Below are 45,900 nucleotides of genomic sequence, written 5' to 3'. Positions count from 1 at the left end.
GCCCGGCGCCGCCTGGCCTCATCCGTTCCGGCCCTCCGCGGGGAAGTGAGGGGTGGGTCGCCGTCCCGTACGTTCCTCCCCGAGTCGGGGCGGGGGCTCCGCCGTGGGCGGGGCCGAGGTCGCCGGACCGTCGGCCTCCAGGGCGGCCCGCATGGTCAGCAGCCTCCGGTTCTGGAGGTTGCTGTTGGCGACGGACCAGCCCAGGAAGGCCACGGTGAGCAGGGCCATGCCGACGGCCTGCCGTACGCCCGAGGTCAGCGCGACCGACGCCGTGACGGCGCAGAAGAGCACGGCGAACACGACCAGGGCGGCGACGCGGTGACGCGTGCGGTGCAGCCGCTGCCCGACCAGCTCGCGCATCCGCTCCCGCTCCGCCGGATCCGTCGGCACCTCACCCGCGCGCAGGGCCCGGTCCAGCGTCACGAGTTCGCCCGCCGAACCGCCCGCCGCCCGCTTCTCCCGACGCCGTACGGCCACCACGACCGCGATGCCCGCGACAGAGGTGAACGCGGTGCGCACCAGGACGGACAGCGCCGACGGGCCGGGGAAGATCAGCATGGTCAGGGCGCAGCCGGCCAGCACGGAGAGCGTGAGCTGCGCCCACAGGTGCCGGCTCAGGAACACGTCGGCGCGCTCCAGGCCCCGCCCCAGCCTCACAGGCTCGTCCGGCGCCGGACGGCCCACAGGCGCACCGCCAGGACGACGGCCAGCAGCACCCAGGCCACGGCACAGTAGGCCCAGGCCGTCACGCCGCGAACGACGCCGACAGAACTCCAGACCGCCCAGAGGACCAGCAGCACGCACAGTGCCGTCCACGCGATGTCGAGGACACGGGCACGCAACTGGGCGCGTTGTCCGGTGCCGGGCTCGAGATCGCCGAGCTCCGATCCTCGCGAGGTGTCTCGTAACGACACGGAGGACTCCTTCCGTCACTGCAACAGGGGTCTCCCGCTTACCCCGAGGAAGGGCGAGGAGACGTGCAAGTCGCCGACAGGAAGCGGACGTTAACCGTCCGCGAGGACATCACCTACGGGTCCGCCCGCCCGCGCGGGAAGGCCCGGCTCGACCGCCGCCCAACAGCCGTTCCGCGCCCGGCCCACCCGCCGACCCACGGCCGTCGCGGCCCGACCCGCCCGCCGGACCACGCCCATCGCGGCCCGCCCCCACCGCCGCCCAACGCCCGTTCCGCGCCCAGCCCACCCGCAGCAGACCCACGGCCGTCACGGCCCGCCTCGACCGCCGGACCACGCCCGTCGCGACCCGCCCCCACCGCCGCCCAACGCCCGTTCCGGCGCCCGGCCCACCCGCAGCAGACCCACGGCCGTCGCGGCCCGCCTCGACCGCCGCCGACTCGACCTCCGGCTCGCTCAGCGGCCGGACGTGCGGTGGGCGACCGCCCCGGCCGGACCGCCCCACTGACCCGGCCCGCCCCGGCCGGCCGGCCCCGCTGACGCCGGCCGGCCCCCACCGGACAGTCCCACTGACCCCGCCGCCTCGACCGGCCCGGTCCGCCCGGACCTCAGCCGGCCGGGGCGGTGGCGTCCGCGGTGCCGCTCGGCACGGTGCCCGGCGCGATGCCCGGCAGGACAGCCTGGGCCGCGTCCACCGCGGCGATCTCCGTCACCTCGTCGCGCCGCTGTTCGAACTGGGTGCGGTACAGCTCGGCGTAACGGCCGTCCGCCGCGAGGAGTTCCTGGTGGGTGCCGCGTTCGGCGATCCGGCCGTCCTCCACCACGAGGATCAGGTCGGCCGTGCGGACGGTGGACAGCCGGTGGGCGATGACGACCGCCGTACGGCCCTCCAGCGCCTCGGCGAGCGCCTCCTGGACGGCGGCTTCGGAGGTGTTGTCGAGGTGGGCGGTGGCCTCGTCGAGGATGACGACGCGCTGGCGGGCCAGCAGCAGCCGGGCGATGGTCATGCGCTGCCGCTCGCCTCCGGACAGCCGGTAGCCGCGCTCGCCGACCACCGTGTCGAGGCCGTCGGGCAGGGACCGTACGAGTTCGTCGAGGCGGGAGCGGCGCAGGGCGTCCCACAACTCGTCCTCTCCCGCCTCGGGACGGGCCAGCAGGAGGTTGGCGCGGACCGAGTCGTGGAAGAGGTGCCCGTCCTGGGTGACCATGCCGAGGGTGCCGCGCAGCGAGGCCGCGGTCAGGTCGCGGACGTCGACACCGCCGACGCGGACGGCGCCCGCGTCCACGTCGTACAGGCGCGGCAGGAGTTGCGCGATGGTCGACTTGCCCGCGCCGGAGGAGCCGACCAGGGCGACGGTCCGGCCGGGTTCGGCGCGGAAGGAGACGCCGTGCAGGACCTCGCTGCCGCCGCGGGTGTCCAGGGACGCCACCTCCTCCAGGGAGGCCAGGGAGACCTTGTCGGCGGACGGGTAGGCGAAGCGGACGTCGTCGAACTCGACGGCGACCGGCCCCTCGGGGACCGCGCGCGCGTCCGGCCGGTCCTCGATCAGGGGTTTCAGGTCGAGCACCTCGAAGACCCGCTCGAAGCTGACGAGGGCGCTCATCACCTCGACGCGGGCCCCGGCCAGCGCGGTGAGGGGCGCGTACATGCGGGTCAGCAGCAGCGCGAGGGAGACGACGGCGCCCGGTTCCAGGGTGCCGCGCAGCGCGAACCAGCCGCCGAGGCCGTAGACGAGGGCCAGGGCGAGGGCGGAGACCAGGGTCAGGGAGGTGATGAACACGGACTGGGCGGTCGCCGTACGGACGCCGATGTCCCGGACCCGGCGGGCGCGGGCGGCGAACTCCTCGGACTCCTCCTCGGGCCGGCCGAAGAGCTTGACGAGGGTGGCGCCGGGCGCCGAGAAGCGCTCGGTCATGCGGGTGCCCATCGAGGCGTTGAGCGCGGCGGCCTCCCGCTGCATGCGGGCCATCCGGCTGCCCATGCGCCGGGCCGGCACCACGAACACCGGGAGCAGGACGAGCGCGAGCAGGGTGATCTGCCAGGAGAGCGTCAGCATCACGGCGACCGTGAGCACCAGCGTGACCAGGTTGCTGACCACTCCGGACAGGGTGTTGCTGAAGGCGCGCTGGGCGCCGATGACGTCGTTGTTGAGTCGGGAGACGAGCGCTCCCGTACGAGTACGTGTGAAGAACGCGACCGGCATGCGCTGCACATGATCGAACACAGCTGTGCGCAGATCGACGATGAGTCCCTCGCCGAGCGTCGACGACAGCCGCCGGCCGAGGATGCCCAGCGCCGCCTCCACGACCGCGATGAGCGCGATGAGCAGCGCGAGGCGTACGACGGTGCTCTCGTCGCCGCCGGACACGATCGCGTCCACGACACGCCCGGCCAGCACCGGGGTGGCGACGGCCAGCAGCGCGGTCACGACCCCGAGGAGGACGAACTGGACGATGCGGACGCGGTGCGGACGGGCGAACGCGCCGATGCGGCGCAGCGTGGCGCGGGCGAAGGGTCGCCGTTCCTGCTCGGCGTTCATGACACTGTGCAGCTGTGTCCAGGCTGTGGTCTCCATGCTCATGGAAGAGAACCTAGGACCTCAAGCAATGTCGAGGTCAATGTTTTCGCGGCATCCGCCCCTCCGGCCCGGCCCCGCGTCCCCCTGTCCGGCCCGCCCTGCGTCCCCCGCGCGAAGGACCCGATGACCGTACGTAATGCTCTGTCTCCGCTTCCGCAACCCGCAGTTGGCGCGGCGCGGAAACCCTCTCCCCCTGTGACCGCGATTCAGCTCCCCGAGCTTCCCCCGCTGCCAGGGAAACACCTTGGCCGACGCGTTCCGGTCCGCCAGATCCTGTGTCTGGTCCCGCTGCTGCTCGTGACCGTCGTCGCCGTGCGGCACCGGTCGGTCCTCGCCGAGGGCTTCGGCCATCTGCGCACGGCCCAGTGGCCCTGGCTGCTCGCCGCGGTCGGGGCGACCTGTCTGACCTGGGTCGCCGCCGCCTTCACCCGGCAGGGCGCCGTCGTCGAGCGGCTGCCCAGACGGCGGCTGCTGGCCACGCAGTTCGCGGCGGGCGCGGCCAACCACCTGCTGCCGACCGGGCTCGGCGCGAGCGCGGTCAACCTGCGGTTCATGACCGTGTGCGGAGTTCCGCTCGCCCGCTCCTCCGCCGCCCTGGCCCTCTACCTGCTGGCGGAGACCGTCACCCGGCTCGGCCTGCTGGCCGGGCTGCTCATCGCGTTTCCCGGCGCGCTGCGGCTCGGCACCCTGCTCCCGCACGGCGCGGCCGGCCCGCTGCTGCTCGGCGCCGGCGCGGTGCTGGTCGTGGCGGGGGGCGCGCTCACCTTCGTACGACGGCTGCGCACCGCCGTGTGCTCCTTCCTGCGCACCGCGCTGGGCGAGGCCCGCTCGGTGCACGCCCGCCCCGCCCGGGCGCTCGCCCTGTGGGGCGGTTCGCTGGCGTTCCCCGCGCTGCAGGCTTCGGGCCTGGCCGCGGTGGGGCTGGCGCTGGGGCTGCCGGTGCCGCCCGTGCACATGGCGCTCGCCTATCTGGCTGCGACGGTCGCCGTCGCGCTGGTGCCCACGCCCGGCGGTATCGGTTCGGTCGAGGCGGCGCTGATCATCGCGCTGGTCGCGGCGGGCGGCCCGGTGGCCGTCGCCACGGCGGTGGTGCTGGCCTACCGGATCATCACGGTGTGGCTGCCACTGCTGCCCGGCGCGCTGACGCTCGGCGCGCTGCTGCGTCTGAAGGTCATCTGAGCGCCGCCGGGCGCGCGCTGCGGGTCCGGTACGCGGTGACCGGGGAGTAGCGTGCGGTCCGTTTCCGTCGCGAGGAGGGTTCCTTCATGCCGGTCCGCACCGAGCGCCAGGGTCACGTCACCACGGTCGTCCTCTCCCGCCCCGCCGCCCGCAACGCGGTGGACGGCCCGACGGCCGCCGAACTGACGGCCGCCTTCCGGGAGTTCGAGGCCGATGACGAGGCCCTGGTGGCGGTGCTGTGGGGTGAGGGCGGCACCTTCTGCGCGGGCGCGGACCTCAAGGCGATCGGCGGCGAGCACGGCAACCGGATCACCGAGGACGGCGACGGCCCGATGGGCCCGACCCGGCTTCGGCTGTCGAAGCCGGTGATCGCCGCCGTCGCCGGACACGCCGTGGCGGGCGGCCTGGAGCTGGCGCTCTGGTGCGACCTGCGGGTGGCCGAGGAGGACGCGGTCTTCGGGGTGTTCTGCCGCCGCTGGGGAGTGCCGCTCATCGACGGCGGTACGGTACGGCTGCCCCGGCTGATCGGCACGAGCCGCGCCCTGGACATGATCCTCACCGGACGCGCGGTGCCGGCCCGCGAGGCCCATGAGATGGGCCTCGCCAACCGGGTCGTCGCCACCGGCACCGCCCGCGCCGCCGCCGAGGAACTGGCCGCCACGATCGCCCACTTCCCCCAGGCCTGTCTGCGGGGCGACCGCGCCTCCGTCCTCGAGCAGGAGGGACTGGACGAGGAGGCGGCGATGCGCGGCGAACTGCGGTACGGGAAGGCCGTGTTGGCGCAGGGCCTGGAGGGCGCGGCCCGGTTCGCCTCGGGCGCGGGCCGGCACGGGGCGTTCGGGGAGGGGTGAGCGGCCTGGAGGCCGGGACGCGTTGGAGCAGATCCCCGGCGAACACATCGCCCAGGAGCGGTGGTTCGCGGGTGATCCGCAGCTGAGTGTTCCTGCCGCGCGGGAGACCCGCGCCCAGTCCGGATGAGCACCGGACGGGCCGAGTTTGACCAACCTGTCCCAGCCTGCGCCGGGTACCCGGCCCGGCCGACCGTCACCGCTCCCGGACCGCGTACGGTCGGGTTCTGCCCCCGTGCGCCCCGCGCTGCCGCATGTGGCTGCCCGGAGGACGGCGTCGTAGTGCGCGATGGCAGCCGCGACGCTCAGCCGCCGCAACGGCGGCTCGCGCCTGCCCGTCGGTCAGACTGCCGCGGGGGCCCCGAGCATCGCGGAAGCCTCCTGGAGCGGGCTGAGGGTGTGCGTGGGCGCTGCGGCTTGGGAGAGGTCGCGGCACGTGAAGCCGAGCTGGGTCATGGCCCGCAGGACTTCGCCGGCGCTGAAGTCGCGGCGGTCCTGGCGTGTGACAACCTGCCCGACCTGCTTGACGGGGTACGTGCGACGGCCGACGATCACGGACGCCCCGAGGACTTCCTCGGGCTTGATGCCCTTCATCGATTCCAGGACGCCGCTCTTGGTGAGGTCGAAGGGGAAGCGGGCGATGACACAGCGCATGATGCCTCACAGGGAGATGAACGGGGGGGCCGGTTCTGCCGCGGCGAGGCGGTTCAGCGGTGACGGGCGAGGACGCCCAGGGCGTTTCCGTGGGCGTCGACCACAGGCAGGGCGTCGAGCCGGCGGTGGCGCATCGCGTGCTCGGCCTCGGCCATCGGGGTGACGGGAGAGGCGAAGGGCCCCGGGTCGACGAGGATGTCCCGCAGCTGGACCCGGTCCGTGTACACGGTGCTGTCGCGGACCGCGGTGAGCTGGGCCCGGGTGAGAAGTCCGGTGCACACGCCGTCGTTGTCGCAGACGAGCAGGTGCCCGGTGCGGGCGCTCGCCATGACGGACAGCGCCACCTCGACGGTCATGTCGTCAAAGACCTGTGGTCCGGCGGTGTCCATGGCGTCGGCCGCCGTCCCGGGACCCGGAATGACGCCCGTCGAGCGGGGCTGCATCTGAACCGTCGTCAAGAGGTGCCTCCTGCAGAGGTGGGCCAGTTTCCTGAACCTGAACACGAAGTCCTTACGCCGCCGCGTCGAACGAGGACTGCCGGGCCACGCGCCGGGCAGCGGAAGCGGGGCTGCGTCGGCCGCGTGACGACGACGTGCTGCGCTGACGCCGCTCGGCGACCGGCGCGGTGATCGTCACGGGGATGCCGGAGGGTGTCCGGGCGCCGGTGATCCGGCCGAGTGCCTCTTCGCCGGAGCGGACCTGGGTGGTCTGGGGCACGATGCCGGCGGCGGTCATGAGGCGGCTCATGTCGCGGCGCTGGTTGGGGGTGACCAGGGTGACGACCCTGCCGGACTCGCCCGCACGGGCCGTACGGCCGCCGCGGTGCAGGTAGTCCTTGTGGTCGGTGGGCGGGTCGACGTTGACGACGAGGTCGAGGTTGTCGACGTGGATGCCGCGGGCCGCGACGTTGGTCGCCACGAGCACGGTGACGTGCCCGGTCTTGAACTGCGCCAGGGTGCGGGTGCGCTGCGGCTGGGACTTGCCGCCGTGCAGGGCGGCGGCCCGCACACCGCTGTTCAACAGGTCCTGCGTCAACCGGTCGACGGCGTGCTTGGTGTCCAGGAACATGATCACGCGGCCCTCGCGCGCCGCGATCTCGGTGGTGGTGCGGTGCTTGTCCGCGCCGTGGACGTGCAGCAGGTGGTGCTCCATGGTGCTGACCGCGCCCGCGGACGGGTCGACGGAGTGGACGACCGGGTCGGTGAGGTAGCGGCGGACCAGCAGGTCGACGTTGCGGTCGAGGGTGGCGGAGAACAGCATCCGCTGGCCCTCGGGGCGGACCTGGTCCAAGAGCGCGGTGACCTGGGGCATGAAGCCCATGTCCGCCATCTGGTCCGCCTCGTCCAGGACGGTGATCGCGACCTGGTTCAGCCGGCACTCCCCGCGGTCGATGAGGTCCTTGAGCCGGCCCGGCGTCGCGACGACGACCTCGGCGCCACCGCGCAGCGCATTGGCCTGCCTGCCGATCGACATGCCGCCGACGACCGTGGCGAGACGCAGCCGCACCGAGCGGGCGTAGGGGGTGAGTGCGTCGGTGACCTGCTGGGCCAGCTCACGCGTCGGTACGAGGACCAGGGCCAGCGGCTCGCGGGGCTCGGCGCGCTGTCCGGCGGTGCGGGCCAGCAGGGCCAGGCCGAAGGCGAGTGTCTTGCCGGAGCCGGTGCGCCCGCGTCCCAGGGCGTCGCGGCCCGCGAGGGTGTTGGGCAGGGTCGCGCCCTGGATCGGGAACGGGACGCTCACGCCTTGCGCGGTCAGCGCGGCCAGCAGCTGCCCCGGCATGTCGAGGTCGGCGAACGCCTCGACCGCGGGCAGGGCGGGAGTGATCGTCTCCGGCAGGGCGAACTCGCCCTGGACCGCTGCGGGCCGCCGACCGTAGCCGCCCGAACGGCTCGGACCCCCGGAACGGCTCGGGGCGGACGATCCGAAACGGCTGCCCCGCGTCGAACCGGCGCTGGAGCCGAAAGCCGGACCGTCGGTACGGCCGCGGCGGGAGGAGCGGTCATTCGTACGTGCGTAGTTCATTGAGAACCTTCCTTGATACGGCACGTGCCAAGGAATTCCCGCGGCGGAAGAGCAGCGCGGGGAATCTCAAGAACGGACCGAATGGAATGCGGAAAAGAATCTGGAGAGTGCAGTGGATCGGGCGCCGGTTGCATCGACGGGATTTCTCACGCCGTATGGACGGGAAATCCCGGACGCCGGACGCCTACTGGTTGCGGCGTGGACGAGGCGCGCGTCCCTGAATGAGGGACTGCGGGCGCTTCTCGTCCCACGGGTCACACCACTGCGGGAAATGTCCGTAGCTGGGGCCCGCACCCCGAGGGATGCGGGCCCCAGCTACGAAGTGCGCGTCGACGTCAGGCGAGAACGATGTTCTCGGCCGTCGGGCCTTTCTGGCCCGACGCGATGTCGAAGGTGACCTTCTGGCCTTCGAGCAGCTCGCGGAAGCCCTGGGCGGCGATGTTCGAGAAGTGGGCGAACACGTCGGCACCCCCGCCGTCCTGCTCGATGAAGCCGAAACCCTTGGCCGCGTTGAACCACTTCACTGTGCCTGATGCCATGTCATATCTCCTCTTGGGCAGTACGCCGGGAGCCGCGATGCACGGATACCGGGTCGCCGCGATGATGCCCCGTCCGGAAAACGACCGGCCATACGAAAACGCCGCCGCGGCTGAAAATACCGGCGAAGGCGCTTGAAGTTTTTGGGAACCACAACTGCAACTGAGATCAACAGTAGCATGAGGTGGCGGCCCGGGTACGGCAAATGACTTCATGCTCCCGATAGCGGCAAAACGCTTTCCGCGCGACGCGTCAAACCCTCACTTCGCGGCCGTAGATATTGACCTATCCGGAGCGCAGCGTTTCAGGAAGGGCAGTCGCCGTTAAGCGCTCAAGAGAGCGCGATGATTTCCGGTGACGTTTCCTGCCCGGCGTGGATCCCGGTGGCACGTAGGCCGGTCTCGCCAGGGGTCAAAACGCTGGTAGGGCGAGCGGGCGGACAGCCTGCGGTTGATGCGGCGGTCAGTAGGTGGCCAGGGAGATGGCGATGTAGTGCGCGGTGAAGGCGGCCACGGTCAGGGCGTGGAACACCTCGTGGAAGCCGAACCAGCGGGGCGAGGGGTCGGGACGCTGGAGGGCGTAGACGACCGCGCCCGCACTGTAGAGAAGACCGCCGGCGACGATCAGGGTGAGGACGGCCACCCCGCCGGTGTGCAGGAAGTCGGGCAGGTAGCGCACCGGTGCCCAGCCCAGGGCCAGGTAGCACGGGGTGTACAGCCAGCGCGGGGCTCCGACCCACAGGATCCGGAACGCGATGCCGGCCGATGCGCCCGCCCATACGATCCACAGCAGCACGTTTCTCTGGTGCGGCGGGAGGAGCACCACGGCCAGGGGGGTGCAGGTGCCGGCGATGATCAGGAAGATGTTGGCATGGTCGAGACGTCGCAGAAGAGCCTCGCCGAGCGGCCCCCAGGTGCCGCGGTGGTAAATGGCGCTCGTCGCGAACAGCAGCCATGCGGTGACCGAGTACACGGTGCAGGCCAAGGCCGCCTGCGGGGTGCGGGCCAGGCAGACGAGGACCACGCCTGCGATCAGCGCGGCCGGGACCATTCCGGCATGGAGCCAGCCGCGCAACCTCGGCTTGACCGGTTCCACGAGGTCTGCCGTCCGCTCCACCAGAGCGGCAAGCGAGGGACCATCCCCTTCCTCACCGTCACCTTGTGGTCCGCGGCGCGGCCCGACCTCACGGTGCTCTCCACACTCCGAGGCGACCTGGACACGCTCGACCTCAGCGGCGTCACGGGACATGGGTTCCCGTCCTCCCCCGGACTCCTGGGCGTCACTGGTAATCATGCGCTCATGCTAGGAGACTTCACAGGACAGCCTTTCGAGAGGCTCGTCCTTGAAACCGGGCGGACTTCAGCCGGGCGTGGAATGTCTCGGCGTGTGGACTCCGGCCCCTTGGTACCGCCGCCAATTGGGTCGCACCAAGCCGAGTACGGGGGCTGGTCGTGGGGAACGATCAAGGCTTCCGAACGGGCACCACCGCTCGCCTACCCGCAAGGAGCACCGATGCTTCCTGAGGTCCGCCCCCACGTATCCGCGTCCCTCGCAGACCAGTTGGAACACCAGTTGGGCCTGGCATCAGACCTCGAAGCCGGTCCTCTCGATGTGGAGAGCGTCGCCGGCATCGCGGTCGTCGCAGCTGCCCACTCCGGCGGCTACGCGGCCACCGGACATCTCCTGGGGTTGCTGGCCGCGCTCCCCGCTCCCACCGAGGCGGGCGAACGCTTCTGGTCGGACCTGTGGAGGTCCTCGGGTACCGCCTACCTGCTACCCGCCAACATCAGGGCCGAGGTGCTGCAATCCCTGGCAGGCGAAGGAACCGCCCTGGCCCGACAGATCCTCTCGGCTGTCGATGAGATGACCCCGCCCCAACGCGTCGCGGCCGGGGAGGTGATCGGTCAAGCCCTCGCCGAGTCCGACCATCTTCCCGACCTCAAGACACAGGTCATCGGAGAACTGTGGCTCCGCGATCTCGAACTCACCGCCTGGCGCGTCCTGCACGCCGACCGCAGGTCGGACGACCCCGCCGGACGGAAGGCCTTCCTCGAAGCCTGGACGAGCGTCTGAACGACTGCTCCTCCAAGCAGCACGGGGCATGCCGCGCCCCCTGTCACCAGAGGTGGATGACCATGCCGGGTGCCGTTCCCGAGAGCCACCCGATGGGTCTGTTCACGCTGAGGTCGGCTTACTCATGCCGGGCTGAGTACCTGCACTCATGCCCGGCAGGTCGTTGCGGGGCCAGTATTCAGAGCAACGGACAGGCACACACGGCCTGTTCGGCCAACTGAGCCTGATGGGGAGACCTTCCAATGTCCCGACGTATCGCTGTGTCCGTGGCCGCCGGTGTCGTCGTTCTCGGAGGTGCCGGCGCCTACGCCCTCGCCTACGCTGGAGATCAGCCCCCCGCGCTGGCGCACAGCACCGCCCGCTACAGCGCCCCGGCCGGCGACAGCGACGGTTCGCTGACCTTCACCACCGAGGTCAGCGCCTCCTCCGGCGTCAAGAGCGTCAAGGTCCTGGCCTGGCCGGCGCACTCCTCACTGGCCGACAAGAAGCTCACCGCCAAGGACATGACCGCCGCCGAGACGGCCACCTGCAGGCCGTCCGGCAAGGACACCGCCCGCTGCACCTACACCACCACCGTCACCCCCACCGAAGCCGCGAAGTCCCCCCACGGCGCCTGGCACGTCGCCGTCCTGGCCGAAGCCAAGAACGGCACCACCACCCTCGACGACAAGGCAGCCGACTTCACCGTCCGCTGAACGGCGCCCCTCTGCCGACCTGTTGCCGGAGGCAGAGGGCGGGAGACGTCCGCCGGTCCCCGCCTACGGCGGGCGGACCAGGGCCATGTTGGCCGGCGGGCGGCGCCAAGGCCCTGCCTCCCGGACCAGGCACGGCCGGAAGTGGCCGGGTCACGGGGCACGCCGGTGGACGGCGGCGGGGGCCGGTGCCCCGGGCCGGAGGTGTCGCGTACCCGTACGGAGCCGAGGGCTTTCGATCACCAGCCGCTCAGCGGACAGTTCGGCGTCACTGTGCCATCAGCCGGTCCAATGCCGACCGGCTCCTGTCGTCCGCGGCTCGGAAGATCACCAACTGCTGATCCGGATCTTGAAGCGGCATGAGCGTTTCGAAGTGCACTCCGATCACACCGCCCACAGGATGCCGCATCACCTTGTGCCCGCGGCCGTTCACCTTGATGTCCGGCTCGGCCCACAATCGCGCGACTTCCTCATCGCGGGTGATGCATTCAGTGATGAGGTCGGCCAGGACTCCATCCTCCGGATGCGCGGCCCAGGCGGCGCGCAAATGGGCGATGCCCTCCCGCACCACGCGTTCCCGGTCGACGTAGAACTCGCGTATCTCGGGGTGCATCAGGCAGAGCCACATCAGGTTCCGCCGCGACGGAGGCAGGGTGTCGAAATCCAGGAGCAGCGTCCTCATTTCACGGTTCCAGGCAAGAATGTCGTAGCGGTGATTCATCAGCAGGGCCGGCAGCGGCGACAGATCCGCGACCAGCCGGGCCAGCGGCGGCGCCGCGGCCGCGGCGGGCTCGTCCGCCATGCGAGGACTCTGCCGGGCCAGATTGAAGAGATAGGCGCGTTCGACAGGGGCGAGACGCAGCGCCCGGGCCAGCGCATCCACCACATCCGCCGAAGGCCGCAGCCCACGCCCCTGTTCCAGCCGCACGACGTAGTCGACGCTGATCCCGGCCAGCCCGGCGACCTCTTCACGGCGCAGTCCCGGGGTCCGGCGGAACTGCCGCCGCGACGGCAGGCCCACCTCCTGCGGGGCCAGGCGTTCGCGTCGGGCCCGCAGGAACGCGGCCAACTCCTGTGTCGTGTCCAGGAAGCGGGTCGTCATGCACGCTCCAACAGCCAGGGTAGGAGCGATGTTCCCAGGAACACCCTTCCCTTACGCCCAGGTCGCGACGGTCGCAGTCTTGTGATCGAAATCTGATCGCAAGCGCAGGAGGACACGATGTCGACGACCCTTGACACCTACCAGCTGCTCGGCCGCTCAGGGCTGCGGGTCTCACCGCTGGCGCTGGGTACGGCGACCTTCGGCACGGAGTGGGGCTGGGGCGCCGAGCGGGGCGAGGCACGCAAGCTGCTCGACCTCTACGTCGAGCGCGGGGGCAATTTCATCGACACCGCGAACACCTACACCAACGGCAGCTCCGAACGCCTGCTGGGGGAATTCACCCGCGACAACCGCGAGAGCCTGGTACTGGCGACGAAATACTCGACGCTGCGCCAGCCTGACAACCCGAACTCCGGGGGCCCTCACCGCAAGAGCCTGTTCGCGTCGGTGGAAGCCAGTCTGCGGCAACTGAACACGGACTACATCGACCTGCTCTACCTCCACGTCTGGGATTTCACGACGCCGGTCGAGGAGATTCTGCGCGGCATGGACGATCTGGTCCGCCAGGGCAAGGTCCTGTACGTGGCGATCTCCAGCGCCCCAGCCTGGCAGGTGTCGCGCATGCAGACCATCGCCGACCTGCGGGGCTGGTCGCCGCTGGTCGCGCTGCAGATCGAATACAGCCTGATCGAGCGTACGGGGGAACGCGACCTGATTCCCATGGCGCGCGAGATGGGTCTGGGGGTGGTCCCCTTTTCACCGCTGGCCGGCGGGGTGCTCACCGGAAAGTACCACCGCGACGATCTGACCGCCCCGAACGCCGCATCCGGCGACAGCGCGCGGAAGAGCTTCAACGCCTCCCTGGGCATGGTCACCGAACGCAACCTCGGCATCGCCGCTGTCGTGAAGGAGGTCGCCACGGAACTGGGCCGCACACCCGCCCAGGTCGGGCTGGCCTGGACCCTGCAGAACCAGGGCGGGACGACACCGATCATCGGCGCCCGCACCCCGGCGCAACTGGAGGACAACCTGGGCGCCCTGGAGGTCGACTTCACCGCCGCGCAGCTGGCCCGCCTCGACCAGGTCAGCGCGATCGATCCCGGGTTCCCCCACGCTCTGCTCGCCAGTGACCACATCCGCAGGGCGGCTGCCGGCGATCTGAAGATCGAGACCCGCCGCTGATCTGGCTACGTCGCGGGTCACGACAGGTGACTTGGCGAGGACGCGGGTCAGGTCCGGTCAAGCAAACCGCCTTCGGTTCGCGCGGGGTGCCGCGGGTGAGGCGGCTCCTTCACCGACCGGCCGAACTGGCGCCCGGCAAAACGGCGAAGCAGCAGGCGCAGGCGACCACCAGCCGGTACACGTGGGAAGCGCCGCGATCGCCGGGTGTACGACTTCGGGGGTTGACCGAAACCCTGCCGGGACCATCGGCCCTGGTAGGAACCCCCGTACGGGATACGGCAGGATGAGCGGTCGCGCCGGGTCCGCGGCCGAGCGGGCCGGCGCCGCACGCACATCCCGTGAACGAGCAGGTGGCAACGTGACGAGTCCTCACATCCGGTCGTCGGCGGCAGTGTTCGCCGCAGTCCTTCCCCCCGGAGGTGCCCGGTGAAGCGCGCGCTCACCGTCGACGACCTGGTCGTGGCCGGCATCGCGCTCGCGGCCGGTCTGCTCGCGGCGTTCGCGCTGCGGCTGCTGCTGCGCTGGCTGGGCAAGCACGCCGACCGTACGCGCTGGGGCGGCGACGACGTCATCGTGGACGCGCTGCGGACCGTGGTGCCGTGGGCCGCGTTCGTGGCCGGCGCCGCCTCGGCCGGGGCGGCCCTGCCCCTGACCAGGACGGTGCAGAACCACGTCAACCAGTCGCTGACCGTGGTGCTGATCTTCGTGGTGACGCTGACGTCGGCCCGGGTGATCGCCGGCCTGGTGCGCGCTGTCACCCAGTCGCGTTCGGGGGTCGCGGGTTCGGCCACGATCTTCGTCAACATCACCCGGGTCCTGGTGCTGGCCATCGGCTTCCTGGTGGTGCTGCAGACGCTGGGCGTGTCCATAGCGCCGATGCTCACCGCCCTCGGCGTGGGCGGTCTGGCGGTGGCCCTCGCCCTCCAGGACACCCTCGCGAACCTCTTCGCGGGCATCCACATCCTCGCCTCCCGGACCGTCCAGCCCGGCGACTACATCCGGCTGAGCAGCGGCGAGGAGGGCTACGTCGAGGACATCAACTGGCGGCAGACCACCGTCCGCGCGCTGTCGAACAACCTGATCGTGATCCCCAACGGGGAGCTCGCCAAGACCAACATGACCAACTTCATGCGCCCCGAGCAGCGGTTGACGATCCTGGTCCAGGCCGGCGTCGCCTACGACAGCGACCTGGAGCACGTGGAGCGGGTGACGACCGAGGTGGTCACCGAGGTGATGACGGAGATCACCGGGGCCGTTCCGGAGCACGAGCCGGCCGTCCGCTTCCACACCTTCGGCGACTCCCGGATCGGCTTCACGGTGATCCTGGGCGTCGGCGAGTTCAGCGACCAGTTCCGCATCAAGCACGAGTTCATCAAGCGCCTGCACCGGCGCTACCGCGAGGAGGGCATCCGGATCCCGGCGCCCACCCGGACGGTCGCCCTCCAGCAGGGCTCGGTCGTCATCCCGCAGCAGCGCGGCACCGAGAACGAGCCGGGCGAAGCGGCCTCCGCCCGGCTCGACGGCTGAGGGCTGTCCCGTAGGCCCTGGCTCAGAGCGTCGCCGACGCGTCGTGGTAGTGCCCGCCCGACCGGTTGTGCGGGATGGCCAGGGACGAGGCCACCGGGGTGACCGTCCAGTCCGGGTGCCCGGGCATCCGCGGTGTCGTCGTGCCGTACAGCCACTCGCGCAGGAAGCCCGACTGGTCCCGGCCCGAGACCTCGGAGGCGACGGCGATGTAGTCGTCCGTCGACGCCGCGCCGCCCCGGTGGCGCTCCAGGAAGGCACGCTCGACCGCGTGGAAGACGTCCTCGCCGACGGCTTCCCGCAGCGCGTACAGGACCAGGACGCCGCCCAGGTAGCGCTGGTTGTCGAAGAGGTTCACGGCGTCCGGGGCGGCGACCGGCCCCGAGTCGTGCCGCCACTGGTCGCCGCGGGCGTAGGTGTCCTTCATCCGGGCTTCCATGGTGGTCAGGCCGAGGGAGTCGGCCCAGCCGCGCTCATAGCGGTACAGCAGCCCGTAGAAGTCGGCGTGGCCCTCGTTGATCCACAGGTCGGCCCAGGTGGCGGGGCTGACGCTGTTGCCGAAGTAGGAGTGGACCAGCTCGTGCATCATGTGCGAGCCGATCTTCTTCTCCTCCTGGAGCAGGAAGTTCGGCTTGTACAGGGTGAGGGTCTGGGTCTCCAGGCCGGTGAAGTCGAAGGCGTTCGGGTCGTCGGTGTTGCAGGGCAGCAGCCCGTACGTCTCGAAGGGGTAGGCGCCCAGCCGCGCCTCCAGCCACTCCACCTGCCCGGGGGTCAGGGCGAGGGCCGGCTCCAGGGCCGCGGCGCGCGCGGCCGGCACGACGTCCCGCAGCGGCAGGCCGTGCGGGCCCTGCCGGTCCTTCACCACGTAGTCGCCGACCGTGATCTGCACCAGTTCGGTGGCGAGGGGCGAGCGGGAGCGGTAGGTGTACGCGGTCCGGCCGCCGTCGAGGTTCTCGGTGCACACGAGCAGGCCGCTCGCGACGCCGCGCAGACCGGCCGGGACGGTGACGCGGAAGGTGAAGTCCGCCTTGTCCCGGGGGTGGTCGTTGCACGGGAAGACGGTGTGCGCCGAGTTCGGCTGGCCGGCCACCGCGAAGCCGTCGGGCGTGGCCACCCAGCCGGTGTGCGGGAGCGCGCGGCGCGGGTCGGCGCCGTACGCCACCCTGACGGTGACGAGGGCGCCGTCCGGCAGCGGGCGGCCGGGGGTGATCCGCAGCTTCTCGTCCGCCTGCTCGAACGCGGCGGGGCGGCCGCCGACGGTCACGGAGTGTATGTCGAGGCCGAGGGCGTCGAGGGAGAAGCGGGTGAGGGCCTGCGTGGTGCGCACGTCCAGGGTCGCGACGGCCTCGACGAGGCCGGTCGTCGCGTCGTAGGCGAAGTCGAGGTGGTAGGCGCGGACGCGGTATCCGTCGTTGCCCAGCGCCGGGAACACGGGGTCGCCGAGGGTCTCGGAGCCGGGTGTGCCCTTCCCGCCGCCCGTCCGCTCCGGCGCCGCTTGGGCCGAGTGTCCCCCGGTCAGGGCCAGGGCGGTGCCGATCAGGGCGGTCGCCGGGGCCGTCACTCTGGTGCGATATCTCATGGTCAGCTTTCGCTCGGGCGGCCGGGACGGTCGGGCCCGGCCGTCGGTCGGGACGTGCGATCTACCTACTTGACCGCAGGATCGGGCGGATCGGTTGCCCGGCGGAGCGGGCGATCCGCCCGCGGGACCGCGGGATCGCCGGATCGGTCGCCCGTGGTGGCCGACCGGATTCGGCGCGCCGACCGCGCCGACCGCGCCGGAGGGGTCGCGGGCGCACGGTGTGTCCGGAAGTGGACGCGGACCGCTGTCGAACCGGACCCGGTCACGAGATATCTTGATGTCGAGCAATGTTGCAGACGTGGAGCGGAGCACCCGGTGACTGACTCGACCATCATTTACACGCACACTGACGAGGCCCCGGCCCTGGCGACGTATTCCTTCCTGCCGGTGGTCGAGGCGTACGCCTCTCAGGCGGGTGTCGCCGTGGAGACCCGCGACATCTCGCTGGCCGGGCGCATCATCGCCGTGTTCCCGGAGTACCTGACCGAGGACCAGCGGATCCCCGACGCACTGGCGGAGCTGGGCGAACTCGCCAAGACGCCCGAGGCGAACATCATCAAGCTGCCCAACGTGTCGGCGTCGATCCCGCAGCTCAAGGCCGCGGTCGCCGAACTCCAGGGCCAGGGGTACGCGCTGCCGGACTACCCGGACGACCCCAAGAGCGACGAGGAGCGCGAGATCCGCGCCCGCTACGACAAGATCAAGGGTTCCGCCGTGAACCCGGTCCTGCGTGAGGGCAACTCCGACCGCCGCGCCCCCGCCTCGGTCAAGAACTACGCCAGGACCAACCCGCACCGCATGGGCGCGTGGAGCCCGGAGTCCCGGACCAACGTGGCGACCATGGGCGAGAACGACTTCCGCTCCACCGAGAAGTCCGCGGTGATCGGCGAGAACGGCACCCTGCGCATCGAGCTCGTGGGCGACGACGGCACCACCACGGTGCTGCGCGAGTCGGTACCGGTCCTCGCCGACGAGGTCGTCGACGCGTCCGTGCTGCGCGTGGCCGCGCTGCGCGAGTTCCTCACCGAGCAGGTCGCCCGCGCCAAGGCCGAGGGCGTCCTGTTCTCCGTGCACCTCAAGGCCACGATGATGAAGGTCTCCGACCCGATCGTCTTCGGTCACGTGCTGCGCGCCTTCTTCCCCAGGACGTTCGCGAAGTACGGCGAGACGCTCGCCGCGGCCGGCCTGACCCCGAACGACGGGCTGGGCGGCATCTACAAGGGCCTGGAGGGCCTGCCCGAGGGCGCCGAGATCAAGGCGTCCTTCGACGCCGAGCTCGCCGAGGGCCCGGAGCTGGCGATGGTCGACTCCGACAAGGGCATCACCAACCTGCACGTGCCGTCGGACGTCATCGTCGACGCCTCGATGCCGGCCATGATCCGCACCTCCGGCCACATGTGGGGCCCCGACGGCCAGGAGGCCGACACCCTCGCGGTCCTGCCCGACTCCAGCTACTCGGGCGTCTACCAGGCCGTGATCGACGACTGCCGCGCCCACGGCGCTTACGACCCGTCCACGATGGGCTCCGTCCCGAACGTCGGCCTCATGGCGCAGAAGGCGGAGGAGTACGGCAGCCACGACAAGACCTTCGAGATCCCGGTCACCGGCACGGTCCGCCTGGTCGACCAGGCCGGCGACGTCGTCCTGGAGCAGGCGGTCTCGGCCGGCGACATCTTCCGCGCCTGCCAGACGAAGGACGCCCCGATCCGCGACTGGGTGAAGCTCGCGGTCACCCGCGCCCGCGCCACCGGCGACCCGGCGGTGTTCTGGCTGGACGAGACCCGCGCCCACGACGCCAACCTGATCGCCAAGGTCAACTCCTACCTGGCGGAGCACGACACCGAGGGCCTGGACATCCGGATCCTGAACCCGGTCGAGGCGACCAAGCTGTCGGTGGAGCGCATCCGGCGCGGCGAGAACACCATCTCCGTCACCGGCAACGTGCTGCGCGACTACCTGACCGACCTGTTCCCGATCCTGGAGCTGGGCACCAGCGCCAAGATGCTGTCGGTCGTGCCGCTGATGGCGGGCGGCGGCCTGTTCGAGACGGGCGCCGGCGGCTCCGCCCCGAAGCACGTCCAGCAGCTGGTCCGGGAGAACTACCTGCGCTGGGACTCGCTCGGCGAGTTCTTCGCGCTGGTGCCCTCCCTCGAGCAGTACGCCGAGTTCACGGGCAACGGCCGTGCCAAGGTCCTCGCCGACACCCTCGACCGTGCCACGGCGACCTTCCTCACCGAGGACAAGTCCCCGACCCGTCGCGTCGGCGGCATCGACAACCGCGGCAGCCACTTCTTCCTGTCGCTGTACTGGGCGCAGGAGCTGGCCCGGCAGACCGAGGACGCGGACCTCGCTAAGGCCTTCGCCCCGCTCGCCGAGACGCTCGCCGCCAACGAGGAGAAGATCGTCGGTGAGCTGAACGCCGTCCAGGGCCAGCCGGTCGACATCGGCGGCTACTACCAGCCCGACCCGGCCAAGGCCGCCGCGGTGATGCGCCCGTCGGCCACCTGGAACGAGACGCTGGCGTCGCTCGGCTGATCCACCACCGACGGGCCACCGTCCGTCGTCGCACCGCCCCGGCCGGGTCGTCTCCCGGCCGGGGCGGCCGTGTTCCCCCGACCGGCGGGCCCGCCCACCCGAGAGGCGAGGTGACGCCCGATCCGCCGCAGCCCGCCGACGAACCCACCCGGAGCAGCCCGTGTCCCCCGCCGCCTCGCCCTTCACGCTCCTGCCGGGCGCCGACAGCTCCCCGGTGATCCTCCATGTGCCGCACTCCGCGCGGGAGATACCGCCGGCCGTGCGCGCGGGCATCACGCTGAACGACGCGGCACTGGAGCGGGAGCTCGACCACATCACCGACGCGCACACCGCGCGGCTCGCCGAGGCGGCGGCGGAGCTGTCCGCCGTCACCCCGTGGCGGTTCGTCAACGGGCTCTCCCGGCTGGTCGTCGACCCCGAGCGCTTCCCCGACGAGCGGGAGGAGATGCTGTCGGTGGGCATGGGCGCGGTGTACACACGGACCACGCACCGGGAGGTGCTGCGGCCCGCGGACACCGACCCCGAGCCGTTGGTCGCGCGCTACTTCCGCCCGTACGCCCGGGCGATGACCGAGGCCGTGGCGGACCGGCTGGCCGCCACGGGCCGGGCCGTGATCGTCGACGTGCACTCCTATCCCACCCAGCCGCTGCCCTACGAGCTGCACGGCACGGGCCCGCGCCCGCCCGTCTGCCTGGGCACCGACGTGTCCCACACGCCGCCTCAGCTGCTCGACGCGGCCCGGCGGGCGTTCGCGGGACTCGGCGGTACCGGGACCGACAGCCCGTTCAGCGGCGCCTACGTGCCCCTGCGGTTCCACGGCACCGAGCCGCGGGTCGCCGCCCTGATGGTGGAGATCCGCCGGGACACCTACATGACGGAGCCGGGCGGCCTTGCCGGACCCGGGTTGTCCCGGCTCGCGGCGGCGCTGGCGGAGCTGGTGGACGCGGTGACGGGGTGACGGGGTGACCCGCCTGCGGGCTCAGGCCCGCAGCCACTCGGTGACCACGACCTGGCCACCGGTCCGCAGCCGCAGTGCGAACGGGCCCGCGGGGGCCACCTCGGACGCGAAGCGGCCCAGGTCGTCCGCGTCCAGCGGTGCGGCCGACTGCGGACCGGTGAGCACCTCGATCCGGGCCGGCTGCGGGGGCATCACCTGCCCCATCAGTCCCTGCGCGCTCACCTCCACGTCCACGGTCACGTCCCCCGAGTGGAAGGTCAGCATCCGGGGCGCGTCCATGGCCCCCCGGACCGGGACGCCGTCGACGACCGAGTCGAAGGTCAGCTCCGCGATCCGCGCGTCGAGGTCGTGCAGCGCGTAGGCGTCCACGGCGATCCGGCGCAGCTCGGCCGGCACCGGGTCGAGGATGGCGGCGGCCCGGCGCAGCTCCTCCTCCAGCAGGTCGGCGTCGAACTCCGCGTCGTCGAAGCCCTGTTCGCCGAGGTCGTCGTCGTCCGGGCGGTCCATGCCGTTCACGTCGTCCGTTCCGTTCGGGCCGGTCATGACCTCACATCGCTTCCCGTGCGTCGAGCCGGGCCCGCAGGCGGCGCAGACAGCGCTGGCGCAGCGGGCCGATGCTGCCGACGGCGATGCCCAGCGCCGCGGACACCTCCTGGTAGCTGGGCGGCGGGGAGGCCATCAGGATGCGCAGCAACTGGCGGCAGCGGTCGCCGAGTTCCCCGAACTCCTGCCACAGGTGCCGGATCCGCTCGGTCTCGGCGGCGGCCTCCTCGGAGTCGATGAGGAACTCCTCGGGCGTACGGTCCTCGCTGACCCGGTCGAGCAGGTGCGGATCGTCCGTGGGGGTCAGCCGGCGCAGGCTCTTGAGCACCTTCAGGCACTCGTGTCGGGCGGTGCTCGCCAGCCACGAACCGGCCTTCTGCGGTTCGCGGATGCGCCCCAGGTGCTGGGCGAAGCGGAACCACACGGTCTGGTAGACCTCGTGGCCGTCGGCGTCGGAGAGCCGGTGCGCGCGCACCACCGACCACACCAGCGGGCTGAGCCCCTCCACCAGCGCTTTCCAGGCCGCCGCGTCGCCGTCGACGGCGGACTGGACGAGCGCGCCGACGTCTGCACGGTCCACGGCCCCACCCCTCGTGTACGGCCAGTCATCGTACGCCGCGGCGGGGGCGGCTTTGACCCTCATGACCCGGGAGCCAGCGTCACGACGGGGACCGGGCGCCAGGTGGGCGGACGCAGTGCCGGGACGTGCGCCCCGCGCACCTCGGCGAACTCGTTGGTGGAAGCGAGCAGTTCGCGCCGGGCGGCGCGCGCGTCGGGCTCCTTGTGCGCGGTCATGTGGGCGGCGATCATGCCGGCGACCACGGGAGTGGCGAAGGAGGTCCCGCTCCAGTAGGCGAAGCCGTCGAACAGCACCTGGTCCGGCGTGGCCGCGGTGCCGTCCTCGCTCAACAGGCCGGTGTGCGGCGGGTACTGGCAGGTGCAGTGGTAGGCGAAGCCGAACCGGCAGGCGTCGTAGGTGGAGTGGTGGTAGACGTACGGCACGGGCGCCTCGAACCCCGTCAGGGAGCTGATCAGGCGTTCGCCGGGCGCGTAGGCCTTGACCCAGCCGCCGTGGTTGCTGAAGCAGGCGCCGAACTCGCCGTCGCTGCGCAGCGCCCCGACCGACAGCACGACGTCCTGGTAGTCGGGCAGGTCGGCGTAGGCGGCGGGCCAGAAGGGGGTGGCGCTGGCGTTGTTGCCGGCGGCGGCGACCAACAGGGTTCGCTGGTCGCGCAGTTCCTCCATGAAGGCGTCCATGCCGAGCAGGCCGTCGGTGCGGCCGTTGGACGTGCCGGCGGACAGGCTGAGGACCTCGGGCCAGCCGTGCCGGTCGACGGCCTCGAAGAGCTTGGCGCCGAACTCCGACTCCAGGACGGCGCCCGCGTCGTTGAGCGTGTTGCGCACCGTGATGTCCGTGTTGGGCGCGACGGCCGCGACGATCCCGGCGATGAACGTGCCGTGGCCGACGTACTGCTGGAGGACGCCCTGGTCGTCGGTCTCCCGGATCTGTGCGTCGCCCTGGGTGTGCGCGAGCAGCGGGTAGGAGCGGTAGTCGTGCATCAGGCCGTTGTCGATGACGAGGACGCCGACCGCGGTGTCGGGGTCGTGCACGCCCTCCACCACCGCCGGGTTGGGGCCGCCGGTGAGCGGGGCGGGCAGCGGTTCGTCGCCGGGGCAGGCGTTGACGGGGGCGATGGACACGACGTGGTTGCGGCTGACCAGGCGGCGCCCCGCGCGTCCCTCCGCCTCCCTCAGGGCGCGCAGGGCGCCGGCCACGGCACGGTCGCCCCGCCGGTCGCCGTGGCCCGGATCGCCGACCTGGATACGGGTGACACCCGTGCGGTTGGCCTCCGGGCCCGCCCGGCGCACCTGGTCGGCGACCAGCCCGGTGGCCGCGCCGAAATGGGTGCGCACGGTGTCCTCGACGAGTCGGGCCTCCTCGCCGTCGCGGGCGAGGACGACACCCTTCTCGTAGAAGAACTCGGCGGCGTCGTCCGGTCCCATCGCGAGGGGGACGTCGGGCATCGAACGCTGGATCTGGTCGAACTGCTCGTGGAATCGCTGAGGTGCCATGGCGTGTCCCTCCCACTGCTGCGGTGGTCGTCAATCAGAGCGACCGCCCCTTCGGTTGATACAGCGCCAAACAGATGTGGGGGGCAACGGCGAGCACTAGCATGCCTGGAGTGACAGCGGGAAGCGACTCTGTTCTCGAACTCCTGCCGATGGTGTTCGCCGCCCCCGGCGAGGCTCTGGCGAGGGCGCGGACCCTCCTCGACGACGACGCCCCACCGCTGCACGCCTGTGTCGCCCACCAGGTGATCGGCATCTGGCAGCGGGACTTCGGGGATCTGCGGCTGGCGCTGACCCATCTGCGGCGCGCCCGTGATCTCGCGGCGCGCGCGGATTCGGCCGACCGCGAGGCCGACGTCCTCGGCACCCTCGGTGTGGCGCTGGTCCACGCGGGCCGCACCCGGCAGGGGCTCGCCGCCTTCGAGCGGGGTGTCGCGCGCGGCACCGGCCTGACCCGCGCGCGGGTGCTGTACCGGCGGGCCTACGTGTGGTGGGTGCTGGGCCGCCACCCCGAGGCGCTGGACGACGTACGCCGGGCGATCTCCGTGCTGCGGCAGGCCGGCGACGTGATCTGGACGGCACGGGCGCTGACCCTGCGCGCGACGGTGCATCTGGCGCTCGGCGCGGTGGAGCGGGCCGACGCCGACTTCTCCGCCGCCGAGGCCCTGTGGGACACCACGGGCCAGGAGCACGACAAGGCCGACGCCGTGGAGAGCCGGGGTCTGGCCGCGTTCCGCTCCGGTGACGTGCCGGTCGCGCTGCGGCTCCTTGACGAGGCGGAGGAACGGTACGCCAAACTCGGCACCCCGACGTTCATGCTGTCCATCCGGCGCGCCGAGGTCCTGATGGCCGCCGGGCTCGCGCCCGAGGCGCTCACCGAGGCCGACGCGGCGATCGGGGTCCTCGACGGCATCGGCGGGCAGTCCACCCGCAAGGCCGAGCTGCTGCTCGTCGCCGCGCGGGCCGCCCGTCTCGCGGGTGACCCGCACACCGCGATCGCGCGCGCCGCCCTGGCCGTACGGCTGTTCGCGGGGCAGCGGCGCACCTGGTGGGAGACGCACGCCCGGCTGGTGCTGATCGAGGCGCGGCTGGCCGCCGGGCGCGGTTCGGGCCGGCTCGTCGCGGACGCGGCCGCGGTGGCCGACCGGCTGGCCGGCTTCGGCGCGCCGACCGCGCCGGAGGCGTCACTGCTCGCGGGCCGGATCGCGCTGGGCCTCGGCTGGACGGCGGACGCCGAACGGCATCTGGCCGTCGCCGCCCGCAGCCGGCACAGGGGGCCGCCGCTCGCCCGGCTGACGGGCTGGGCCGCGCAGGCGCTGCGAGCCCGGGCGGCCGGCTCGGGGCGCGGTGTCCTGGAGGCCTGCCGGCGCGGTCTCGACGTCCTCGACGACCACCGGATGACGCTGGGCGCCTCGGAGTTGCGGGCCCGCGCCACCGAGCAGGGCGCCGAGCTGGCCGCGCTCGCCCAGCGGGCCAGTCTCGACTCGGGCGGGCCGCGGCGGCTGCTGGTGTGGAGCGAGCGCTGGCGGGCCACCGCGCTGTCCGCGCCGCCGACCCGGCCGCCCGCCGACCCCGCGCTGCTCAGCGGTCTCACGGCGTTCCGGGAGATCGCCGCTCGCGCGGAGGCCGCTCGCATGGACGGCCATCCGGTGCCGGCGCTGGAGCGGGAACAGCGGCGCCTGGAGCGGGAGATCCGCTCCCGCACCCTGCACATCCGCGGCGAGTCGCCCGGCGACGGCCACCGGTTCGACCCGGGCAGGCTGCTGGAACGCCTCGGTGACGACGTCCTGCTGGTGGAGCTGGCCGTGCTCGACGGGCGGGTGCACGTGCTGCTGTGCGGGCAGGGCCGGGTGCGGCGGTTCGAGGCGGGGCTGCTGGCGCAGGCGGAGCGGGAGGCCGAGCATGTGCAGGCCGGGCTGCGGCGGCTGGCCCACCCCGGTGCGGAGGCGCGGCTGCCGCTGGTGGAGGCGGCGGGCCGGCGGCTGGAGGAGCTGCTGCTCGGGCCGGCCGTGGCGCATCTGGGCGGCGGGCCGGTCGTGGTGGTGCCGCCGGGGCGGCTGCACCGCGTGCCGTGGGCGCTGCTGCCCTCGCTGCGCGAGCGGGTGCTGAGCGTGTCACCGTCGGCGTCCAGCTGGCTGCGCGCCCGGGAGACCGAGCCGCCGCCGGGCGGACGCCAGGTGCTGGTGCGCGGGCCCGGCCTGGCGACCGGCGGTGCGGAGGTGCCCGAACTGGCCGCCCGGTACGGCGGTCCCGCCCTCCCGGTCGTGCTGGAGGAGGACGACGCGCGCGCCGCGCGCGTCCTGGCGGAACTCGACGGCGCGGCCCTCGCGCACATCGCCGCGCACGGCACCTTCCGCGCGGACAGCCCCCTGTTCTCGGCGCTGCGGATGGCCGACGGCCCGCTGATCGTGCACGACTTCGAACGGCTGGACCGCAGCCCGTACCGGATCATCCTGTCCTGCTGCGACACCGCGCGCTTCGCGTCGGTCGGCGCCGACGAGCTGCTCGGGCTGGTCACCGCCCTGCTGCCGCTGGGCACGGCGGGCGTCGTGGCGTGCAGCGCCCCCGTCAACGACGCCGCCGTGGTGCCGCTGATGCTCGCGCTGCACAAGGGGCTCAGCGCCGGTCTGTCGCTGGCCGAGGCGCTGCGCGACGCCCGGACCGCGCTGCCGGGTGACGCGGTGCACCAGGCCACGGGCTGGGCGTTCTGCGCGTTCGGGGCGGCCTGACCCCTCCCCCGATCACGGGGGTCAGACCGCCGGTCGGGGCGCGGTTCAGGCCGGCTGTGCCTCCGGCCGCTCCACGAGCCAGGACAGCGCGCCGCGGTCGCCGGTGCCGAGGCGGGCGTACGCGCTGTACAGGTGGTTGCCGACGGTGCGGATCGACAGGGTGAGCTGTTCCGCGATCTGCCGGTTACTCAGGCCCGCGGCGGCCAGGGTGACGATCTGCCGCTGCCGGGCGGTGAGTTCGCCCAGGGCCAGCCCGGACAGGGCCGGGGTGCGGGCGCCCTGGCAGCGCCGGGCCAGGGCGGCGGCGCGGGTGCGTGAGGTGCGGGCGGCGCGCGGGTCGCGGTGCGCCCGGACGGCCTGGGCGTGCGCCTCGGCGGCGAACAGCAGGAAGCCGCGCTCCTCCAGCACCTCCGCGGCCCGGTCCAGGGCGGGTCCGTCGCCGCGGGCGAGCGCGCTGGCGTGGGCGGCGAAGACCTCGGGCAGCCGTCCGGGGGCCTGCTCGGGAGCGCCGAGGTGTTCGGCGTCGTAGGGTTCGCCGGTGAGCGCTCGCGCCCCGGGCCGCAGGGCCGTGACCTCGCCCGACTGGGCGGCGGCCAGGGCGAGTTCGGTCCGGCAGGACGGGTCGTCGCCGCCGCGCAGACCCTCCCGCGCCCAGGCCGCCGCCTCCCGCAGTTCTCCCCGCAGCCGCGAGAACCGCGCGCGTACGGCGGCGTACCCGGCCGGTACCGGCGCGCCCTCCGCCACCAGCCACTCCCCCACGGGTGCCGGCGTGGTCCGGACGTCGGCCGCCTCGATGCGCCGGGTCAGCTCGGCCTGCTCGGCCCGCAGCGCCTCGGCGCACTGTTCCGGCCTGCGGGCCAGGCGCCGCGAGCGGAGGCGTCCGGCCGCCGCGCGCAGCGCCGGGCCGTGCAGGGGGTGGGTGAGCCGGACGGCGCCGTCGTCGTCGGCCTGGACCAGGCCGTCGGCCTCCAGGCGTTCGAGGCGGCGCAGGTCGAGGTCGTCCACGGCGAGGGGCAACGGCTCGGCGAAGGCGAGGCGTTCGAGAGTGTCGCGCTCGTCGGGGTCGGTACGGCCGAGGACCCGGGCCGCCCGTTCCCGGACGGCCGCCGTCAGCGGGACGGGCCCCCGCCAGGCCCATCCGTCCGAGCCCGGCACGGGAACGCGCCGCTCGCGCACCGCGCCCACCAGCTCGCGCAGGAGCCGCAGGTCGCCCTGGCAGAGGTGGTGCAGCCGGTGCAGGGTGAGGGGTTCGGGGCCGTCGGCGAGCAGCCGCGCGGTCTCCTCGCGGGGCAGCGGCTCCAGGACGAGCCTCGGCAGGATCTCCCCGGTCCACAGCCGGGACACGGCGCCGGGCACCGGGGCGCCGTCGGTGGCGACGATCACGAGCCGGGTCCTTCCGTGCACGGCGAGCTGGTGGACCAGCGCGGCGGAGGCGTCGTCCAGCAGGTGTGCGTCGTCGACCGTCAGCAGACGCGTGCCGGCGAGCAGGTGGACGGCGCGGTGCAGGGTGACCGTCTCGGGCAGCAGGTGGGCGAACGCGGCGAAGGGCAGGCTCCTGGTCTCGGGCGTTCCGGCGACCCGGACGCCGTCGCCGCCGCGCAGCGCCTCGGTGACGAGCCGGGTCCTGCCGCAGCCCGCGGGACCCGTGATCACGATGCCCGGGCGGCCGGCGCCCACCGACCGGCGCACCAGCTCCAGTTCGTCCGTGCGCCCGGTGAAGGGCCAGGGCACTTCCAGGGTCTTGGCGTCCCGCTGAGAAGTCGTCACGAGAAGTAGAGGCGCCCTACTCAAGCTTGATACAGGGTGACTTGAGTAGCTCCCGACTCAGGCGCCCGCGGCCGGCCGGCGGCAGTCTGATCCCCATGACCGCACGCTACTGCTCCCTCGCGCAGCAGTCGGCCCCCGTCTTCGCACCGGGGCTGACCGCGGAGCGGCGCGGTGCGCTCGTCGGGGGACGCCCGATGTGGGTCAACGGCACGGTCCTGCACTACTGGTTCTTCGACGGCGAAGCCGACGGCTCCGTCATTCCCGTCCCGGGGACCGGGCGGTCCCGGCGGGTGTCGTGGGCCGGTTCGAAGAAGCAGCAGGACGTGGTGCGCGAGTGCTTCCAGGAGTGGGCCGACCTCGGCATCGGACTGTCGTTCGCCGAGGTCACCGAGCGCTCGGAGGCCGAACTGCGGATCGGGTTCCAGCTCGGGGACGGTTCGTGGTCGACGGTGGGCAAGGACGCGCTCCAGGTCGGACCGGGCGAACGCACCATGAACTTCGGCTGGGACCTGACCGCGCCGGGGGAACGCGGGACGGCCCTGCACGAGATCGGGCACGTGCTCGGTCTGCTGCACGAGCACCAGAGCCCGTTCGCGGGCATCCACTGGGACGACGAGGCGGTGTACGCCGATCTGGCGGGCCCGCCGAACTTCTGGGGCCGGGACAGGACGCACCACAACATCCTGCGCAAGCTCGACCCGGACGAGGCCAACGGCTCTGTCTGGGACCCGGCGTCCATCATGGAGTATCCCTTCGCGGCGGGGCTGATCCTGGAGCCGGAGCGCTACCGCGCGGGCCTGGACCCGTCCGGCGCCCTGTCCCCGGCCGACCGGGAGTACGTCCTGCGCTGGTACCCGCCGGCCGGTCCCGCGCGCCGGGTGCCCGCGCTGGCGCCGTTCCGCTCGGCGCCGGTGGCTCTCGGCGCCGGTGACCAGGCCGACTTCACGGTCGAGCCGCCGGAGACCCGCGAGTACGCCGTGGGCACCTTCGGCGACAACGACGCCGTGGTGGTGATCTTCGAGGAGCGGGACGGGGAACCCCGCTACCTCGCCGGCGCGGACGACGGGGGAACTCCGCACAACGCCACCGTCAGGGCCCGTCTCGTCAAGGGCCGCCGCTACTTCGTCCGTGTGCGCCTGTACTCCACGTGGGGTTCGGGGGAAACCGCGGTGATGTGCTGGTGACAGCACGGGTCAGCCGCACACGGGCGGACGGACCACCGTCCGGCACCGGGGGAGCGGTCGAGGACGTCGCCTTCGGGGGACAGTGTCGCTAAGACACTGATGCGATGTTTTCGGGCGCGCCGCGGGGCGTCACCTTCGGGGGAGGGTGACGCCCCGTCGGTGTGTGGGGTAGCGGTCAGCCGTGGGTGATCTCGTCGATGATGAGGAGCGCGTCTGTGAGGCGGCCTCGGAGGCGCTCGACGATGAGGATGAGGCCGTCGGCTCCCAGTTGTCCGAGGTCCTCGGAGCGCGCGTAATCGAGGTCGCGGTGGGCGTACTCGATGCGGGTGCGCTGCAGGTCAGTGAGGGCGGGTCCCTTGGAGGCTGGGGCCTGCTCGTCGGTCATGTGGTGCCGCCTGTCGCTGTGCTAGGTGCGAGGTACACCCAAATCTTGATCTATTCAGCGCGTACTGACAATAGTTCAACGAGCACAGTCACTCGAACGAGTGTTTTATAAAGTGCGGCCAGGAAACCGCTTTCAATTTGTACCAAGCATGGTACAGACAATGATCACCGGGGTCGTCAGCGTTATCCGGGTGCCCTCCGCTCCCCTGCCCGACTGGGTAATCACCCGCCGCCAGGCCATCGGAGATCACGTCCGCGCCGCCCGCGAAGCCAAGCAGCTCAGCCAGGAGAGACTCGGCGAGCTCGTCGGCCTCGACCGCAAGACGATCAACCGGGTCGAGCAGGGCACCCACGGCACCCTCATCGATCACCTGCTGCTCATCGCCAGCGCACTCGACGTTCCGCTCGCTGAGCTCGTTCGCTGAAGCGGCCCGCCGCCGACGTCAGGGGAGGCGCCGACGGCGGGCCTGCGGCCACCCTCACGGGGCGTTCGTGGCGGCCGCATGTCCCGCTACCGGCGTCGGCGCGACCCGGGAGCGGGGGTAGGGGCAGTCTGGACCTGCGCCCGCTTGCACGGCCGCTGGTGTCGGAACACGGTGATGCCGGCCGCCGACGCAGACACCACATCGTGCGTCGAGTACTCCTCGTCGCCAGCGATCCGCTGATCGCAGTTCGCGCAGATCACTGCCAGCCCCCACGCGTCAGGCGTCGCAGCCCGGCACCGGTCGCGCAGCCCTCCGGCTGGCCGCTGCACACCGCGCACCCGGGCGCATGGTCGAACAGTGCGGCCATCGCCTGGCGGGCGGTGTCCTGACGGCAGCTGCGGGGAAACCAGCGGACTTCCGACCCGGCGCGTTTGGTGGTGCGCGGGCCGAGGTCGACGGCCAGTCCGGTCGGGAGGGTGATGCAGCACCATACGCACGCCTTGCCGCGTACCTGCTGTTCGGACAGGCCGTCGAGGCTGGGGAGCGGCAGCAGGGCGAGCACCTCGCTACTGCTGGCGGTGGCGGAGGTGTCGGGCTGCGTGCTCACGTCTGCTCCCTGGGCGGTGTGGGCGGTGCCACCCCGGGCCTCTGGCGGGGGCGGAGGGGCGGCACCGCGTGACACCGATCACGCTACGAACAGGCGTGATCGCAGCCCAGTGACGTAAGCCACCAGTCACACCGTCAATTCTCCCCCGACTGGTGGGTGTTGTCCTACCTACACCAGCGGCTCTACCCCAAGCCTCGCCGCCAGTGACCGCAACGGTGTGCTGCGGCGCCGTTCCGACTCGAGCATCTCCCTCACCGTCGCCGCAGCGAGCGCCTGGAACTTGATCCACTCCGGCTGATCGCGCTCCACCTCGAGGAGCGTCTCGAGCGCCCCCTCGGAGTCCCCCGTCTGATACCGGGCCTGCGCGACGTCCACCCGGTACGACGCCGAGTGCACCGGCCGGGTGATGTCCTCGACGCGGACGTCGCTCGAGAACCTCAGCGCATCATCCGGCCGGCCGGAGCTGCCGGCGAGCGCGATGTTCACCTTCTGCGTCCGCACGTCGACCACGGAGAACGCTGTCCCGTACGCGCGGACCGGGCCGCTGCGGACCGCCGCGGCCTCCGCTGCCGTCAGCAGTTGCATGGCCTCGTCCTGGTCGTCGCGGCGCGCGGCCGGCGTCGCCGCGGCGACCAACAAGTTGCCGTACACGGCGAGCTGGTTGGGTGTCGACTTCCGGAACGACGGCTCGAGAGCGTCGGCTTTCCGCTCGGCAACATCTTGCGCCTGCTCCCACCGTCCCTGCCGCAGCAGGACCCACGACAGGGTGCTGACTCCCATGCCTTCCATCAGCGGGTCTGATGCTCGAGCGGCAGCGTTGAGCTGCTTCTCGACGGCGGCGAACGCCCAGTCCGGGTGTCCGGCCTGCGTGGCGAGGCAGGCGGCGAGCTGGTAGGCGAGGGCCAACTGCCGCCACACCCGTTCGGTCGGCGTCTGCCGGGCCACCGCGCGGCCGTCCCGCAGGAGGAGAGGCAGGGTGCTCGAGAGTCTCGAGTAGTCGCCGCGCCAGTAGGTGGTGGTCGCGTCGCGGACGCTGTCGACCCACGCGGTCTCAGAAGGCGGGTCCTCGAGATCCTCGAGGTCGGGCACCCCTGGCAGGGCGCCGATGTCTTGGATCGCGTCGCGGAGTTCGAGGAGGCCACCGTCGTCGGCGAGTTGCTGGGTCACGGTGGCTTGTCCTACCAGGCGCTCGAGTTGTACATCGAGAGCGCGTGCGAGTGCGCGGACGGTGTTGATGCGCGCGGATTGCCGCCGGTTCTGCTCGAGCGTGCGGACGGTGTCGATGGAGATGCCGGCCCGGTCTGCGAGCTGTTCTTGGGTGAGGTCCCGGAACTCGCGCAGGCTGCGGATGCGGTCGCCGATGGTGCTGCTGCTCATGTGTACCCCCGCCAGAAGGTTTGTGCTCCCAAGGTACTGCGGGCAGGAGATTGGCGAGATGCCCGTGAGTGAAGCGGGGGTGCCGGTCGATAGGATTGGGGTATGACCCCCGACCCTGTGAGCCCTGGTTCCGTGCGGTCTGTGGCCGACATCAACGACGACATTCGCGCCCTGTGGCAGCGTGCCGGCGGCGTCCTCAACGATGAGCAGCGGGCCGAGTATCAGCGGTATCTCGCCGAGTATGCGACGGCGGTGCGGGCGCGGATCGTGTGCGCCGCCTGACGTCACACTCCAGTTCGGTTGTACTCATCCACCCTGTCCGGCGGCGGCGGCGGCTCCAGCCCAGCACCCCGCATCTGCCCGGTCAGCTCGCCCACATACCAGGCGAACGCCCGCACCAGCGACCGAAGCGACCGCTGCTCAGCCTTCAACTCGTCAACGTCACGCTGCATGTCATCGCGGATCTCTCGGAACGCGGCCAGATCTGCCGCCCGCTGGGAGGGCTCTGCCTGAATCGACGCGGCCGCCCGGCCACCCCGGTACGTCAGCCAGCCAGTCACGATCACGCCGACCACTGTGACGACCGCGCCGCCCAACCCCAGCCATCCGTTCACTCGGGTCTCCCCTCAACCACCGAGCCCGGTGGAACTCGCGACGCGCACCAGATGACCCCGCAGTGACTGGTCATGTACCAGACGAACAGCCATAGGCCACGGGCATAGTCTCCCACCAGGCCAGCCCACCCATAGGCGAACGCCCACATGGCTGGGGGGACGGACGCGATCACGAAGCCCCACCGGTCGCGGGCGAACGGCAGCCACGCCGAGGTGAAGACACTGAGCCCGGCGAGGATCCACACCCACGCCCAGCAGTGCAGTGGCGCCCGGGTGGTGAGGACCCCGAGTCCTTGCGTAGTGAACGGCGGCGCGAAGATGAAGCTTGCGCCGAAGCACGTCTTGCCGATGCCCATGAAGAGCAAGGAAGGGCCGCGGCGGCCGAGGCGGCCACTGAACCAGCCCGCCACCGCGGCCCGCACTACGCCGCCTTGATCGGGCTGGTCTGCTCCGTCCGCACCGCAGACGCCGGCACCGGGGCGGTCACCTCGCGGTGCTCGAACAGCGCGAGGACCGCGGCGACGAGCGACATCCATCCGGCCTGCTCGGTCGCGGACAGGTCCAGGCCGAAGCCGAGGAACAGGGCCAGCAGGCCGGACGCGAGCTGGAGGATGGCGGCGCCGACTGCTCCGGTCTTCAGGACGATTGCGGAGATGACGGCGACGACGCAGGCGAGGACGGTGTTGATGAGGGTCTGCTGGTCTTCGCTGACGTCGAGGCCGTAGGCGGCGCCGAGCTTGAGGCCGATGGCGATGACGGCGAGGATGTACACGGGCTCGCGACCGAAGATCTTCATGGTGGTTGTCCTTCCAGTTCAGGCGATGACGGTGAACAGGCCAGTCCTGTCACCGAGCTTGGCGAGCGACTTCTTGCCGGGCTCCCCGTTGGCGTCCGCCCCGGTGTAGCCGAGGTGCCGCTGCCACTTCGCATACGCGGCCACCGTGGACGAGCCGAACGACCCGTCCCCCGCATACGTCTTCGCGAGGTAGCCCAGCTTCACTAGCGCCGCCTCGGTCAGGTTGACGCCCGCCATGTACGTGACGTGGCCCTGCTTGGCGCCCGGGTCGGCCTTCGCCGCGGCGACCAGGCGGGAGAGGTCCACGCGCGGCGGCGACGGGGTCGGCGCGGGTGTGGGCCCGCCCACCTCGACGGCGAGCTGCGCCCGCACATCCGCACGGAACACGTCCATGTCGAAGCTGGGGTCGATCTTCCCGGGCTGGACCTCCTTGTGCCCGGCCACCGACTTCTCCGTCCACCCGTGGTGGCGGCAGTGCGCCGCCGCCCACAGCACCGCCTGCCGGTACTGGCCGGGCGGGTACGAGTCCTTCCCGTCCCCCAGGTTTTCGATCTCCAGCCCGTACAGGACATCGTTCCCGTCGGCGTTGGCCTCGTTGTCGACGGGCAGCGGCGCCTTCTCGGCGCGCAACGCGTTCAGCACGTCGAGGTCTACCGACCCGGCGTGGTTGGTACGGCCCTGCCCGATCATCCACAGGCCGGCCGTCTTCCCCAGCCAGTTGTGACACAGCGGCCCGGGCAGGTCGGGTCTGCCCTTGTAGCAGATGTCCTTGTCGTTGTGGCCGGCCGTGTGGTGGATCAGCACCCCGATCACCGGGCCGAACGACCTGCCGGTCGCCGAGTCGCGGTTGTGCGTCTTCCAGCCGGGATACTCGTGGACCGTCAGGCCCTCCGCCGCATACGCGGTCAGCCGCTGATCCGCCGTCATCGGTGTGCTCATGTCAGCCCAATCTCCGTAGTGCACCGCCGTCACACGACGGTGATGACCTGCTCGAACTTGCGGGCCTCGACCTGACCCACCCCCGGCACAGCAGCAAACAACTTCCGCACCGCATTCACCACCTCGATATCCTCAACCCGAATATCGTCCTGGTCGACGGAACTCAGAGACACCGAAAACAGTGGCGCCCCACCCGCCGTTTTCCCCGTCACCACATAACTCGCCACACCAATCCCCTCCCTATGCGATCCGCTGGAGACGCAGCCACGAATCCGTGTACAGCGTCACAGCCGTAGCATCCGACACCAACTGCGCCCAGTCCATGGAATACGTGCCCGGCGTCGACCCCACACGGATCGTCCCGTTCAGCATCACCGTCAGCGGAGTCAACCCCACCGTTCCGAGACAGCCGAAAGACCTCGCGGCGTCAATGTCATTAGTCTCCGTACGGATCAGATAGCCGCGCGACGACTGCGTATCCGACGTCAGCGTCGGCGTGGTGTTCGTGGAAATGACGGTGCCGACACCGGCACCGAAACCCGTCCACTCGCCGAGCGACCCCGACGGCACCGTCCAGTCCAAGTTCAAGTCCGCGGCGATCGGCCCGTCGTACTTGAGCCAGCCGTCCAGGACGTAGACCGCATTCGCCTCCACCTCGAACGTCAGATGCGGGTCCGCGGTACGGGTCGTCGTCGCCGCCCTCGATGTGTCGGCGGTCTTACGAACCACCTGCGGCAGCATCGACCGCAGCAGCGTCCCCGTGATGCGCTGCCCGCCTGCCACCGACGGATAGGACTCGGCCATGAATGCGCTCCTTAAAGGGCGACGTAGGTGGGCGTAGCCAGACGGATATCGGTGCCCGCGCTCTGGGCTTTCGCCACCCCGTTGATGGAGCGGGTAACCGTCAGCGTCTGCGGGTTGACAACCTGATAGTTGTCGTACTGAATGGCGACGCTCGCCGCATTCGTATTCCCTGTGATGCGGACCGAGCGGGTGCCGAGGAAATAGGCGGAGCTGATAGCGGAGTCACTTCCGCTGGCATGCCACTCCGGGGGTTCCACCGCATCCGTCGCCAGCCATGCCTTCGCTTTCAGCGTGCTCCCGGATCCTTGGAAGCGGACGCGAATGAACGTCCCGGCAACATGGGTCACGCCGGGCAGTGTGTATGTGCCGAGGTCGGTGGCCGCATCCGCGACGAGCCTCCGCAGCGCCAGCACGATCGTGTTCGACGTCGTGAATTCCAGGCGGGCCATGTACATGGTGCTCGCGTCCTGCATGCGGGCCGTCACCGCCCCGTACAGGCTGTCCCCGAGCGCGAGCGCGGACGTCGTGATGTCGCTGTAGATGTCGAAGTCCGGGCCCGGCGCCGTCACCGCGGTGCGGCGGGAGTCGTCCACCGTCGACAAGGTGTGCACGCCCACGCCGGCGTTTACCGCGTAGTCGGAGGCGACGCCCCCGCCCACTGTGGACCAGGCGGAGCCCACATCCGGTGTGCCCCAGCTGCTGGAGACGGTCCGCGTGAACGTGTCGGAGAGCCAGCCCGTCACAGCAGTGACCCGCACGACCTCGCCACCCATGCGGGCGTCGAACGGCCAGTCCGCCGCGGCCGTCGTCCACAGCATCGACTTCCCCGCCGACGGGACCACCGTCAGCGACGTGCCAGCCGATGTGACATCGGTGAGGAGCTGACTCCCGTCGATGTCGATGCGCGCGTTCGGATCATCGACGACACCCACCGAGTTGTACGGGGAGGCCGGCGCGCACACGAACGTCAACGTGTGCATGAAGCGGCTGATGCTCTCGTCCCGGCCGAGGACCAGCAGGTCCACGGTGTCCGGCGGCAGCCACGCCCCCGGCATGTTGACGATCTGCATGCGGTCCCCGATGCGCAGGGCGAGGATCGCGCGCCGCATGTCGGGGGTGATCGACGGGTGGGCGAGGTTCACCGCGATCTTCGGGTAGCGGGCCTCATCGACGGTGCCCAAGTGGACGCGCCACGCCGCCTGATCCCGCAGCGTCGCCGCCGCAGGTGTCGCCAGGTTGAGGGTGACGCCCGACGTTTCCCCGTACGTTCCGACCTGCCCGGTACCCAGGGTGCCGGACGTTTCCTCGTAGGTTTCGCTGACCCCGTTCACCGTGACGACGACCCGGTTTTGCAGATAGCGGTCGTCCTCGACAGGGACGGGCACCTCGGCCAGGTTGAAGCCCGCATAGTCGAGGACCAGTGCCGGCGTCTGGTTGTAGAGGGAAGCGCGGGTGCGGTAGCCGAGGCCCCGCTCGCTGGTCTCGTACAGCATGCCGCCGTCGGCGAGGACCGCCTCCTGAATCACGGAGATCGGGTTCTGCTTCGGCTGCGCACCGAGGGGGACGGTGTCGTCGAGTTCGCCGATCCACTCGAAGGGGATGGCGTCCTCGCCGCACAGTCGTTGGATGCGGCGGCCCGCAGTCTCCCCGATCGGGTTGAGGCGGGCGCCGAGCGCTGTAGTCGCGGTGATCGCGTTCTCCACCGTGACGTGCCCGACCGTCACCCCGGGCAGGTACTGGGTGCCGATCGGTCCGACGACGCTACGGGACGCCGGCCCGAACTGCACGCTGGCGACCCGGGTCAGTTGGGTCACGGCCACCGTGTCGGAGACCGCGACCACGGCGCCCGTCGTCACGTCCGTGAGGCGCACCGCCCGCGTGATACCCGTCCCCGACTCCTCCAACTCGACGCTGACGTACAGGCGGCGTCCGCGCACATCCAACGTGTGTGGCAACTCCACGCCGAGCGCGGTCCCATCGGAGGCATGCTGCCGCAACGTCAGCGTGTTGCCGGTCGCCGCGTAGTACAGCTCCCAAAACTGGGCGCTACCCGCGCTGTAGTCGACCTGATCGATCGCGCACACGACCTTGCCGTCCGACAGGCCCGCCTTCGGGATGGCCGCCAAGAACCGGACCTGACTCGCGGTCGGGTCCCCGTACTTCGCAACACCCCCGTACACGGCGGCCGCGGTCAGGTCCGGCAGCGGATCCGACGCGGCGAACAGGTCGTAAGAGGCCAGAGCGAGGGTGCCCGACCATGTGGCCGGAGAACCCGTCGTCAGCGCCGACTCCAACTGCGTCGCCCCGGACGCGTCCTCGAACGGCCAGTACGCCACCACCGTCGACGCCAGCGGATCGGTGACCGCCCCGTAGATCACCGACCGCTCCGGCGCCGGGCCCTGCGCCAGGCGCTGCAAGATCCCGTTGACGCTGACGTCGGACCACACGTCGGTGCCGGTGGCATCCCAGCCGGACGCCCACTCCGACACCTCACCCCACATGCGGTACGACTTGCCGCCGAGGCCGTCGGGGACGCTCACCCTCAGCGGGGTGTTGCGCCCGATCAGGGTGTAGTAGGCGCCGGACGGGTTGCGGGGCGTGAACCGGCCGTCCCGGTTGTCGAGTTGCAGGCTGGCGGTGCCGGCCTGCGTCTGCGAGCCCTCATCGCGGATACCTGACGTGATGTTGATGCGGCCGCTGTCGTCGCGGACCAGGGTGTAGCCCGTGATGTCGACCCACACGCCGGCAACGAGGAGCTCCACCTGCACGGGCTGCCCGTTGGATGCCTCCCCGCTGCCCGCGGTGGGTGCGGGCAGGTTGGCGAGGCGGCGCCAAACTCCGGCGACGAGTGGGGCGACGGACGGCATCGGTCAGCCCACCTCCTGGAACACGATCCACGTTCGCAGGTCGATCGCGGTGGTGGCTGTGGTCGCCCGCACCCGCAGGAACTTGGAGATGGGGATGATGGGGCGGGCGTCGGGCATCCACTGGCGCACGTACTGCAGCCCCGACTCCCCGGAAACCGACGACAGGGACACCGCGTCGAACGTGCGGGTCGCCGTCGGGGTGCCCTCAGCGGACGCGGTGTAGCCCGTCAACCCGGTACCGCCGACGCACAGCGACGCCACGCCGTTCGGGTCCAAGTTCTGGATACCCGCGGCGACGTGCGCTGTCACCGTCGCGGCGACGTCCGTCTGCAGCAGCTCGATGACACCGTCCGCGCCGGGCGGGTCGTCCGACGACCAGCCCCACTCCAGTAGCTGAATCTGCCGGGTCGACGGGGTCGCCACCTGCAGCATGGTCTTGATGGCGGTTCCGGTCGTCACCGACTGCTGAGCAATCGTCGTCGGCGCCGGCCCATTCCACACGATGAAGGGCATTCCAGTTCTCCTCTATCTGCCGCGTGGCGGCTTGAGTGTGGCCTCGATCGAGCCGTTGGAGCGGACCTGCCGGCGGCCGGTCTCCACCCACAGCTCACCGAATTCCCGGTCGCCGATCTTCACCTGAATCACGATCGGCTGCCCGTCACCGCGGGAGCCCGCAGCAGCCTGCGCGCCAGAGCCGGCGCCCCGTCGGGGGGTGTTGAGCATCGACGCCCACGGGGCCTGAGCCTGCGCCGACTTGCGGCGCGAGTCCGGGCCCGACCACACCCGCGACCCCGCCGGCAGGTCGAGCAGCTCCGGCTCGTGCTCACCCACCCACGTCAGGCCACCCCGCAACCCGCCCGCCGCAGCCGCCCCGACGATCCCGCCCGCAGCCTTCCTGCCCACCGCCCGAGACAGCGACCGCTCCATGACCTTCGCCAGGTGAGCCATCGTCTTCTCCAGCTTGTCCTGCGACTTCTGCAGCCGGTGCACCGTCGCCGTCTGAGCCTTGATCGCAGACCCGTACACGGTGTCCGCGGTCGTCTTCCCCGCCGAGCCGGCCGCCCCACCGATCTGCTTCTGCAGATCATTCAGCGACTTCACCTCCGACCCGGACGCGCCGAGCAGCGCGCCCGCAGTCTCCAGGCCGCCGCCCTCGATGCCGGCCTCCGCGATCTGCTGAATCAGGGACTTCGACAGGCCCTTCTTCTTCAGGCCCTTCAACGCCGAGGCGAACGCGGTCGCCTTGTCGCGGGACTGGGTAAGGCCGCCCATGATCGAGGCGGTCGTCACCGGCCCGTCACCGGACCCTCCGACACCGCGGGTGATGTTCGCCGAGTTCAGCACCCCGCCCTTCACCGAGGAGGACAGGGAGGACGCCGCGGACTTCAGATCGGACAGCTTCGACTTCGCGGTGTCGAGCGCCTTGTTCACCGCGTTGAGTTGCTTGTCGTACTTGATGAGGCTGCGGCCCACCGAGTCCAACTGCTTCAGCAGCCGCGACTCGGTCTTCCCGGAGAACGCGCCCTTGATATCCCCGCGCAGCCCGTTCAGCGAGGACACCAGCGCACCGAGGTCCGCGGGCGCGCCGATGCCCTTCTCCATCTCGGTCCGCTGGTAGCCGGCGGCCCGACCGAACGCGCTGATCGACGTCTGCCCGCGCAGGCCCGCGCGGGCCTGCTTCATCGCGTCGGTGACCTTGCCGCCCTTGGCGTAGTGGCCGCCCTCGTACTGGCCGTCATTGACGCGCTGGAGGAACTTCTCCCCGTACTTGTCGACCGCGGCCTTCTTGATGACGAACTCACCGTTGGACAGCCACGGCGCCGGCACGTCATCGGAAGTCCCGGTACCCGGGCCGCGGACCGGGCCGCCGTCGGCGTACCGGAACGCCTTCCCGGTGTACAAACCGCCGGTCGCACCGGTGATGTCGTGGACGGAGCGGAACGTCTTCGAGTTGGTGATGACGTTGTGAATCGACGTGATGCTGATCGTCTTGTCATGCAGGGCGGCAACCGCAGCATTCACATTCCGGATCCCCGACAGGGCGCCCCCCGTCCTCGCGGTCACCCGCACCGACCCATCCTTCAGGTGGGTCACCTTGAAACCGAACGCCTCCAGCGCATGCTCAGCCGAGGTGGACAGCGTCTTCAACGTCACCGACTTCGAGCCCGGCGTCCGCTTCACCGCCGCGTTGAACGCGTTGAGGCCCGCGCGCGCGTCCTCATCGTTCATCTTGAACTTCACGGACTTGTCCGGGATCTTCAGGATCTGATCGGCGAGGGCCGCCGCCTCCGTCTTGTTCAGACCCATCGCCCGCGCCGACTCGATCAGCTTGTCCCGACCGCGCGAGTAGATCCCGTTGACCGTCTCCCACGAAGAGCCCGACTCCCGCGCCGACGACGCCGCTTCATCCGTCTTCGACGCCAGATCCTGCAAGGCGCTGGCCGCGTTGCGGGCCTTCTCCGAGTTGAGGTCGAGGACCCCATGGCTCATGGACAGGGCGCCCGCGTTGTCCTTCGCCGCCTTCGCCGCCGCATCAACCGCCGCCTCGAAGCCGATCATCCCGCCGAGGCCCTGCCGGTTCACATCGTTGAGCGCCTGAATCGACTGCCGCAGCCCGTCCGCGCTGGACTTCTGCGCATCCAACTTGGCCTGCACGGACTGCGCCTGAGCCCCGAACAAGCCCATCGACTGCGCGGCCATCTGCTGCTCGAACGCCTGGTCAGCGAGCGCATTCTGGTAGTCGTTCGTCGTCTCCTTCAGGCGCTTCACATCGCCGCCGCCGGCCATCCACGCCTTCTTCAGGATCTCGTACTGGGCGGCCGCCTCCTTCGGCTTCCCCCCGCGCACGAGGTTGGCCATGCTCTTGTCCCAGGCGTCGACGTTCTTCTTCGCGTCGGAGATGCCGGGCCCCTTCGCGAGGCCAACCCACGTTCCGAAGTCGGACACCATGGTGGCGATCTTGTTGTCGCTGGCGCCCTTCGACACCATCGCGATCGACGCGGACATCTCATCAAAATTGCTCTTCAGCGCGCCCGTGACCTTGCCCGTCGCCGCGAGCGTGCTCAGCGACGACGACAGCTCATCCACCGCGACCGGTGCCTTGTTGTCCGACAGCTGATGCAGCGCCAGGACCAGGGCACCCACCGCGCCCAGCGCCAGCGCCGCCTTCCCGCCCGTCCCCAGCGTGTTCAGGGCAGCGTTCATGCCGGCGAGCCCGCCACCCGCGGCAACCGATGCCGCCCGCAGCGCGGCGATCTTCGTGCCGAGTGTCTCCACCCCGGCCGCGACCGCGCCCACACCAGCACCCGCCAGCTTGATCAGCTTGAACGCGGCGTACACCTGCATGAGACTGCCGACCAACTCCGGCGGCACCGCGGCAACCAGCTTCGCCATCGCATTGACCAGCGTCAGCATTCCCGGCCCGGCCTGCGACGCACCCTCCAGCAAGTTCGACACCGCCTCAGCGATGTTCGTGAGGAGGGTCTTCACCGCGGGGCCCTGTGCCCGCGCGTACTCCATGAAGCTCGCGATCGGCCCGTGCGCGTTGCCCTCCGACAGGGCGCGCGCAAAGCTGATCGCCTTGTCGGTGGCGTTCTTCAGTGTCTGGTTGGCGAAGCCCGACACCTTCCCCGACAGGGCGTCGAAGCCGGCCGTGTTCATGCTGCCGCCGGCTACCTTCATCAGCCGGTCCAGTTGCGTCGAGGTGCCCTGCACCATCGGCGTCAGCTTCGGCACGATCTGCCCGAGGAGCGCGAAGGAGTGCTCGACCGGCGCCATCGTGAACTTCGCGGTGCTGTCCGAGAAGTCCTTGAACTGGTCCTTCAGATTCCCGTACGCCACCGCCGCGCGCTGCGTCGCCGCCGGCATGCTCGACAGCACCTGCTGCGACGCCACCTGCGCCTGAACCGCCTGCTTCGACTGCGCCCCGTACTGACGCACCGCCGTCGCATATTTGTCCTGCGCCTTCGCGGCCTCGGACATGGACGCGATCTGTGGGATCACCGCCGCACCGAACGCGGCCACCGCCAGCCCGGCCGCGCCCGCCTGCGCCACGACCGGAGCCAGCGACGCGGCGACCGGGATCGCGGCCGGAGCGAGAGACAGGAGGGAGGCGCGCATGCCGTCGAGGGATGCCGAGGTCTTTGCCGAGGACCGCTGCATGTCCCCGGCCGCCGTAGCGAACCGGCCGTGCATGTCCCGCACGCGTCCGTTGACGTCACGGAACCCTGCTGCCGTTCCGTCACTGACGCGGACTGTGATCGTTACGTCGTCAGACATCGTCCACCTCCTCCCCTCGCTCGCGGCCGCCGCCGAGCTCCTCGATCCGCACGAGGCGCAGGAGCTCGGTGTCCTCCTCCATCAGGGAGGACAGGGTGTAGCCGCCGAATCTCTCCAGCAGGCCGAGTAGGAACCGGGCGCGTTTCAGCTCGCCAGGCTCGGTGACAGTGCTTCCATCGGCACGGACTCCACCAGGGACGGTTCGCCAGAGGTGGAGGTCTGCGGCAAAGGGTCGCCGGTGTGCACCCCGATGATCGCCTCGACGTAGGCGTTCTGCAGTGCGCGGGCGAGGCCCTGGTCGATCTGCGCGAGACCGGCCTCAGTGGCGGGGATCGGCTGCTCGTCGTCGTCGTCGAGGTTCCACGACAGGAGCCGCTCTCCGAACCGCTTCATGCTGGTGGCAGCGTCGTCTCCGTCGCTGCCGTCGAGGCCGGTGGCGGCCATGTACTCGCCGATGGACATGCCCCGGACGCGGGCCTCGGCCCCGTGGTAGGGGTGGCCTTCGGCGAATTGGATGGTGATGGCGCGGACGCCGGCTTTGAATCCCATGTGCTGCCTCTCAGGCCCAGGTCGGGACGGTGCCGTCGGCGAGCGCTCCGGGCGCCGACCACGTGAGCTCGCCGGAGTCCGCGCGGGTCAGGGCGTAGTCGGAGAACAGCGCCTCAAACGCGAGGGTCACCCCGTTCACGGTCTGCGTCACGGTGCGCGCCACCGAGGTGGAGGACACGGTCTTGAACACGTCGTGGGACTGGTTGGCGGCCGCGTTGAACACCCCGTTGAGCGTGACGCTGGCGTCGGCCAGCAGCAGCAGCCGCTCGTTCGCCGACTTGTCCACGCCGGTGATGTCCTGCACCCCGCGCGGGGTGGCCATCTGCCAGTTCGTGATGTCGTTCTTGATGGCGCGCGCACTGCCCGCCGAGTCGTCGATGGACAGCGTGGTCTGTCCGAGGCCTGATGCCTTAGCCATGGGTGATCACCCTTTCTTGATCTCGTCGGCGAGCTTCTGCTGATGCTCGGCGAAGTCCTCGACCCAGCTGCCCGGGTTCAAGTGCTGGCGGGCCCGCGTCCGTCGCGGGTTGCCTCGGTGGTCGCCGTCCCGGACCACATACAGCGGCGGCCGGTCCATGCGAGTGCGGTGCTCGCGCGCCCGGAAGCACGCCTGACCGGCCTCGAAGACGAGGTACGTCTCACCCTCGGCGATCGACTGCTCGACGTACTTGCGGCCGGAGTTACGGGCCGCGAGCACGAGGTCAGGGGTCAGCGTCTCGACCCGCGTCCGCCACCCGTTGAGGTAGTGCGGGCAGTCGACCTCGGCGCACGTCGCCGGACGGAAGTGGCTGCTCAGCGGAGAGACCACCGCATAGGTCTTGTAGGCGTCGGCCGGCATCAGCGGCTCGATGCGGCCCATCAGAAGACCTGCCCGGCAACATCGTTCTTGATCACGTTGACGGAGAACACCAGGCTGCTGAACCCGCCCGTCGTCACCGTCGACACCCGCACATAGCGGCGGATCGTCGCCGTGTTCGCCAGCGCGATCCGCTCGGCCAGCGGGGCGCCGCCCGTGATCTGCGTGAACGCGAAGCTCGTGACGTCCGCGAACGTCACATTGTCCGCGCTGTCCTGGATCTTCACCGTGACATCCGTCCCGGTAAACGAGCCCACCTGCAGGTACGCCTGCCCGCCGAACGATGCCGAGGCGGCCGTGTCGATGCCCGTGCCGAGCGTCGCCGCAGTGTCCGTGCGGACGCCAGCCGTCAGCTGCCGGCCCCACTCGATGCCGTAGCCGTTGGACTGCGCCGACACCCCGAAGGTGAGCATCCCGTCGTCGCCGCGCTGGGGGTCGTAGTTGACCTGCTTCCCGACGAGGGACGCGGCCGGGTCACCGAGGGTCGTGCCGCGGCCGTAGGTGAGGATCACGTCGGTGCGGGGCAGCGCGGACAGCTTCTCGTGCGTCGCCCCGGTGACGGCCACCGTGTTGAAGAACGTGGTCATCTCGATCTGCCCGGACCGCAGGCCGCCCTGCCGTTCGTAGGCGGACTTGTCGATGCCCGTCATGTTCAGCAGGGCCGGGCCGCCGCTGATGCTGCCGAGCTGCTGGATATCGCCGGACGCGTTGAACCCGCCGATGAGGAGCATGTCCCCAAGTCCGCTGGCTTTCGCCACCTACGCCACCTCTTCCCACAGGTCGTTGATGATCAGGGGCACGGTGAGCGTGGCCACCCGGTAAGTCGTGCTGTCGAACCGCGTGAAGCCCAGCCGGGCCCGCAAACCCGCGCCATGCATGCCGAGGAGGTCGACGTTGCGGACGTTGCCGCCGAACTCGAAGTCCCCCGCATACGCCGCGAACAGGGCACTGACCGCGTCTGTCACCGAGGTGTCGACGGCGCCCTGCGGCTCCGTGTCCGCCGACAGGAACACGCGGCCGGTGAGTTCAAGGCGCGCCGACAGCGAGTCCAGCCCGGACGCGGCAGGGACGGGCGCGATGTCCGACACCCACACCGCGTAGGTCAGACCGCTGCCGGGTGCGGAGACGGGCTCGTGGTCGAGGACGTTGCCGAACAGGCCGGTGGCCATGGCGTGACTGATGGCCACGTCCCGGTAGGAGCCGAGGTCAAGAGACACGGGCGATCACATCCGTCCCGTGTACTGGCGCAGCAGGCGTTCGCCGATGCCGCGCTTCCGCGCGTTCAGCCGGTCCCGGGTAACAAGCCAGTGGTCGTAGCCCTTGAACTTCGTCACCGGGAAGTTGCGGCTGCCGACGCCGGCCAGCCACGGCCCGTACACCACGCGGGAGTCGGAGATGATGTGGCCCTCGATGACCTTGCAGCGGGACTCGTAGTAGCCGGTCGGGTTGCGGAACACGCGGTGCATCTCGCCGCGGAGGATGTTCAGGCCCTCCTCGGCGAGGTTCCGCTCGTACCGGTTGACGAACGCGTTGGCGACGCGCTGCGCCCGCCCGTCGAAGATGGGGCCGCGGCTGCTGGTGGACACGTCGAGGCGCATAGTCAGACCGCCCTCGTCCGGGCCTTGCGGCCGTGGCTGGTGTACACGCGATCCCGCAAATCCGCGAGGCCCTTGCCGCTGGTCTCCCGCTCGTTGTCCCCAGAACCAGCCGTCCGCGCGTAGCCGGAGCGGCCCTGCAGCAGGCTCGTCAACGCTTCGGCGATGCACAGTTGGCGGACGCTGCCGGGCGGGTCCCACCGGTGGATGAGGCTGCCGGTCGCGTGGGTGTCGGCGGTGGTGCCGAGGGCGCCACGGGTGACGGTGAGGGTGCGGGGCGCGTAAATGGTGGCGCCGAGACTGTGTGCGGCGATCGTGGATCCGTCCCACGCCCGGGTCACGATCAGCGTGTTGCCCGCGATGTCGTCAACGCGCATGCGTTCCCCGTCGATGAGGATGACCTCGCCGGCCGCGAACGCCGTGCCGGACTGCACGGTGACGACGACGCTGTTGTTGACGTTGGTGAGGCCGGACCCGCCGAGGGTCTGCCCGGTGGACAGCTGCTCCCGGCCTGTGACGAGCATGCGTTCGGAGTCGACGCGCAGGATCGAGCCGACACCGACGGCCGCGGAGGTTGCCCCGTCCACGTCCACGCCGGTCTCGGACGCGTCGAGGATCTCGGCGAGCGCGCCCACGGTGGTCGCGGTGTCGCGGTAGCCCCACAGGCCGCTGATCTGAATTTCCCGCTGGTAGGTGCTGCCGCCGCCGAACGACGCATCGCCACCGATGTTGACCTCGACCCGGTTGAACGGGGGCCCCGAGTTGACGGGTTCGAGGAGGTAGTCGCCGGATGCGATCGTCACCCCGCCCGACGCGAGGGAGGTGAGGGAGATCAGCTCTTTGTCGTCGAGGCGCAGGATCCACGGCGTCATGCCGGCACGCGGCGGCCAGTCGAAATACCTGGTGGCCTGCACCGGGTAGAAGCGGCGGTGGCACAGGGCTTCGATCGCGCGGGACGCGTCCTCGATGACACGGTCAACGCGCGCGTTGGAGCGGGCCGTCTCTCGCACGTCGAGCTCAGCCTTGACCTCTTCCCGGGTGGCGTACCAGACGCCTTCCGGTGACGTGTTGGTGGCGTCCGCACTGGCCGCGGCGACGACGGTGACGGTCTCCGTCGCGGTGACCGGGGTGGCGCTCTTGA

Annotated in this window: 45 protein-coding genes; 12 read left to right on the top strand and 33 right to left on the bottom strand. The window is 71.1% G+C overall.

The window, feature by feature from the left end; translation table 11 throughout:
• Nucleotides 1-18: 18 nt before the first annotated feature.
• The 3 genes from ABZT03_RS11880 to ABZT03_RS11870 form a co-directional block, all read right to left on the bottom strand.
• Nucleotides 19-657, bottom strand: coding sequence for a hypothetical protein (locus tag ABZT03_RS11880; protein WP_356037100.1), 639 nt, complete (start codon nt 655-657; stop codon nt 19-21).
• A complete protein-coding gene (locus ABZT03_RS11875; protein WP_356037098.1) occupies nt 654-914 on the bottom strand; it encodes a hypothetical protein in 261 nt (86 codons plus the stop codon). The genes ABZT03_RS11880 and ABZT03_RS11875 overlap by 4 nt, the downstream gene beginning before the upstream one ends.
• Nucleotides 915-1,519: 605 nt before the next feature.
• Nucleotides 1,520-3,487 (bottom strand): ABC transporter ATP-binding protein, encoded by a 1,968-nt coding sequence (locus ABZT03_RS11870; protein ID WP_356037319.1) that lies wholly within the window; start codon nt 3,485-3,487, stop codon nt 1,520-1,522.
• A gap of 198 nt (nt 3,488-3,685) precedes the next feature.
• Here ABZT03_RS11870 and ABZT03_RS11865 point away from each other — a divergent pair, with 198 nt between their 5' ends.
• Together ABZT03_RS11865 and ABZT03_RS11860 are read left to right on the top strand one after the other, a co-directional pair.
• Entirely contained in the window at nt 3,686-4,669 is a 984-nt protein-coding gene (locus ABZT03_RS11865) for a lysylphosphatidylglycerol synthase transmembrane domain-containing protein (protein ID WP_356037095.1), read from the top strand.
• 86 nt (nt 4,670-4,755) lie between these two features.
• Complete coding sequence (locus tag ABZT03_RS11860) at nt 4,756-5,520, top strand: crotonase/enoyl-CoA hydratase family protein (RefSeq protein WP_356037092.1); 765 nt, start codon at nt 4,756-4,758, stop codon at nt 5,518-5,520.
• Between the two features lie 339 nt (nt 5,521-5,859).
• Here ABZT03_RS11860 and ABZT03_RS11855 read toward each other — a convergent pair whose 3' ends face one another.
• The 5 genes from ABZT03_RS11855 to ABZT03_RS11835 form a co-directional block, all read right to left on the bottom strand.
• Complete coding sequence (locus ABZT03_RS11855) at nt 5,860-6,171, bottom strand: SCO5918 family protein (RefSeq protein WP_356037089.1); 312 nt, start codon at nt 6,169-6,171, stop codon at nt 5,860-5,862.
• Nucleotides 6,172-6,224: 53 nt separating this feature from the next.
• On the bottom strand, nt 6,225-6,629 hold the full coding sequence (locus tag ABZT03_RS11850; RefSeq protein WP_356037086.1) for a CBS domain-containing protein: 405 nt from the start codon (nt 6,627-6,629) through the stop codon (nt 6,225-6,227).
• Nucleotides 6,630-6,681: 52 nt separating this feature from the next.
• Nucleotides 6,682-8,193 (bottom strand): DEAD/DEAH box helicase, encoded by a 1,512-nt coding sequence (locus tag ABZT03_RS11845; protein ID WP_356037083.1) that lies wholly within the window; start codon nt 8,191-8,193, stop codon nt 6,682-6,684.
• Nucleotides 8,194-8,528: 335 nt separating this feature from the next.
• Complete coding sequence (locus ABZT03_RS11840) at nt 8,529-8,732, bottom strand: cold-shock protein (RefSeq protein WP_031055606.1); 204 nt, start codon at nt 8,730-8,732, stop codon at nt 8,529-8,531.
• A 460-nt stretch (nt 8,733-9,192) separates the two neighbouring features.
• Nucleotides 9,193-10,023, bottom strand: a complete 831-nt coding sequence (locus ABZT03_RS11835) for a hemolysin III family protein (protein WP_356037079.1) — start codon at nt 10,021-10,023, stop codon at nt 9,193-9,195.
• A 219-nt stretch (nt 10,024-10,242) separates the two neighbouring features.
• On the opposite strand from ABZT03_RS11835, the gene ABZT03_RS11830 reads away from it, so the two are divergent.
• Entirely contained in the window at nt 10,243-10,803 is a 561-nt protein-coding gene (locus tag ABZT03_RS11830) for a hypothetical protein (RefSeq protein WP_356037077.1), read from the top strand.
• Between the two features lie 242 nt (nt 10,804-11,045).
• A complete protein-coding gene (locus tag ABZT03_RS11825; protein ID WP_356037074.1) occupies nt 11,046-11,498 on the top strand; it encodes a DUF5707 domain-containing protein in 453 nt (150 codons plus the stop codon).
• Between the two features lie 265 nt (nt 11,499-11,763).
• On the opposite strand, the gene ABZT03_RS11820 is transcribed toward ABZT03_RS11825, so the two are convergent.
• Nucleotides 11,764-12,597: a helix-turn-helix transcriptional regulator gene (locus ABZT03_RS11820; protein ID WP_356037072.1), complete on the bottom strand. Its 834-nt coding sequence runs from the start codon at nt 12,595-12,597 to the stop codon at nt 11,764-11,766.
• 117 nt (nt 12,598-12,714) lie between these two features.
• On the opposite strand from ABZT03_RS11820, the gene ABZT03_RS11815 reads away from it, so the two are divergent.
• Together ABZT03_RS11815 and ABZT03_RS11810 are read left to right on the top strand one after the other, a co-directional pair.
• The gene (locus ABZT03_RS11815; protein ID WP_356037069.1) at nt 12,715-13,779 is read left to right on the top strand and encodes an aldo/keto reductase; all 1,065 of its coding nucleotides are present in this window, start codon (nt 12,715-12,717) and stop codon (nt 13,777-13,779) included.
• Nucleotides 13,780-14,205: 426 nt separating this feature from the next.
• Entirely contained in the window at nt 14,206-15,306 is a 1,101-nt protein-coding gene (locus tag ABZT03_RS11810) for a mechanosensitive ion channel family protein (RefSeq protein ID WP_356037066.1), read from the top strand.
• A 22-nt stretch (nt 15,307-15,328) separates the two neighbouring features.
• On the opposite strand, the gene ABZT03_RS11805 is transcribed toward ABZT03_RS11810, so the two are convergent.
• Nucleotides 15,329-16,882: a M1 family metallopeptidase gene (locus tag ABZT03_RS11805; protein WP_356037064.1), complete on the bottom strand. Its 1,554-nt coding sequence runs from the start codon at nt 16,880-16,882 to the stop codon at nt 15,329-15,331.
• Between the two features lie 315 nt (nt 16,883-17,197).
• On the opposite strand from ABZT03_RS11805, the gene ABZT03_RS11800 reads away from it, so the two are divergent.
• Together ABZT03_RS11800 and ABZT03_RS11795 are read left to right on the top strand one after the other, a co-directional pair.
• Nucleotides 17,198-19,417: an NADP-dependent isocitrate dehydrogenase gene (locus tag ABZT03_RS11800; protein WP_356037061.1), complete on the top strand. Its 2,220-nt coding sequence runs from the start codon at nt 17,198-17,200 to the stop codon at nt 19,415-19,417.
• 160 nt (nt 19,418-19,577) lie between these two features.
• Nucleotides 19,578-20,375 (top strand): N-formylglutamate amidohydrolase, encoded by a 798-nt coding sequence (locus ABZT03_RS11795; RefSeq protein ID WP_356037059.1) that lies wholly within the window; start codon nt 19,578-19,580, stop codon nt 20,373-20,375.
• Between the two features lie 21 nt (nt 20,376-20,396).
• Here ABZT03_RS11795 and ABZT03_RS11790 read toward each other — a convergent pair whose 3' ends face one another.
• The 3 genes from ABZT03_RS11790 to ABZT03_RS11780 are packed head-to-tail and all read right to left on the bottom strand — an operon-like array spanning nt 20,397 to nt 22,991.
• A complete protein-coding gene (locus ABZT03_RS11790) occupies nt 20,397-20,918 on the bottom strand; it encodes a hypothetical protein (protein ID WP_356037056.1) in 522 nt (173 codons plus the stop codon).
• A 4-nt stretch (nt 20,919-20,922) separates the two neighbouring features.
• Nucleotides 20,923-21,561: a sigma-70 family RNA polymerase sigma factor gene (locus tag ABZT03_RS11785; protein ID WP_356037054.1), complete on the bottom strand. Its 639-nt coding sequence runs from the start codon at nt 21,559-21,561 to the stop codon at nt 20,923-20,925.
• Nucleotides 21,558-22,991, bottom strand: coding sequence for a S8/S53 family peptidase (locus tag ABZT03_RS11780; RefSeq protein ID WP_356037051.1), 1,434 nt, complete (start codon nt 22,989-22,991; stop codon nt 21,558-21,560). Before ABZT03_RS11780 ends, ABZT03_RS11785 begins: the two co-directional genes overlap by 4 nt.
• A 101-nt stretch (nt 22,992-23,092) precedes the next feature.
• Between ABZT03_RS11780 and ABZT03_RS11775 the strand changes: the two genes are divergently transcribed.
• Nucleotides 23,093-25,717 (top strand): CHAT domain-containing protein, encoded by a 2,625-nt coding sequence (locus ABZT03_RS11775; protein WP_356037049.1) that lies wholly within the window; start codon nt 23,093-23,095, stop codon nt 25,715-25,717.
• Nucleotides 25,718-25,762: 45 nt separating this feature from the next.
• On the opposite strand, the gene ABZT03_RS11770 is transcribed toward ABZT03_RS11775, so the two are convergent.
• Nucleotides 25,763-27,484 carry a LuxR C-terminal-related transcriptional regulator gene (locus tag ABZT03_RS11770; RefSeq protein ID WP_356037046.1) on the bottom strand — a complete coding sequence of 574 codons (1,722 nt, stop codon included), beginning with the start codon at nt 27,482-27,484 and terminating at the stop codon, nt 25,763-25,765.
• Nucleotides 27,485-27,579: 95 nt separating this feature from the next.
• Here ABZT03_RS11770 and ABZT03_RS11765 point away from each other — a divergent pair, with 95 nt between their 5' ends.
• On the top strand, nt 27,580-28,668 hold the full coding sequence (locus tag ABZT03_RS11765; protein ID WP_356037043.1) for a M12 family metallopeptidase: 1,089 nt from the start codon (nt 27,580-27,582) through the stop codon (nt 28,666-28,668).
• 175 nt (nt 28,669-28,843) lie between these two features.
• Here ABZT03_RS11765 and ABZT03_RS11760 read toward each other — a convergent pair whose 3' ends face one another.
• Nucleotides 28,844-29,053, bottom strand: coding sequence for a hypothetical protein (locus ABZT03_RS11760; RefSeq protein ID WP_356037040.1), 210 nt, complete (start codon nt 29,051-29,053; stop codon nt 28,844-28,846).
• A 160-nt stretch (nt 29,054-29,213) separates the two neighbouring features.
• On the opposite strand from ABZT03_RS11760, the gene ABZT03_RS11755 reads away from it, so the two are divergent.
• A complete protein-coding gene (locus ABZT03_RS11755; RefSeq protein ID WP_356037037.1) occupies nt 29,214-29,477 on the top strand; it encodes a helix-turn-helix transcriptional regulator in 264 nt (87 codons plus the stop codon).
• 256 nt (nt 29,478-29,733) lie between these two features.
• Here ABZT03_RS11755 and ABZT03_RS11750 read toward each other — a convergent pair whose 3' ends face one another.
• A complete protein-coding gene (locus ABZT03_RS11750) occupies nt 29,734-30,084 on the bottom strand; it encodes a hypothetical protein (RefSeq protein ID WP_356037035.1) in 351 nt (116 codons plus the stop codon).
• A 168-nt stretch (nt 30,085-30,252) separates the two neighbouring features.
• The gene (locus tag ABZT03_RS11745; RefSeq protein WP_356037032.1) at nt 30,253-31,461 is read right to left on the bottom strand and encodes a helix-turn-helix transcriptional regulator; all 1,209 of its coding nucleotides are present in this window, start codon (nt 31,459-31,461) and stop codon (nt 30,253-30,255) included.
• A 141-nt stretch (nt 31,462-31,602) separates the two neighbouring features.
• Here ABZT03_RS11745 and ABZT03_RS11740 point away from each other — a divergent pair, with 141 nt between their 5' ends.
• Nucleotides 31,603-31,743 carry a hypothetical protein gene (locus ABZT03_RS11740; RefSeq protein WP_356037029.1) on the top strand — a complete coding sequence of 47 codons (141 nt, stop codon included), beginning with the start codon at nt 31,603-31,605 and terminating at the stop codon, nt 31,741-31,743.
• A gap of 2 nt (nt 31,744-31,745) precedes the next feature.
• On the opposite strand, the gene ABZT03_RS11735 is transcribed toward ABZT03_RS11740, so the two are convergent.
• From ABZT03_RS11735 to ABZT03_RS11660, 16 genes are all read right to left on the bottom strand, one after another.
• Entirely contained in the window at nt 31,746-32,075 is a 330-nt protein-coding gene (locus ABZT03_RS11735) for a hypothetical protein (protein WP_356037027.1), read from the bottom strand.
• Nucleotides 32,072-32,431, bottom strand: coding sequence for a hypothetical protein (locus ABZT03_RS11730; protein WP_356037024.1), 360 nt, complete (start codon nt 32,429-32,431; stop codon nt 32,072-32,074). The genes ABZT03_RS11735 and ABZT03_RS11730 overlap by 4 nt, the downstream gene beginning before the upstream one ends.
• Nucleotides 32,432-32,496: 65 nt before the next feature.
• The gene (locus ABZT03_RS11725) at nt 32,497-32,871 is read right to left on the bottom strand and encodes a hypothetical protein (RefSeq protein ID WP_356037022.1); all 375 of its coding nucleotides are present in this window, start codon (nt 32,869-32,871) and stop codon (nt 32,497-32,499) included.
• An 18-nt stretch (nt 32,872-32,889) separates the two neighbouring features.
• Nucleotides 32,890-33,810, bottom strand: coding sequence for an N-acetylmuramoyl-L-alanine amidase (locus tag ABZT03_RS11720; protein ID WP_356037020.1), 921 nt, complete (start codon nt 33,808-33,810; stop codon nt 32,890-32,892).
• Nucleotides 33,811-33,839: 29 nt separating this feature from the next.
• Complete coding sequence (locus ABZT03_RS11715) at nt 33,840-34,037, bottom strand: hypothetical protein (protein WP_356037017.1); 198 nt, start codon at nt 34,035-34,037, stop codon at nt 33,840-33,842.
• Between the two features lie 13 nt (nt 34,038-34,050).
• Nucleotides 34,051-34,614, bottom strand: coding sequence for a hypothetical protein (locus ABZT03_RS11710; protein WP_356037015.1), 564 nt, complete (start codon nt 34,612-34,614; stop codon nt 34,051-34,053).
• Between the two features lie 11 nt (nt 34,615-34,625).
• Nucleotides 34,626-37,481 (bottom strand): hypothetical protein, encoded by a 2,856-nt coding sequence (locus ABZT03_RS11705; RefSeq protein WP_356037012.1) that lies wholly within the window; start codon nt 37,479-37,481, stop codon nt 34,626-34,628.
• Between the two features lie 3 nt (nt 37,482-37,484).
• A complete protein-coding gene (locus ABZT03_RS11700; protein WP_356037010.1) occupies nt 37,485-37,994 on the bottom strand; it encodes a hypothetical protein in 510 nt (169 codons plus the stop codon).
• Nucleotides 37,995-38,006: 12 nt separating this feature from the next.
• The gene (locus ABZT03_RS11695; protein WP_356037008.1) at nt 38,007-41,759 is read right to left on the bottom strand and encodes a phage tail protein; all 3,753 of its coding nucleotides are present in this window, start codon (nt 41,757-41,759) and stop codon (nt 38,007-38,009) included.
• 144 nt (nt 41,760-41,903) lie between these two features.
• Nucleotides 41,904-42,308, bottom strand: coding sequence for a hypothetical protein (locus ABZT03_RS11690; RefSeq protein ID WP_356037005.1), 405 nt, complete (start codon nt 42,306-42,308; stop codon nt 41,904-41,906).
• Between the two features lie 10 nt (nt 42,309-42,318).
• Nucleotides 42,319-42,726 carry a hypothetical protein gene (locus ABZT03_RS11685; protein ID WP_356037003.1) on the bottom strand — a complete coding sequence of 136 codons (408 nt, stop codon included), beginning with the start codon at nt 42,724-42,726 and terminating at the stop codon, nt 42,319-42,321.
• Between the two features lie 6 nt (nt 42,727-42,732).
• The gene (locus tag ABZT03_RS11680; protein WP_356037001.1) at nt 42,733-43,167 is read right to left on the bottom strand and encodes a hypothetical protein; all 435 of its coding nucleotides are present in this window, start codon (nt 43,165-43,167) and stop codon (nt 42,733-42,735) included.
• Nucleotides 43,167-43,922 carry a hypothetical protein gene (locus tag ABZT03_RS11675; protein ID WP_356036998.1) on the bottom strand — a complete coding sequence of 252 codons (756 nt, stop codon included), beginning with the start codon at nt 43,920-43,922 and terminating at the stop codon, nt 43,167-43,169. The genes ABZT03_RS11680 and ABZT03_RS11675 overlap by 1 nt, the downstream gene beginning before the upstream one ends.
• Nucleotides 43,923-44,381 (bottom strand): hypothetical protein, encoded by a 459-nt coding sequence (locus ABZT03_RS11670; protein ID WP_356036996.1) that lies wholly within the window; start codon nt 44,379-44,381, stop codon nt 43,923-43,925.
• 6 nt (nt 44,382-44,387) lie between these two features.
• Nucleotides 44,388-44,750, bottom strand: a complete 363-nt coding sequence (locus ABZT03_RS11665) for a hypothetical protein (RefSeq protein ID WP_356036993.1) — start codon at nt 44,748-44,750, stop codon at nt 44,388-44,390.
• Between the two features lie 14 nt (nt 44,751-44,764).
• A partial coding sequence (locus ABZT03_RS11660) for a hypothetical protein (protein WP_356036991.1) occupies nt 44,765-45,900 on the bottom strand: 1,136 nt, incomplete at its 5' end.

The sequence above is a fragment of the Streptomyces sp. NPDC005574 genome, from assembly GCF_040605435.1.
Taxonomy (GTDB): domain Bacteria; phylum Actinomycetota; class Actinomycetes; order Streptomycetales; family Streptomycetaceae; genus Streptomyces.
This window is presented reverse-complemented; position numbering and strand designations above follow the sequence as displayed.

What these genes read in the sequence shown, in the direction of transcription:
- ABZT03_RS11815 (WP_356037069.1), top strand. Translation starts at nt 12,715, where the DNA reads ATGTCGACGACCCTTGACACCTACCAGCTGCTCGGCCGCTCAGGGCTG.
- ABZT03_RS11835 (WP_356037079.1), bottom strand. Translation starts at nt 10,023, where the DNA reads ATGATTACCAGTGACGCCCAGGAGTCCGGGGGAGGACGGGAACCCATG.
- ABZT03_RS11695 (WP_356037008.1), bottom strand. Translation starts at nt 41,759, where the DNA reads ATGTCTGACGACGTAACGATCACAGTCCGCGTCAGTGACGGAACGGCA.
- ABZT03_RS11820 (WP_356037072.1), bottom strand. Translation starts at nt 12,597, where the DNA reads ATGACGACCCGCTTCCTGGACACGACACAGGAGTTGGCCGCGTTCCTG.
- ABZT03_RS11705 (WP_356037012.1), bottom strand. Translation starts at nt 37,481, where the DNA reads ATGCCGTCCGTCGCCCCACTCGTCGCCGGAGTTTGGCGCCGCCTCGCC.
- ABZT03_RS11730 (WP_356037024.1), bottom strand. Translation starts at nt 32,431, where the DNA reads ATGGGCATCGGCAAGACGTGCTTCGGCGCAAGCTTCATCTTCGCGCCG.
- ABZT03_RS11680 (WP_356037001.1), bottom strand. Translation starts at nt 43,167, where the DNA reads ATGGGCCGCATCGAGCCGCTGATGCCGGCCGACGCCTACAAGACCTAT.
- ABZT03_RS11785 (WP_356037054.1), bottom strand. Translation starts at nt 21,561, where the DNA reads ATGAGGGTCAAAGCCGCCCCCGCCGCGGCGTACGATGACTGGCCGTAC.
- ABZT03_RS11780 (WP_356037051.1), bottom strand. Translation starts at nt 22,991, where the DNA reads ATGGCACCTCAGCGATTCCACGAGCAGTTCGACCAGATCCAGCGTTCG.
- ABZT03_RS11845 (WP_356037083.1), bottom strand. Translation starts at nt 8,193, where the DNA reads ATGAACTACGCACGTACGAATGACCGCTCCTCCCGCCGCGGCCGTACC.
- ABZT03_RS11745 (WP_356037032.1), bottom strand. Translation starts at nt 31,461, where the DNA reads ATGAGCAGCAGCACCATCGGCGACCGCATCCGCAGCCTGCGCGAGTTC.
- ABZT03_RS11855 (WP_356037089.1), bottom strand. Translation starts at nt 6,171, where the DNA reads ATGCGCTGTGTCATCGCCCGCTTCCCCTTCGACCTCACCAAGAGCGGC.
- ABZT03_RS11710 (WP_356037015.1), bottom strand. Translation starts at nt 34,614, where the DNA reads ATGGCCGAGTCCTATCCGTCGGTGGCAGGCGGGCAGCGCATCACGGGG.
- ABZT03_RS11860 (WP_356037092.1), top strand. Translation starts at nt 4,756, where the DNA reads ATGCCGGTCCGCACCGAGCGCCAGGGTCACGTCACCACGGTCGTCCTC.
- ABZT03_RS11700 (WP_356037010.1), bottom strand. Translation starts at nt 37,994, where the DNA reads ATGCCCTTCATCGTGTGGAATGGGCCGGCGCCGACGACGATTGCTCAG.
- ABZT03_RS11725 (WP_356037022.1), bottom strand. Translation starts at nt 32,871, where the DNA reads ATGAAGATCTTCGGTCGCGAGCCCGTGTACATCCTCGCCGTCATCGCC.
- ABZT03_RS11765 (WP_356037043.1), top strand. Translation starts at nt 27,580, where the DNA reads ATGACCGCACGCTACTGCTCCCTCGCGCAGCAGTCGGCCCCCGTCTTC.
- ABZT03_RS11825 (WP_356037074.1), top strand. Translation starts at nt 11,046, where the DNA reads ATGTCCCGACGTATCGCTGTGTCCGTGGCCGCCGGTGTCGTCGTTCTC.
- ABZT03_RS11870 (WP_356037319.1), bottom strand. Translation starts at nt 3,487, where the DNA reads ATGGAGACCACAGCCTGGACACAGCTGCACAGTGTCATGAACGCCGAG.
- ABZT03_RS11760 (WP_356037040.1), bottom strand. Translation starts at nt 29,053, where the DNA reads ATGACCGACGAGCAGGCCCCAGCCTCCAAGGGACCCGCCCTCACTGAC.
- ABZT03_RS11790 (WP_356037056.1), bottom strand. Translation starts at nt 20,918, where the DNA reads ATGACCGGCCCGAACGGAACGGACGACGTGAACGGCATGGACCGCCCG.
- ABZT03_RS11840 (WP_031055606.1), bottom strand. Translation starts at nt 8,732, where the DNA reads ATGGCATCAGGCACAGTGAAGTGGTTCAACGCGGCCAAGGGTTTCGGC.
- ABZT03_RS11755 (WP_356037037.1), top strand. Translation starts at nt 29,214, where the DNA reads ATGATCACCGGGGTCGTCAGCGTTATCCGGGTGCCCTCCGCTCCCCTG.
- ABZT03_RS11775 (WP_356037049.1), top strand. Translation starts at nt 23,093, where the DNA reads ATGCCTGGAGTGACAGCGGGAAGCGACTCTGTTCTCGAACTCCTGCCG.
- ABZT03_RS11805 (WP_356037064.1), bottom strand. Translation starts at nt 16,882, where the DNA reads ATGAGATATCGCACCAGAGTGACGGCCCCGGCGACCGCCCTGATCGGC.
- ABZT03_RS11830 (WP_356037077.1), top strand. Translation starts at nt 10,243, where the DNA reads ATGCTTCCTGAGGTCCGCCCCCACGTATCCGCGTCCCTCGCAGACCAG.
- ABZT03_RS11720 (WP_356037020.1), bottom strand. Translation starts at nt 33,810, where the DNA reads ATGAGCACACCGATGACGGCGGATCAGCGGCTGACCGCGTATGCGGCG.
- ABZT03_RS11685 (WP_356037003.1), bottom strand. Translation starts at nt 42,726, where the DNA reads ATGGCTAAGGCATCAGGCCTCGGACAGACCACGCTGTCCATCGACGAC.
- ABZT03_RS11690 (WP_356037005.1), bottom strand. Translation starts at nt 42,308, where the DNA reads ATGGGATTCAAAGCCGGCGTCCGCGCCATCACCATCCAATTCGCCGAA.